General features: G+C 73.9%; 57 protein-coding genes and 1 pseudogene (2 of these 58 only partly in view). 28 read left to right on the top strand and 30 right to left on the bottom strand.

Annotated elements, in window-relative coordinates; genetic code table 11:
• Together D7I43_RS18155 and D7I43_RS18150 are read left to right on the top strand one after the other, a co-directional pair.
• Positions 1–1,476, top strand: partial view of a lytic transglycosylase domain-containing protein gene (locus tag D7I43_RS18155; protein WP_120329711.1) — the 3' portion only. It extends 141 nt beyond the left edge of the window; 1,476 of the gene's 1,617 nt are visible here — the last part of the coding sequence; its start codon lies off the left edge, out of view; its stop codon occupies positions 1,474–1,476.
• Positions 1,477–1,549: 73 nt separating this feature from the next.
• Positions 1,550–2,566 (top strand): GNAT family N-acetyltransferase, encoded by a 1,017-nt coding sequence (locus D7I43_RS18150; RefSeq protein WP_120329710.1) that lies wholly within the window; start codon positions 1,550–1,552, stop codon positions 2,564–2,566.
• A 25-nt stretch (positions 2,567–2,591) separates the two neighbouring features.
• On the opposite strand, the gene D7I43_RS18145 is transcribed toward D7I43_RS18150, so the two are convergent.
• Positions 2,592–2,939: a MerR family transcriptional regulator gene (locus D7I43_RS18145; protein ID WP_120329709.1), complete on the bottom strand. Its 348-nt coding sequence runs from the start codon at positions 2,937–2,939 to the stop codon at positions 2,592–2,594.
• 60 nt (positions 2,940–2,999) lie between these two features.
• Between D7I43_RS18145 and D7I43_RS18140 the strand changes: the two genes are divergently transcribed.
• Entirely contained in the window at positions 3,000–3,584 is a 585-nt protein-coding gene (locus D7I43_RS18140) for an NADPH-dependent FMN reductase (protein WP_120329708.1), read from the top strand.
• 1 nt (position 3,585) lies between these two features.
• Positions 3,586–5,097 carry a DHA2 family efflux MFS transporter permease subunit gene (locus D7I43_RS18135; protein ID WP_120329707.1) on the top strand — a complete coding sequence of 504 codons (1,512 nt, stop codon included), beginning with the start codon at positions 3,586–3,588 and terminating at the stop codon, positions 5,095–5,097.
• On the opposite strand, the gene hemB is transcribed toward D7I43_RS18135, so the two are convergent.
• From hemB to D7I43_RS18110, 5 genes are read right to left on the bottom strand one after another with little or no spacing between them, the layout of a single operon-like run.
• A complete protein-coding gene (gene hemB, locus D7I43_RS18130; RefSeq protein WP_120329706.1) occupies positions 5,048–6,031 on the bottom strand; it encodes a porphobilinogen synthase in 984 nt (327 codons plus the stop codon). The genes D7I43_RS18135 and hemB overlap by 50 nt on opposite strands.
• A 17-nt stretch (positions 6,032–6,048) precedes the next feature.
• Positions 6,049–7,629: a bifunctional uroporphyrinogen-III C-methyltransferase/uroporphyrinogen-III synthase gene (locus tag D7I43_RS18125; protein ID WP_120329705.1), complete on the bottom strand. Its 1,581-nt coding sequence runs from the start codon at positions 7,627–7,629 to the stop codon at positions 6,049–6,051.
• A complete protein-coding gene (gene hemC, locus D7I43_RS18120; protein WP_120329704.1) occupies positions 7,626–8,615 on the bottom strand; it encodes a hydroxymethylbilane synthase in 990 nt (329 codons plus the stop codon). The genes D7I43_RS18125 and hemC overlap by 4 nt, the downstream gene beginning before the upstream one ends.
• Positions 8,612–9,955 carry a glutamyl-tRNA reductase gene (locus D7I43_RS18115; protein ID WP_120329703.1) on the bottom strand — a complete coding sequence of 448 codons (1,344 nt, stop codon included), beginning with the start codon at positions 9,953–9,955 and terminating at the stop codon, positions 8,612–8,614. The genes hemC and D7I43_RS18115 overlap by 4 nt, the downstream gene beginning before the upstream one ends.
• Positions 9,952–10,722, bottom strand: coding sequence for a redox-sensing transcriptional repressor Rex (locus D7I43_RS18110; protein ID WP_120329702.1), 771 nt, complete (start codon positions 10,720–10,722; stop codon positions 9,952–9,954). Before D7I43_RS18110 ends, D7I43_RS18115 begins: the two co-directional genes overlap by 4 nt.
• A gap of 452 nt (positions 10,723–11,174) precedes the next feature.
• On the opposite strand from D7I43_RS18110, the gene D7I43_RS18105 reads away from it, so the two are divergent.
• Both D7I43_RS18105 and D7I43_RS18100 read left to right on the top strand, forming a co-directional pair.
• Positions 11,175–12,473 (top strand): sensor histidine kinase, encoded by a 1,299-nt coding sequence (locus D7I43_RS18105; protein WP_120329701.1) that lies wholly within the window; start codon positions 11,175–11,177, stop codon positions 12,471–12,473.
• A 25-nt stretch (positions 12,474–12,498) separates the two neighbouring features.
• Positions 12,499–13,155 (top strand): LuxR C-terminal-related transcriptional regulator, encoded by a 657-nt coding sequence (locus D7I43_RS18100; protein WP_120329756.1) that lies wholly within the window; start codon positions 12,499–12,501, stop codon positions 13,153–13,155.
• A gap of 59 nt (positions 13,156–13,214) precedes the next feature.
• Here the strand turns inward: D7I43_RS18100 and D7I43_RS18095 are convergent, their stop codons facing one another.
• Genes D7I43_RS18095 through D7I43_RS18085 form a run of 3 tightly spaced genes read right to left on the bottom strand, consistent with a single transcriptional unit; the run spans position 13,215 to position 15,812 of the window.
• Positions 13,215–13,865 carry an HAD family hydrolase gene (locus D7I43_RS18095; RefSeq protein ID WP_120329757.1) on the bottom strand — a complete coding sequence of 217 codons (651 nt, stop codon included), beginning with the start codon at positions 13,863–13,865 and terminating at the stop codon, positions 13,215–13,217.
• A 26-nt stretch (positions 13,866–13,891) separates the two neighbouring features.
• Positions 13,892–14,146 (bottom strand): glutaredoxin family protein, encoded by a 255-nt coding sequence (locus D7I43_RS18090; protein WP_120329700.1) that lies wholly within the window; start codon positions 14,144–14,146, stop codon positions 13,892–13,894.
• Entirely contained in the window at positions 14,136–15,812 is a 1,677-nt protein-coding gene (locus D7I43_RS18085; RefSeq protein WP_120329699.1) for an AMP-binding protein, read from the bottom strand. Before D7I43_RS18085 ends, D7I43_RS18090 begins: the two co-directional genes overlap by 11 nt.
• A 581-nt stretch (positions 15,813–16,393) precedes the next feature.
• On the opposite strand from D7I43_RS18085, the gene D7I43_RS18080 reads away from it, so the two are divergent.
• The 3 genes from D7I43_RS18080 (at position 16,394) to D7I43_RS18070 (ending at position 19,648) form a co-directional block, all read left to right on the top strand.
• Positions 16,394–17,359: an ECF subfamily RNA polymerase sigma factor, BldN family gene (locus tag D7I43_RS18080; protein ID WP_120329698.1), complete on the top strand. Its 966-nt coding sequence runs from the start codon at positions 16,394–16,396 to the stop codon at positions 17,357–17,359.
• A 437-nt stretch (positions 17,360–17,796) separates the two neighbouring features.
• Positions 17,797–18,684 carry a DUF5667 domain-containing protein gene (locus D7I43_RS18075; protein WP_192902188.1) on the top strand — a complete coding sequence of 296 codons (888 nt, stop codon included), beginning with the start codon at positions 17,797–17,799 and terminating at the stop codon, positions 18,682–18,684.
• Between the two features lie 100 nt (positions 18,685–18,784).
• The gene (locus tag D7I43_RS18070) at positions 18,785–19,648 is read left to right on the top strand and encodes an HAD family hydrolase (RefSeq protein WP_120329696.1); all 864 of its coding nucleotides are present in this window, start codon (positions 18,785–18,787) and stop codon (positions 19,646–19,648) included.
• Positions 19,649–19,688: 40 nt separating this feature from the next.
• Here the strand turns inward: D7I43_RS18070 and D7I43_RS18065 are convergent, their stop codons facing one another.
• From D7I43_RS18065 to D7I43_RS18025, 9 genes and pseudogenes are all read right to left on the bottom strand, one after another.
• On the bottom strand, positions 19,689–20,546 hold the full coding sequence (locus D7I43_RS18065) for a lysophospholipid acyltransferase family protein (protein ID WP_120329695.1): 858 nt from the start codon (positions 20,544–20,546) through the stop codon (positions 19,689–19,691).
• 299 nt (positions 20,547–20,845) lie between these two features.
• Positions 20,846–21,919, bottom strand: a complete 1,074-nt coding sequence (locus D7I43_RS18060) for an NAD-dependent epimerase/dehydratase family protein (RefSeq protein WP_120329694.1) — start codon at positions 21,917–21,919, stop codon at positions 20,846–20,848.
• Positions 21,920–22,039: 120 nt separating this feature from the next.
• On the bottom strand, positions 22,040–22,141 hold the full coding sequence (locus D7I43_RS18055) for a 30S ribosomal protein bS22 (protein ID WP_007465623.1): 102 nt from the start codon (positions 22,139–22,141) through the stop codon (positions 22,040–22,042).
• A gap of 278 nt (positions 22,142–22,419) precedes the next feature.
• Entirely contained in the window at positions 22,420–22,629 is a 210-nt protein-coding gene (locus tag D7I43_RS18050; RefSeq protein WP_007465625.1) for a helix-turn-helix domain-containing protein, read from the bottom strand.
• 234 nt (positions 22,630–22,863) lie between these two features.
• Positions 22,864–23,061: pseudogene (locus D7I43_RS33680) on the bottom strand (hypothetical protein); the annotation flags it as partial.
• A 41-nt stretch (positions 23,062–23,102) separates the two neighbouring features.
• A complete protein-coding gene (locus D7I43_RS18040) occupies positions 23,103–24,389 on the bottom strand; it encodes a hypothetical protein (protein ID WP_240033027.1) in 1,287 nt (428 codons plus the stop codon).
• Between the two features lie 133 nt (positions 24,390–24,522).
• Positions 24,523–24,861, bottom strand: coding sequence for a YrdB family protein (locus D7I43_RS18035; RefSeq protein WP_158610112.1), 339 nt, complete (start codon positions 24,859–24,861; stop codon positions 24,523–24,525).
• A complete protein-coding gene (locus D7I43_RS18030) occupies positions 24,858–25,436 on the bottom strand; it encodes a TetR-like C-terminal domain-containing protein (protein WP_120329691.1) in 579 nt (192 codons plus the stop codon). The genes D7I43_RS18035 and D7I43_RS18030 overlap by 4 nt, the downstream gene beginning before the upstream one ends.
• On the bottom strand, positions 25,429–26,229 hold the full coding sequence (locus D7I43_RS18025; protein ID WP_120329690.1) for an alpha/beta fold hydrolase: 801 nt from the start codon (positions 26,227–26,229) through the stop codon (positions 25,429–25,431). The genes D7I43_RS18030 and D7I43_RS18025 overlap by 8 nt, the downstream gene beginning before the upstream one ends.
• Before the next feature lie 77 nt (positions 26,230–26,306).
• Between D7I43_RS18025 and D7I43_RS18020 the strand changes: the two genes are divergently transcribed.
• A complete protein-coding gene (locus D7I43_RS18020) occupies positions 26,307–26,711 on the top strand; it encodes a VOC family protein (RefSeq protein ID WP_120329689.1) in 405 nt (134 codons plus the stop codon).
• 12 nt (positions 26,712–26,723) lie between these two features.
• Here the strand turns inward: D7I43_RS18020 and D7I43_RS18015 are convergent, their stop codons facing one another.
• Positions 26,724–27,644: a proline dehydrogenase family protein gene (locus tag D7I43_RS18015; RefSeq protein ID WP_120329688.1), complete on the bottom strand. Its 921-nt coding sequence runs from the start codon at positions 27,642–27,644 to the stop codon at positions 26,724–26,726.
• Positions 27,645–27,729: 85 nt separating this feature from the next.
• Here D7I43_RS18015 and D7I43_RS18010 point away from each other — a divergent pair, with 85 nt between their 5' ends.
• The 3 genes from D7I43_RS18010 to D7I43_RS18000 are packed head-to-tail and all read left to right on the top strand — an operon-like array spanning position 27,730 to position 29,771.
• Complete coding sequence (locus tag D7I43_RS18010; RefSeq protein WP_240033019.1) at positions 27,730–27,999, top strand: hypothetical protein; 270 nt, start codon at positions 27,730–27,732, stop codon at positions 27,997–27,999.
• A gap of 1 nt (position 28,000) precedes the next feature.
• Positions 28,001–29,167 carry a glutathionylspermidine synthase family protein gene (locus tag D7I43_RS18005; RefSeq protein ID WP_120329687.1) on the top strand — a complete coding sequence of 389 codons (1,167 nt, stop codon included), beginning with the start codon at positions 28,001–28,003 and terminating at the stop codon, positions 29,165–29,167.
• Positions 29,168–29,186: 19 nt separating this feature from the next.
• Positions 29,187–29,771: a CGNR zinc finger domain-containing protein gene (locus tag D7I43_RS18000; protein WP_120329686.1), complete on the top strand. Its 585-nt coding sequence runs from the start codon at positions 29,187–29,189 to the stop codon at positions 29,769–29,771.
• Between the two features lie 116 nt (positions 29,772–29,887).
• Here the strand turns inward: D7I43_RS18000 and D7I43_RS17995 are convergent, their stop codons facing one another.
• Together D7I43_RS17995 and D7I43_RS17990 are read right to left on the bottom strand one after the other, a co-directional pair.
• The gene (locus tag D7I43_RS17995; protein ID WP_192902187.1) at positions 29,888–30,694 is read right to left on the bottom strand and encodes a sugar phosphate isomerase/epimerase family protein; all 807 of its coding nucleotides are present in this window, start codon (positions 30,692–30,694) and stop codon (positions 29,888–29,890) included.
• 74 nt (positions 30,695–30,768) lie between these two features.
• Positions 30,769–31,713 (bottom strand): Ppx/GppA phosphatase family protein, encoded by a 945-nt coding sequence (locus D7I43_RS17990; RefSeq protein ID WP_120329684.1) that lies wholly within the window; start codon positions 31,711–31,713, stop codon positions 30,769–30,771.
• 73 nt (positions 31,714–31,786) lie between these two features.
• Here D7I43_RS17990 and D7I43_RS17985 point away from each other — a divergent pair, with 73 nt between their 5' ends.
• Positions 31,787–32,590 (top strand): DUF3109 family protein, encoded by an 804-nt coding sequence (locus D7I43_RS17985; RefSeq protein ID WP_192902186.1) that lies wholly within the window; start codon positions 31,787–31,789, stop codon positions 32,588–32,590.
• A 103-nt stretch (positions 32,591–32,693) separates the two neighbouring features.
• On the opposite strand, the gene D7I43_RS17980 is transcribed toward D7I43_RS17985, so the two are convergent.
• Both D7I43_RS17980 and D7I43_RS17975 read right to left on the bottom strand, forming a co-directional pair.
• Positions 32,694–33,377, bottom strand: coding sequence for a response regulator transcription factor (locus tag D7I43_RS17980; RefSeq protein ID WP_120329682.1), 684 nt, complete (start codon positions 33,375–33,377; stop codon positions 32,694–32,696).
• 22 nt (positions 33,378–33,399) lie between these two features.
• On the bottom strand, positions 33,400–34,680 hold the full coding sequence (locus D7I43_RS17975; RefSeq protein ID WP_120329681.1) for a sensor histidine kinase: 1,281 nt from the start codon (positions 34,678–34,680) through the stop codon (positions 33,400–33,402).
• Positions 34,681–34,880: 200 nt separating this feature from the next.
• Here D7I43_RS17975 and phoU point away from each other — a divergent pair, with 200 nt between their 5' ends.
• Positions 34,881–35,534 (top strand): phosphate signaling complex protein PhoU, encoded by a 654-nt coding sequence (gene phoU / locus D7I43_RS17970; protein WP_120329680.1) that lies wholly within the window; start codon positions 34,881–34,883, stop codon positions 35,532–35,534.
• A 69-nt stretch (positions 35,535–35,603) separates the two neighbouring features.
• On the opposite strand, the gene D7I43_RS17965 is transcribed toward phoU, so the two are convergent.
• Entirely contained in the window at positions 35,604–36,371 is a 768-nt protein-coding gene (locus D7I43_RS17965) for a phosphoglyceromutase (protein ID WP_120329679.1), read from the bottom strand.
• 150 nt (positions 36,372–36,521) lie between these two features.
• Between D7I43_RS17965 and D7I43_RS17960 the strand changes: the two genes are divergently transcribed.
• Both D7I43_RS17960 and D7I43_RS17955 read left to right on the top strand, forming a co-directional pair.
• Positions 36,522–37,835 (top strand): MDR family MFS transporter, encoded by a 1,314-nt coding sequence (locus D7I43_RS17960; RefSeq protein ID WP_120329678.1) that lies wholly within the window; start codon positions 36,522–36,524, stop codon positions 37,833–37,835.
• A gap of 83 nt (positions 37,836–37,918) precedes the next feature.
• Positions 37,919–39,205 carry an MDR family MFS transporter gene (locus D7I43_RS17955; protein ID WP_120329677.1) on the top strand — a complete coding sequence of 429 codons (1,287 nt, stop codon included), beginning with the start codon at positions 37,919–37,921 and terminating at the stop codon, positions 39,203–39,205.
• Positions 39,206–39,928: 723 nt separating this feature from the next.
• Here the strand turns inward: D7I43_RS17955 and D7I43_RS34275 are convergent.
• The 3 genes from D7I43_RS34275 to mshA all read right to left on the bottom strand — a co-directional run bounded on the left by D7I43_RS34275 (position 39,929) and on the right by mshA (position 42,948).
• Positions 39,929–40,924 carry a hypothetical protein gene (locus tag D7I43_RS34275; protein ID WP_120329676.1) on the bottom strand — a complete coding sequence of 332 codons (996 nt, stop codon included), beginning with the start codon at positions 40,922–40,924 and terminating at the stop codon, positions 39,929–39,931.
• Between the two features lie 83 nt (positions 40,925–41,007).
• Entirely contained in the window at positions 41,008–41,520 is a 513-nt protein-coding gene (locus tag D7I43_RS17945; protein WP_120329754.1) for a type III secretion system chaperone family protein, read from the bottom strand.
• 63 nt (positions 41,521–41,583) lie between these two features.
• Positions 41,584–42,948 carry a D-inositol-3-phosphate glycosyltransferase gene (gene mshA, locus D7I43_RS17940; RefSeq protein ID WP_120329675.1) on the bottom strand — a complete coding sequence of 455 codons (1,365 nt, stop codon included), beginning with the start codon at positions 42,946–42,948 and terminating at the stop codon, positions 41,584–41,586.
• A 190-nt stretch (positions 42,949–43,138) separates the two neighbouring features.
• Here mshA and D7I43_RS17935 point away from each other — a divergent pair, with 190 nt between their 5' ends.
• Positions 43,139–43,906: an SDR family NAD(P)-dependent oxidoreductase gene (locus tag D7I43_RS17935; protein WP_120329753.1), complete on the top strand. Its 768-nt coding sequence runs from the start codon at positions 43,139–43,141 to the stop codon at positions 43,904–43,906.
• 74 nt (positions 43,907–43,980) lie between these two features.
• The gene (locus D7I43_RS17930; protein WP_120329674.1) at positions 43,981–44,778 is read left to right on the top strand and encodes a class I SAM-dependent methyltransferase; all 798 of its coding nucleotides are present in this window, start codon (positions 43,981–43,983) and stop codon (positions 44,776–44,778) included.
• 101 nt (positions 44,779–44,879) lie between these two features.
• Here D7I43_RS17930 and D7I43_RS17925 read toward each other — a convergent pair whose 3' ends face one another.
• On the bottom strand, positions 44,880–45,971 hold the full coding sequence (locus D7I43_RS17925; protein WP_120329673.1) for a UDP-N-acetylmuramate dehydrogenase: 1,092 nt from the start codon (positions 45,969–45,971) through the stop codon (positions 44,880–44,882).
• Positions 45,972–46,041: 70 nt separating this feature from the next.
• Here D7I43_RS17925 and D7I43_RS17920 point away from each other — a divergent pair, with 70 nt between their 5' ends.
• The 8 genes from D7I43_RS17920 (at position 46,042) to D7I43_RS17885 (ending at position 54,016) form a co-directional block, all read left to right on the top strand.
• Positions 46,042–46,803, top strand: a complete 762-nt coding sequence (locus D7I43_RS17920; protein ID WP_120329672.1) for a maleylpyruvate isomerase family mycothiol-dependent enzyme — start codon at positions 46,042–46,044, stop codon at positions 46,801–46,803.
• A gap of 186 nt (positions 46,804–46,989) precedes the next feature.
• The gene (locus tag D7I43_RS17915) at positions 46,990–48,300 is read left to right on the top strand and encodes an ABC transporter substrate-binding protein (RefSeq protein WP_120329671.1); all 1,311 of its coding nucleotides are present in this window, start codon (positions 46,990–46,992) and stop codon (positions 48,298–48,300) included.
• 97 nt (positions 48,301–48,397) lie between these two features.
• Complete coding sequence (locus tag D7I43_RS17910; protein ID WP_120329670.1) at positions 48,398–49,402, top strand: carbohydrate ABC transporter permease; 1,005 nt, start codon at positions 48,398–48,400, stop codon at positions 49,400–49,402.
• Positions 49,399–50,232: a carbohydrate ABC transporter permease gene (locus D7I43_RS17905; RefSeq protein ID WP_120329669.1), complete on the top strand. Its 834-nt coding sequence runs from the start codon at positions 49,399–49,401 to the stop codon at positions 50,230–50,232. Before D7I43_RS17910 ends, D7I43_RS17905 begins: the two co-directional genes overlap by 4 nt.
• Positions 50,229–51,611 (top strand): GH1 family beta-glucosidase, encoded by a 1,383-nt coding sequence (locus tag D7I43_RS17900; protein WP_120329668.1) that lies wholly within the window; start codon positions 50,229–50,231, stop codon positions 51,609–51,611. Before D7I43_RS17905 ends, D7I43_RS17900 begins: the two co-directional genes overlap by 4 nt.
• Before the next feature lie 23 nt (positions 51,612–51,634).
• Complete coding sequence (locus D7I43_RS17895) at positions 51,635–52,642, top strand: LacI family DNA-binding transcriptional regulator (protein WP_120329667.1); 1,008 nt, start codon at positions 51,635–51,637, stop codon at positions 52,640–52,642.
• 62 nt (positions 52,643–52,704) lie between these two features.
• The gene (locus D7I43_RS17890) at positions 52,705–53,118 is read left to right on the top strand and encodes a RidA family protein (RefSeq protein WP_120329666.1); all 414 of its coding nucleotides are present in this window, start codon (positions 52,705–52,707) and stop codon (positions 53,116–53,118) included.
• Positions 53,111–54,016 carry a GNAT family N-acetyltransferase gene (locus tag D7I43_RS17885; RefSeq protein WP_120329665.1) on the top strand — a complete coding sequence of 302 codons (906 nt, stop codon included), beginning with the start codon at positions 53,111–53,113 and terminating at the stop codon, positions 54,014–54,016. The genes D7I43_RS17890 and D7I43_RS17885 overlap by 8 nt, the downstream gene beginning before the upstream one ends.
• Before the next feature lie 10 nt (positions 54,017–54,026).
• Here the strand turns inward: D7I43_RS17885 and D7I43_RS17880 are convergent, their stop codons facing one another.
• Positions 54,027–54,536: an O-acetyl-ADP-ribose deacetylase gene (locus D7I43_RS17880; RefSeq protein ID WP_120329664.1), complete on the bottom strand. Its 510-nt coding sequence runs from the start codon at positions 54,534–54,536 to the stop codon at positions 54,027–54,029.
• Position 54,537: 1 nt separating this feature from the next.
• Positions 54,538–55,329 carry an EI24 domain-containing protein gene (locus tag D7I43_RS17875; RefSeq protein WP_120329663.1) on the bottom strand — a complete coding sequence of 264 codons (792 nt, stop codon included), beginning with the start codon at positions 55,327–55,329 and terminating at the stop codon, positions 54,538–54,540.
• Between the two features lie 155 nt (positions 55,330–55,484).
• Between D7I43_RS17875 and D7I43_RS17870 the strand changes: the two genes are divergently transcribed.
• Positions 55,485–55,993: the 5' portion of an ABC transporter ATP-binding protein gene (locus D7I43_RS17870; protein ID WP_120329662.1), read on the top strand. The gene runs 400 nt beyond the window's last position; the window shows 509 of its 909 coding nt (coding positions 1–509); its start codon is at positions 55,485–55,487; the stop codon falls past the right edge of the window.

The raw sequence follows: 55,993 nt of genomic DNA, 5'->3' as shown, positions 1-55,993 counted from the left end.
CGCCCCTGGCTGAGAGCGGGCACCCCCGCCGGGCCCGGGTCCGAGGGCGGCCCGGACGGCGAGCGGCAGGCCCCGACCGAGGCAGCGTCCACACCCGACGCCCCGGGCGAGGCCGCGTCGGCGACCGGCGGGGTGACGTCAACCGAGCCGAGGACGGACGCCGAGCCGGCTCCGAGCACCGCCGCGGGCACGGCGACCGACCCGACCGCCGGCCCGGACACCGCCTCGCACACCGACGGGGGCAGGGCCACGGACCCTGCCCCGGCGAGCGACGCCGGCGCGGACGCGCGGAGCGACGCGGACCCGAAGGCCGACGCGGACACCCCGGACACCAGGACGGACCCGGTCCCGAAGGCCGGCGCGGACACCACCGTGGACACCGGCGCGGGCACGACTACCGACCCGGCCCCGAAGGCCGACGCGACGACCGCACCGTCCCCGACGAGCGACGCGGCCTCCGCACCGAAGTCCGACGCCGACTCCACGACCGGCTCCGCCGGCGCGTCGCCGACCGACCCGGCCGCCGACGCCCCGGGCGCCGCGCCCGCGCGGAGGACCCGCGGCTACCGGGTGCCGTTCGCACACGCCGTACGCCTGGGCTCACGCCGCGCCGCGACGGCCGCCGCCCGGGCCACCCGCTCCTGGTCGCGGCGGCCCAGCGGCCGGCTCACGCTCACCGGCGTGGTCCTGCTCGCCCTGGTGGCGGCGACGGCGGCGGCCGGCGCGCTGGTGGTGCCGGCGACGATCCGCGCGCCCCGGCCGGTCGCGGCGGACGCCACCGCCGCACCCACCGCTCCGGCTCCCGGGCTGGCGCCGTCGGTGCCGGCGTCGGGGCTGCCCGACGGTACGTTGCCCACCACGGCACCGCCCACCGGCGGGCTTCCGGCCAGCCCGGCCGGGGGCCGCCCGGCGGACGCGCTGGCCGGCTGGGCGCAGCAGATCGGCCCCAAGGTCGGCATCTCCCCGACGGCCATGCAGGCGTACGGCTACGCCGAGCTGGTGCTCGCCCAGACCAACCGCAGCTGTGCGCTGAGCTGGACGACCCTGGCGGCCATCGGGTTCGTCGAGTCCTCGCACGGGCAGGCCAACGGCGCCACGCTCGGCGCGGACGGGCGGGCCACGCCGGAGATCATCGGCCTGCCGCTCGACGGCCGGGACGGCCGCATGCGCATCATCGACACCGATCGGGGCCAGCTCGACCGGGACACCACCTACGACCGCGCGATCGGCCCCATGCAGTTCATCCCGACGACGTGGCAGGAGGTCGGCGTCGACGCGGACAACGACGGCCGCAAGGATCCGCACGACATCGACGACGCCGCCCTGGCCGCCGCGAACTACCTGTGCCGCAACGGCCGCAACCTGAGCATCCCCGCGGACTGGTGGAACGCCATCCTGTCGTACAACGACGTACGCCGCTACGCGCAGGACGTCTTCGACACCGCCAACCGTTACGGGCGGGCCAGCCGTACGTGAAGTGATCGTCCGCCTACATTTGGAGAACTGGGCACTTCCCCCGGGCTGCGGTTAGCGGCAAGCTAGACGGGTGATGGTGCGCGAGTGGGACGCGCGGACCGCGTCGTCCGCCGAGATCGCATCGCTGCTGGACACGCTCAACGCGGTCCTCGCGGCGGACCTGCCGCAGGATCCGCCGTGGCGGGAGAGTTCCCTGCGGGAATACCTCACCGAGGTGATGCCGGGCCAGCGGCGGATCTCGTGGGTCGCGCAGGGGGAGCCGGCCGCGGACGGGTCGCCGGGGGCCATCCTGGGCCAGGTGCACGTGCTCCTGCTCGGTGACATCGGGGTGCTGGAGGTGCTGGTGCACCCCTCGGCGCGGCGCACCGGCCTCGGGCGCGAGCTGGTGCGGGTCGCGGCGCGCCGGGTCTACCAGGAGGGCTTCTCCTCCATCGGCGCCGAGGTCGTCGGCGACACCCCGGCCGTGGGCTTCTACGAGGCGCTCGGCTTCACGAGGGAGTACGTCGAGACGCGCAGTGTCCTCGACCTCTCCACGGTGGACTGGGCCGAGTTGGCCGAGATGGCCGGCGGCATCGGGGCGGGCTACCACCTGGAGTTCCACCCGGGCGGACCGCCCGACGAGCTCATCGAGGCGTACGCGCGGGCCAAGGCCGAGGTCCGCGACATCGAGGACGGGGAACTGCGCCCCAGCTCCTACGACGCGCAGCGGCTGCGGGACAGCCTGGACTGCCTGCACCGGCGCGGCATGAAGCCGTACATCGTGCTGGCCCTGCACGAGCAGACCGGCGAGGTGGCCGGGCTGACCGAGGTCGTGGTGCCGGCGCAGCACCCCACCCGGGCCGACCAGTACGACACGATCGTCGTGCAGGACCACCGCGGCTACGGCATCGACCGGGCCATCAAGGCGCGGATGCTGATCGAACTGCGTTCGGCCGAGCCGGAACTGGCCGAGGTGCAGACCTGGAACGCCCAGGCCAACGAGGCGATGTTGAAGGTGAACGCCGAGCTGGGTTACCGGCCCGACCGCGACTGGTGCGAGTACAGCGTCGACGTGGCCGAGCTGGTGCACCGCCTCGACGCGGCCCGCTGACCGCCCGATCGGGGCGGACGCGGGGTCAGAGCTCGCAGAGCTTGCGACCGGAGCGGATGTCGTCGAGGGCGGCGTGCAGCTCACGGATCCGCTGCTCCGCCTCGGCGGTCAGCCGCTCGTGCAGTGCCTGCCAGTCGGCCGGCTCCGGGTCCGGCGGCAGGGCGGCGAGCAGCTCCCGGATCTCACCGACGCTCAGGCCGATCCGCTGCGCGACGCGGGCGACCCGGACCCGGCACGCCGCCTCCGGCCCGAACCGCCGCTGGTTGCCGCTGGTGCGGCCGGCCGTGATGAGCCCCTGCCGCTCGTAGAACCGCACCGCCGAGCCGCTGACGCCGCTCTCTCGGGCCACGTCGCTGACTGTGAGCGTGCTCACTCGCGCCCTCCGTTGGTCACCCTTGACTTAAACATTTGTTTCAGTTTTAGCGTCGGGTGCATGACGACGCAAGCAGCCAGTTCACCGCCCACCGTCGCCGTGCTCGTCGGCAGCGTGCGCCGGCCGCGGATCGGCCGCCTCGTCGCCGACTGGTTCGTCGGCCGGGCCGCCGAACGCGACGACCTCCGTACCGACCTGATCGATCTCGCCGAGGTGGCCCTTCCCCTCACCGACACCCCGCCCGGCGGCAACCCGGCCAGCCCGATCGCCGGCCGGCTCGCCGAGGCCGACGGCTTCGTGGTGGTCACCCCGGAGTACAACCACAGCTTCCCGGCGGCACTGAAGAACGCCATCGACTGGCACCACCGGGAGTGGATGGGCAAGCCCGTCGCCTTCGTCTCGTACGGCGCCGGCTCCGGCGGCGTCCGCGCCGTCGAACAGTTGCGCCTGGTCTTCGCCGAACTGCACGCGGCCACCACCCGCACGGGCGTGGTGCTCACCGCTCCGTGGGAGCGGATCGACGCGGCCGGCCGGTTCGTCGACGACGGGCCGACGCGCCGGGCCGCCGACGCGACCCTGACCGAGCTGGTGTGGTGGGCCGAGGCGCTGCGCGCCGCCCGGCGGACCCGACCGTACGGGAGCTGACGTGGACGGCAGAACACGACGCCTCGGTTGGTACCTGACCCTCGGCGGCCTGCTCGCGGTGATCGACACCACGGTCACCGTCGTGGCGCTGCCCCGCCTCGTCGAGGACCTCGACACGAACCTGACCACGGTCGGCTGGGTGACCAGCGCGTACGCCCTCGCGCTGGTCGCCGTCATGCCGACGGCCGCCTGGGTCATCGGGCGGTACGGCCCCCGCGCCGCCTACCTCGGCGCGCTCCTGCTGTTCACGGCCGGCTCGGTGCTGGCCGGGCTGGCGTGGGACATCGGCTCGCTGATCGTATTCCGGGCCGTGCAGGGTCTCGGCGGCGGGCTGCTCAACCCCGTCGGCATGACGATCGCCCTGGCCGCGGTGCCGCCGCACCGGCGGGGCCGGATGATGAGCCTGCTGGGACTGCCGGTCCTGGTCGGCCCGCTGATCGGGCCGGTGCTCGGCGGGGTGCTGCTCGACCACGCGTCCTGGCGGTGGATCTTCTGGATCAACCTCCCGGTCGGCGCGGCGGCGCTGCTGCTCGGCCGGCGGCTCCTGCCGCCGCCCGAGGCCCGCCGCGAACCGGCTCCCCTGGACGTCACCGGGCTCCTGCTGCTCTGCCCGGGCCTCACCCTGGCCGTGCTGGCGCTCAGCCTCACCGGAGAGAGCGGCGGTGTGGTCAGCGGCCCGGTGCTGGTCCCGCTGGCGCTCGGCGCCGTGCTGGTGGCCGCGTTCGTCCGCCGGGCCGGCCGCGTCCGGCACCCGCTGCTGCGGCTGTCCGTGCTCCGCGCGCCCGGCATGGCCGGGGGAGCCGGCACGGTGGCGCTGTTCGCCGCCGGCTACTTCGGCGCCTTCCTGACCATCCCGGCGTACGTCCAGATCGTGCGCGGCGACAGCGCCACCCTCGCCGGGGTGATCGGGATCCCGCAGGCGCTGACGACCGGGCTCATGCTCCAGGTGGCCACCCGGCTCGTGGACCGGGTGTCCGCCCGCCGGCTGGTCGGTCTCGGCATCGCGACGGCGACGGCCGGCACCGTGGCGCGGGCCCTGGTGCTGGACGCCGACACGTCGTACGCGCTGATCGCCGTGCTCGGCGCGGTCATCGGGCTGGGCATGGGCGCCACCCTCATGCCGACCATGACGGCGGCCAGCCGGTCACTGCCACCGGCGGACCTGCCCTCCGGCACGACGCTGCTCACCACGGTGTCGCACACCTCCGTGGCAGCCGGCACGGCGCTGATCGCCGCGGCGCTCTCCTGGGCCGCCGGCCGGTCCGCACCGGCACTCGCCGGGGAGGGCATCGCCGCCGTCGCGCGGCTCGACCCGGTCACCCGCGCCGGACTCGTGCCCGAGCTGGCGTGGTCCGTGCAGTTCGCGGTGGCGGTCTCCGCGGTGCTGCTCGGGCTGGCCTGGTTCACCAGCCGGCGGCTACCCGGCCGGCCGGTCCCGCCGCCCGCCGGCGGCGACCCGGCGGTCAGTAACGCTCGCGGAGCAGCCGGGCCGCCTCCACGGCCCAGTACGTGAGGATGATCTGGGCGCCGGCGCGCCGGATCGACGTGAGCGTCTCCAGCATCACCCGCTCCCGGTCGATCCAGCCGTTCGCGGCGGCCGCCTCGACCATCGCGTACTCGCCCGAGACCTGGTACGCGGCGACCGGCACGTCCACCGCGTCGCGTACCGCGGAGACCACGTCCAGGTACGGCAGCGCCGGCTTCACCATCACCATGTCGGCGCCCTCGGCCACGTCGAGCGCGACCTCCCGCAGCGACTCCCGCAGGTTCGCCGGGTCCTGCTGGTACGCCCGACGGTCGCCCTCCAGCGCCGACTCGACGGCGTCCCGGAACGGGCCGAAGAAGGCCGAGGCGTACTTCACGGCGTAGGCCAGCACCGCCACGTCCTGGTGGCCGGCGGCGTCGAGCGCCCGGCGCACCACGCCGACCTGGCCGTCCATCATCCCGGACGGCCCGACCACGTGGACGCCGGCCTCGGCCTGGGCCACCGCCATCTCGGCGTACGCGCCCAGCGTGGCGTCGTTGTCGACCTCGCCGTCGGGGGTGAGCAGACCGCAGTGCCCGTGCGAGGTGAACTCGTCCAGGCAGAGGTCGCTCATCACCACGGTGGCGTCGCCCACCTCGGAGACGACGTCGCGGATCGCCACGTTGAGGATGCCGTCCGGATCGATCCCGCCGGAACCGGCCGGGTCCCGCTCCGCGGGCACGCCGAAGAGCATGATCCCGCCGATGCCCGCCTGCACCGCCTCCACGGCGGCCTTCCGCAGCGAGTCCCGGGAGTGCTGGAGCACCCCCGGGAGCGACGCGATCGCACGCGGCTCGGTGAGGCCCTCCTTGACGAACATCGGCACGACCAGCTCGGCCGGGTCGAGGCGGGTCTCGGAGACCAGCCGCCGCAGCGCCGGGGTGCGGCGCAGCCGGCGGGGCCGGATCTCGGGGTACGGCACGGGTGCCTCCTGGACGACTACCGGAACCTCAGGGCGGTCGGCCCCTGCACCTTCGAGCCGCGACGCTGCTTCGCCGGCATGGCGGCGAGCTTCTCCCGCAGTTCGACGGCGTAGGCGGCGAGCGCCTCCACCAGATCGGGCACCGAGGCGTGCTGCGGCTGGACGTCGACCCGCAGGCCGAACTCCGTCGCCGTCTCCGCCGTCTTCGGGCCGATGACCGCCACAACTGTACGCGCGTGCGGCTTCCCGGCGATGCCGACGAGGTTCCGGACCGTCGAGGACGAGGTGAAGAGCACCGCGTCGAACCCGCCCGACTTGATCGCGTCGCGGATCTCGGCCGGCGGCGGCGCCGCCCGGACCGTCCGGTACGCGGTCACGTCGTCGACCTCCCAGCCGCGCTCCGTGAGCCCGGCGGCGAGCGTCTCGGTGGCGATGTCGGCGCGCGGCAGCAGCACCCGGCCGACCGGGTCGAGCACCTCGTCGTGCGGCGAGAACTCGGCCAGCAGGCCCTCGGAGGACTGCTCGCCCGACGGGATCAGCTCCGGCTGGATGCCGAACGCGCGCACCGCGTCGGCCGTCGCGTCGCCGATGCAGGCGATCTTGACGCCGCCGAAGTGCCGGGCGTCCAGCCCGTGCTCGGCGAACTTCTCCCAGACCGCGCGGACCGCGTTCACCGAGGTGAAGATCACCCAGGCGTACCGGCCGTCGACCAGTCCCTTGACCGCCCGCTCCATCTGCGCCGGGGTGCGCGGCGGCTCCACGGCGATGGTCGGCACCTCGCACGGGATCGCCCCGTACGCGCGCAGCCGGGCACTCATCACGCCGGCCTGCTCCTTCGTACGCGGCACGAGCACCTTCCAGCCGTACAGCGGCCGGTTCTCCCACCAGCTGAGCTTGTCCCGCTCGCCGACGCCCTCACCGAGGGTGAGCACCACCCGGCCGGTGAAGCCGAGCGCGGCGGCCACGAAGCTGTCCACCGTCGACGTGGTCGTGTACTGCGTCTCGCCGGTGCCGTCCCCGGTCACGCCGACCGCCGTGGCGCCGTCCACGCCCGCCGCGAGCAGCCCGTCCCGGACCGCCGCGAGGTCACCGGCGTCCACGGCGAGCGCCAGCGAACCCCGGGCGACGGCCGCGGCCAGCGCCTCGAAGTCCAGCGCGCCGACGTCCTCGACGTCCGCCGCCGTGCGTACGCCCGGCAGCGGCACGCCCGCGTACGTGGCGACGCCCTCGGCCTGACCCACGCCCGGCACCACCTCGAACTGGGCGGCGGTGCGGGCGACCGCCTGCACCTCCTTGACCACCGAGTCGTGGCCGAACGGGTCCCCGGCGACGAGGTGCACGGCGTTCTGCCCGGCGCGGGCCGCGGAGATGAGCACCTTGGCCACGTCACCCGGCGCCCCTTCGGCCGGGGTGAACTCGGCGTCGGCACGGGCCTCGGCGCGCACGGCCGCGAGCAGCGACTCGGGGACTCCCCGGTCGTACACCACCTGGTCCGCGTCGACCAGGGCGTCGTGCGCCCGGCGGGTCAGCAGGCCCGGGTCGCCGGGACCGGCCCCGACGAACGCGATGCGGCCTACGGGCTTACGGGTGCGGGTCATTCTGTGCTCCCAAATTGCTGGGTCCCCGGACCGGTGTGTCCTTCGTGGCCGAGGATCGTGTCGGCGCCGAGGTCGAGGAGTTCGGCGGCGAGTGCCTTGCCGATCTCCGCCGCGTCGGCGGGCGTTCCGGTGCGGGACAGCCGGAGGTCACGGGTGCCGTCCGGACTGATCACCGCCCCGCGCAGGTAGATCTCCTCACCGGCGGCCTCGGCGTCCGAGCCCGAGGGCTCGCCCTCGGCGACGACGGCGTAGGCGGCGACCGGAGCGGAGCATCCGGCCTCGAGAGTGGCCAGCAACGCCCGCTCCGCGGTGACCGCGGCGCGGGTCGGTGCGTGATCGAGCACGGCGAGCAGCTCGATCATGTCGGTGTCGTCGGCCCGGCACTCCACCGCGAGCGCGCCCTGGGCGGGCGCGGGCAGCATCAGCATCGGGTCGAGCGTCTCGGTGATCTCGCCGGCCCGACCGAGCCGGCTGAGCCCGGCCCGGGCCAGGACGATCGCGTCGAGGTCGGCGTCCGGGCCGAGCACCCGCGCCAGGCGGGTGTCCACGTTGCCCCGGATCGGGGTGACGTCCAGCTGCATCCCGAGGGCGTGCAGCTGGGCCGTTCGGCGCAGCGAGCCGGTGCCGACCCGCGCGCCCGGCGGCAGCTCCGCGAGCGTACGGCCGTCCCGGGCGACCAGCGCGTCACGCGGGTCCTCCCGGGGCGGCACCGCCGCGATGTGCAGCCCGGCGGTCTGCGCGGTCGGCAGGTCCTTGTAGGAGTGGACCGCGAAGTCGATGGTGCGGGCGGCCAACGCGTCGCGCAGGGCCGAGACGAAGACGCCGACGCCGAGACGGTGCACCGGCGCGTGCGAGCGGTCACCGGCGGTGACGATCTCGACCAGTTCGACGGGGCGTCCGGTGGCCGCGGTCAGCGCGTCGGCGACGTGCCCGGACTGGGCCATCGCGAGCGCGCTGCCCCGGGTACCGAGGCGCAGGGGGGTCATCGCTCACCTCCGGTGGGCGGGGTGGGGTCGGTCTCCACGACGTCGGGGACGGTGTCGACCGGCGAGGTCTGCGGCACCTGGAGGTCGAACAGCTCCCGCAGCAGGGCCGCGTACTGGTCGCCGCCGGGCTCCGCGGCGAGCTGGCGGACGCGCACCGTCGGCTGGTGCAGCAGGCGCTGCACCACCCGGTGCACCGTCCGGGCCACCTCGGCGCGCTGGTCGTCGGTGAGGTCGGGCCGCCGCTGGGCGAGCCGGCGCAGCTCGGCGCTGACCACGTCGTCGGCGCGCCCGCGCAGGGCGGCGACCGTGGGAGCGACGTCGGCCCCGCGCAGCCAGGTGAGGAAGGCATCGACCTCCGTGCTGACGATGCGCTCGACGGCGGCGGCGTCGCCCGCGGCCTCGCCGTCGGCCAGCAGGGCGGCCATGCGCTCGATGTCGATGACCTCGACCCCGGGCAGCTCGGCGACCCCGGCCTCCACGTCACGCGGCACGGCGAGGTCGAGCAGGACCAGTGGGCCGCGGTCGGGGGCGCGTTCGGCCAGCGCGGCGGTCACCACCGCGCGGGTGAGGACCGGTTCGATGGCCGCGGTGGCGGCCACTACGATGTCCACTGTGGAGAGCGCGGCGGACAGCTCGGCCATCGGGACGGCGGTGGCCCCGTACGACTCGGCCAGCCGGACCGCCCGGTCGATCCCGCGGTTGGTGACCGTGAGCGGCGCGGCGCCGAGCCGCGAGAGCGTCGCGACGCCCAGCGAGCCCATCGCGCCGGCCCCGACCACCAGGGCCGGCCGGCCGGCGAGGTCGCCGTCGAGATGATCGGCGGCCAGTCCCAGGGCGGCCGTGACCACGCTCTGGCCGGCCCGGTCGATGCCGGTCTCGGCGTGCGCGCGCTTGCCCACCCGCAGGGCCTGCTGCATCAGCTCGTGCAGCAGGCGGCCGGCCGAGTCGGCGTCGGTGGCCCAGTGGTACGCGTCGCGCAGCTGGCCGAGGATCTGGGCCTCGCCGACCACCATCGAGTCCAGCCCGGTGGCGACCCGGAAGACGTGGTCGACCGCCGCGGCGTCGTAGTGCACGTAGAGGTGGTTGGCGAGCGCGCCCGGGGCGCAGTGGGCGTGCTCGGCCAGGACGGCGCAGATGTCGCCGAGGCCGCCGTGGAAACCGGACACGGAGGCGTAGACCTCCACCCGGTTGCAGGTGGAGACGAGCACGGCTTCGCTCACGTACGGCTGGGCGACCAGCCGGTCCAGGATGCGACCCAGCTCCGCCGGGGGCACCGCCAGCTGCTCGAGCGTGGCGACCGGGGCGGTGCGGTAGGACGCGCCGACGACGAGGAGTTTCACGTGCCGATCGCCTCCTGGGAGTCGGTGGCCGCGAGCCCACCGGGCAGGGCCGTGAGGGCGGAGCCGCCGGTGGCGGGCAATCCGGTCAGCGACGCCTTGCGGTGCTCGTGGAAGGACAGGATCTGCAGCTCGATGGCGAGATCGACCTTGCGCACGTCGACCCCCTCCGGGACCGAGAGTACGCAGGGTGCGAAGTTCAGGATGCTCGTCACGCCGACCGCGACCAGCTCGTCGGCCACCTGCTGGGCGGCGGCGGCCGGGGTGGCGATCACACCGATGGCGATGGACTCCTCGGCGGCGACCCGGGGCAGCTCGTCGATGTGGCGTACGACCAGGCCGTTGATCTCCTCGCCCACGCGCGCCGGGTCGGCGTCGAAGAGCGCGGCGATGCGGAAGCCGCGGCTCGCGAAGCCGTCGTAGCCGGCCAGGGCGTGACCGAGGTTACCCACGCCGACCAGGGCGACCGCCCGGTTCTGGGTCAGCCCGAGCACCGACTCGATCTGACCGATCAGCACGGCGACGTCGTAGCCGACCCCGCGGGTGCCGTACGAGCCCAGGTGGGAGAGGTCCTTGCGGAGCTTGGCGGAGTTGACCCCGGCGGCGGTGGCCAGGCCCTCGCTGGAAACCGTCTCGTGGCCGGTGTCAGCGAGGTTGTGCAGGGCGCGGAGATACTCCGGGAGCCGCGCGACGGTCGCCTCGGGCAGGTCCGGAAGCGCCGGTACGGCACCGGCGCTACCGGGCGCGCCAGGGTGACGGTGCTGACTCATGAGACTCCGTGCGGTGCGGTCGTCGGCCGACTCCGGCGGTCGGCCGCTTCGGAACTCCCGCTGGCCACCGAGGGTGCCGGCTGTGCTAGCAGGGCGCGTCGGAATTACAGAGTAGGCGCTTGTGAAGACGTGCACAAATCGCGATCTTGTCAGCTCGCGACGCGGCTTCACCTGGCCCTCCATCCCACAAGATCGATCCGGCAGCCCCCGCCGGCGCCGCCTGGCGATTATTGCTCAATCCCGACTTCTCTGACCAATCGCGCGCCGTCGCCGCGTCCCTCCCACCCCGCGATCTTGCACTTCCTGCCCCGACATTCCGGGCGAGAGCCACGAAACGAGGGCCGAAACTGCAAGATCGGCGCGAGGAGGGGGTGGGGTAGGGACAGCCCTACGGCGGGGACGCCGGGCTGCGGGATGGGGCGGCGGGGCCGGCCCTGCCTAGCCTTTTGAGCATGACCGCCGTTCCCGCCACCGCAGACCAGCCGAGGCTCGCGCCGACCGTCTCCCGACAACTCCTGCTCGACTCCGGGTACGTGCTGCTCGGCTTCCCGCTGGCGCTGGCCAGCTTCGTCGTACTCGTGGTCGGCACGGCCCTCGGCGTCGGCCTCGTGGTGACCGTGATCGGCCTGCCGGTCCTCGCCGGCACCCTGTACGCCGCCCGGACCTTCGCCGACATCGAACGGCTCCGGCTCCCGACCGTGCTGCACCAGCCCCGGGTACGCCCGCGCTACCGGGCGACGGAGCCGGGCGCGAGCGCCTGGCGGCGCATCCTCGTCCCGATCGGGGACCCGCAGTCCTGGCTCGACCTCGCGCACGGCATCGTGAAGCTGGCCGTGTCGACCGCCACGTTCGTGGTGACCGTGAGCTGGTGGGCGGGTGCGATCGGCGGTCTCCTCTACTGGACGTACGACTGGGCGCTGCCCCGGGGAGAGGGCGACACCGACGCCGCGGAGCTGCTCGGCCTGGGGGACTCCACCCTGGCCCGGGTCGGTCTCTACACGGCGGCCGGGATCTTCTTCCTCATCACGCTGCCGATCGTGGTCCGCGGCTGCGCCCTGCTGCAGGCGCGCTTCGGCCGGGCGATGCTCACCGGGGTGGCCGAGATGCGCGACCGGATCACCGCGCTGGAGGAGCAGAAGCGGGCCGCCGTGTCCGCCGAGGCGGCCGCGCTGCGCCGGCTGGAGCGGGACATCCACGACGGCCCGCAGCAGCGGCTCGTCCGGCTGGCCATGGACCTGAGCCGGGCCCGGCAGCAGCTCGCGTCGGATCCGGACGCGGCCGGTCGCACGCTCGACGAGGCCGTCGCGCAGACCCGCGACACGCTGGCCGAACTGCGCGCCCTCTCGCGGGGCATCGCGCCGCCGATCCTCGTCGACCGCGGCCTGCCCAGCGCCCTGGCGGCGCTGGCCGGCCGGGGGCTGATCCCGATCGAGCTGCGGATCGACTCCGGCCTCGGCACCCCGGACGGCCGGCTCGACCCGGCGGTGGAGAGCACCGCGTACTTCGTCGTCGCGGAGGCGCTCACCAACGTGGCCAAGCACAGCCGGGCGACCGAGTGCCACGTGAGCGTGTCCCGCTCGGACCGGCGACTCATCGTGAGCGTGGGCGACGACGGGCAGGGCGGCGCACACGTCGCGAAGGGGCACGGGCTGGCCGGAATCGCCGACCGGGTCCGCGCCGCGGGCGGCGAGCTGATGGTGGTCAGCCCGCCCGGCGGACCCACCGAGATCCGCGCGGACCTGCCGCTGTGAGGATGTCCTGATGGACAACACCACCATGCGGGTCGTGATCGCCGACGACGCCGTCCTGCTCCGCGAAGGACTGGTACGGCTGCTCACCGAACACGGGCACGAGGTCGTGGCCGTCGTCGGCGACGGCGAGGCGCTCGTCGAGGCGGTGGTGGCCCACCGGCCGGACGTGTCGATCGTCGACGTGCGGATGCCGCCGTCGCACACCGACGAGGGGCTGCGGGCGGCCGTACGGGCCCGGCACCTGGTGCCGCGCAGCCCCGTCCTGGTCCTCTCCCAGTACGTCGAGGTGTCGTACGCCGACGACCTGCTCGCCACCACCGGCGGCGCCGGCGGTGGCGGCGTCGGCTACCTGCTCAAGGACCGGGTGGCCGCCATCGACGAGTTCCTGGACGCGCTGCGCCGCGTGGCGGCCGGCGGCACGGTGCTCGACCCCGAGGTGGTGGGCCAGCTCTTCGCCCGGCGCCGCCGGGACGACCCCCTGCGCGAGCTGACCCCGCGCGAGCGGGAGGTGCTCGGCCTCATGGCCGAGGGGCGCTCGAACACCGCGATCGCCCGCACCCTCGTGGTCAGCGACGGCGCCGTGGAGAAGCACGTCCGGAACATCTTCACGAAGCTCAACCTGCCGCCCGACACCGAGCAGCACCGCCGCGTCCTGGCCGTCCTGACCTACCTCCGCAACTGACCCCCGACCTGGTCCCGCCGGGCCTGACCCCGGGTCGGGCCCGGGGCCGGGGCCGGGCTTCAGGGCAGGGTGCGGGCCAGGGTTACGGCTTCGGTGAGGGTGTCGGCCACCGGGTGGCCGGAGGCGCGCAGCCGGGCCGGGTCGGTGAACCCGCCCGTGTAGAGCACCGCACGCGCTCCCACCGCCGTGGCGGCGTCCGCGTCGTCGATCGAGTCGCCGATCAGCACCACGGAGCCGCCGTCCACGCCCAGTTCGGCGAGGTGCTTCTGGAGCGACTCCGCCTTGCGGTCGCCGCCGACCGTGCCGCGCAGCCCGTCCACCCGCCGGAAGTGCCCGGTCAGGCCGAAGCGGTGCACCGCCGGCACCAGTTCGTCGTGGAACCACATGGAGAGCAGCGACTGGTCACCGGGCCAGGCCCGCATCGCCGTCCGCGCGTCGGCCGCCAGCTCGCAGGTGGTCAGCCCGCTGCGGTACGCGTCGTGGAAGATCCGGTCCAACTGGCCGAACTGCTCCGCGTCGACCGCCCGGCCGAGCACGTCGGCGTAGTACTCGGCGACCGGCCGGCGGAACCGCACCCGGTGCTCGTCCTCGGTCACGGTGGGGCCACCGACGCTGGTGAACGCGGCGTTCGTGCAGGCCACCACGAGGCTGAGGTCGTTCAGCAGGGTGCCGTTCCAGTCCCACACCAGGTGGGTGCGTGCAGGGCTCATGCCGCCGAAGGCTACCCGTCCGGCGCTCACAGCTGGGGCGTGGTGAGGTCGCGCAGCAGCCGCTCCTCCTCGACCCGCCAGTAGCCGTGCTCCCGGCCGTCGAGCAGGACGACCGGCAGCCGGTCGCCGTAGTCGCGCTCCAGTTCGATGTTGCCGGTGACGTCCCACTCGACCCACCGGTCGCCGGTGACCGCCACCACCCGCTCCAGGGCGGCGCGGGCCTCGTCGCAGAGGTGGCAGCCGGGCCGGGTGATCAGGGTGAGCCGGGCGTCACTGGCCATCGGGCACCTCCGTACGCGGGTCGGCCGGGGCCGACGGGTGGTGGACCGGCGCCGCCTGCGCCGGCACCGGCGGGGCCGGGGCCGTCGGGGCGGTCGCCGACCGGAGCTGTGTCTTACGGACCTTACCGATCACCGAGTGCGGCAGGGCGTCGACGAACTCGACGCCGGTCGGGCACTTGAACCGGGCCAGGTTCCGCGCGCAGTGGTCGAGCAGTTCCTCGGCGGTCGGCGCCGCCCCGGGCGCCCGCACCACGTACGCCCGGACAGTCTCGCCGGTACGCGGGTGCGGCACACCGAGTACCGCCGACTCGGCCACCCCGGGATGGGCGTCGAGCACCGACTCGACCTCGTGCGGGTAGACGTTGAAGCCGTTGACCAGGATCAACTCGCCGAGCCGGTCGACCAGGAACAGGTCGCCGTCCTCGTCGGCGTACGCGACGTCGCCGGTCGGCCACCACCCGTCGGCGTCCGGGCCGCCCCGCCCGTCGGGCCAGTAGCCGGCGAAGACGTTCGGGCCGCGGACGACGATCTGGCCCGGATCGGTGCCCGGCGCGGCGTCGACGAGGTCCGGCCCGTCGGGGTCGTCCTCCGGCACGGCCGTGCCGTCGCGCCACAGGTCGGTGCCGTCTGCGCCCACCAGGCGCAGCTCGACGCCGGGCAGCGGCCGGCCGATCGAACCGGTCTTCGGCACCCCACCGACCAGGGTGGAGGTGAGCACCGGGGCCGTCTCGGTGAGGCCGTAGCCGACGTGCACCGGGCGCCCGGTGACCGCGGTGAAGCGGGCCGCCACGGCGGGGTCCAGCGGTGCGGCCCCGCAGACCACCGTGCGGACCGACGCCGTCGCCGCGGCGAGGGTGTCGCCGTCCGCCGTGGACCAGCTCAGGACCATGGACGGTACGCCGACCAGCACGGTGACCCGGTGCCGCGCGACCTCGTCGAGCGCGGCGTCCGGGCCGAGGTCGTCCACGAGCACGCCGGTGGCGCCGTGGTGGATCACCGCGCCGAGCCCGGCGTTGAGCCCGTACGCGTGGAACAGCGGCAGGGCCAGCAGGACGACGTCGTCGGCCCCGACGACCGGCGGCTCGATCCGGCCGACCTGGTCGAGGTTCGCCAGCAGCGCGCCGTGCGTGAGCATCGCGCCCTTGGGTCGCCCCTCGGTGCCGGAGGTGTAGAGCAGCACGGCGAGGTCGTCGCCGCCGCGCGACGGGAAGGTGTCGGATCCACCGTCGGCGACCGGGGGACGCGTGTGCACGGCGGTGAGCGCCGGCAGCTCGGCGGCGACCGGGGCGACCAGGTCGCGGACCCGCTCGGTGGCGATCAGCACCGACGCGCCCGAGTCGGCGAGCACGTGGCGCAGTTCCGGCGTGGTGAGGCCGGGGTTGACGGGCACCGCCACGAGGCCCGCGCGCAGGACGGCCAGGTAGCTGACGACGAAGTCGGGCGTGTTGGGCAGCGCGACGGCCACCCGGGCGGGGTGCCCGGTCCCGTTCGGGTGGGGCACGGCGGCGGCGAGCGCCCGGGCCACGGCGGTCACCGAGGCGTCCAGTTCGGACCAGCGGACCGTCCGGTCCCGCCAGTGCAGCACGGGCCGGTCGCCGTGGACGGTGGCCGCCCGGCGCAGCCGGTCGGCGAGGTTCGGCGCGGGGCTGCTCGCTGCGTCCTGCACGGTGGCTGAGTCTGGCACAGCGGCGGTCGGTCGGCCATGCCCGGACGCGCGGCCGCGGCACACCGTCCGCACGTCCCGCGGTCCCGTCGGCGGGACGCCTCCCTGTGCCGTGGACGCGCCAGCTGCGTCCCGTCGACGGGACGCGCGACACGCCGGGAGCCAGCACGCGGATCGTGTGTCAACTAGCTGACCGAACGGGTCGGACGGTGGCCGGCAGAGCGGGCTTGAGCAGGTCTTCCACTCCGGACCATGGCAACCGGCCAAAGTCAACCGCACACGACGGACAACCGGTCCGCCATCTGTGCGACACGGCGGGAAATACTTCGGCCCTGTGTAACGGACTTGCCACGCGCGGGTGACGTTGGCCCTATCATCACTCGGGTCGGCTCACCCCATTTGCCGTGAGTCGACACCCCTCAGCCCGAGGAGGCCCCCGTGCCCGTCAGCGCATTGGACCAGCACCTCAAGGGGAACTGCCGCCCGCCGGCACACCCCGCATCCGCTCTGCCCTCCCGCGGTGCACCCGCCGGGCGCGCGGCGCGACCGGCACGGCCGACGGCCGGCGGGACGGGGGTGGCGCGATGACGACCTTCGGCTACACGGAGCGGCCGCTCGGCCTGACCGGCCCGGCGCGGAACACCGTGAACGAGCGGGCCACCCCCGTCCAGGGTGGCCACGACGACAACGGCGCCCTGGCCGTCCGGGGTGAGAGCACGGCGAAACGGATCCGCAACCGGCCCCACCACAACGAGGCGCCGGCCCGGCCGGCCGTGCCCGGCGGCAACGCCATGCCGGCCGGCGGGCGGGTCGCGGCACCCGCCCGGCCCACCATGCCCGCGCAGAGCCGGCGGGTGGACGACACGCCCGCGACGACCGACCCGTCCGCGGGCGAGACAGCGGTGCTGCCGGCCGTGCCGGCGGCCGCCGCACCCGCCGGGAGCGGGAGCACCACCGGCTTCCCGAGCCGTCCCGACCCGTCCGACCCGGCGACCGAGGTCTGGGCGCTGGTCGAACGCGCCCAGGCCGGGGAGGCCGAGGCGTTCGGTCTGATCTACGACCGGTACGTCGACACCGTCTTCCGCTTCGTCTACTTCCGCGTCGGCAACCGCCAACTGGCCGAGGACCTCACCTCTGACACGTTCCTGCGCGCGCTCAAACGCATCGGCAGCTTCACCTGGCAGGGGCGTGACCTCGGCGCCTGGCTCGTCACCATCGCCCGGAACCTGGTGGCCGACCACTTCAAGTCCGGCCGCTACCGTCTCGAGGTCACGACCGGCGACGTGCTCGACGCCGACCGCGAGGACCGCGGCCCGGAGGGGAGCCCGGAGGCGGCGGTCGTCGAGCACATCACCAACGTCGCCCTGCTCAGCGCCGTGAAGCAGCTGAACCCGGAGCAGCAGGAGTGCATCGTGCTCCGCTTCCTGCAGGGCTTCTCGGTGGCCGAGACGGCCCGTGCGATGGGCAAGAACGAGGGCGCGATCAAGGCGTTGCAGTACCGCGCGGTCCGGGCGCTGGCCCGGCTCCTGCCCGACGGCTTCCAACCGTAGTCCCGTCAGCGGGACCGCCGCGGGATCCGACGCGGGACCGCCACGGCACCGGCGGGGGACCCCCCACCGGCACCGGCGCGGGACCACCGGCACCGGCGCGGGACCGCCACGGAACGGGCACGGAATCGGCACGGAAGCGGGCCAGGAAGCGCATCGGGAACGGCCTGACACTCGCCGACGCGGCCCCGGTCGCGGCACCCCGTGACCCCATGGCCGCCACGTGACGTCGATCACTTTCTGTGATTTCCGCTCCGCCAGGCCCGTAACCCGTGCCCGGCGCGTTCCGTTTCTCCGGGTGCGACCGGTGGTTGCCCCGGTTCATCCCCCCGGGCCCCCGAGGTCGGCGGCACAGCGCCAACGACCTCACCTCCGCGGTGCCATGCTGCCGCCGGTCGTCGGCCACACGGCGGCCGACCGGCCGTGACCAGCGAGAGGAGGTGCCTGCGGTGGACGACATCCTCTTCTCCCGCCGGCGCGCCGAGCGCTTCGCGCAGCTTCTCGACGAGGCCAACGGCGGCCGGCGCCACCACACCCGGTCCCGGGTCGACGACCAGCTCGCCCCACTCGTGGCGGTCGGTCAGCGGCTCACCGCCGAACGCCCGACGGTCGAGGTCGACCCGAAGTTCCGCACCAGCTTGCGGGCCATGCTGGTCGCGACCGCGGAGCGGGAAGGCGTGGGCGTGGCGGCGACGGGCGCCGCGACCGAACCGGCCGGCGAACGCACCTCCGGCACCCGTTCCCTGCTGCCCGCGGTCACCGCCCGGCGGGCGCGCGCCCGAGGCGCGATCCTGATCGGCGTGGCGTCCGGCGCGATCGCCGTGTCCGGCATCTCGGCCGCGAGCGAGAACGCCGTGCCGGGCGACGCGCTCTACGGCATGAAGCGCTCGACGGAACGCGCCCAGCTCGCCCTGGCCAGCTCGGACATGAGCCGCGGCCAGCTCTTCCTCGACTTCGCGCGTACGCGGCTCGGCGAGGCCGCCGAGCTGCGGGGCGACCACGCCGGGTTCAGCGCCGTGCTCGACGACATGGACGCCGACACCCGCCAGGGCGTCCGGCTGCTCACCACCGCCGCCGTGCAGCGCTCCGACATGGCCGGACTGGACGCCGTGAACGCGTTCGTCGACGGCCAGCGGCGCGCGGTGAGCGACCTGCTCGACGGCGCGGCCCGGGCCGACCGGGAGCGCACCCACCAGTCGCTGGCGCTGCTCGACACGGTCCGCGAACGCTCGGACGCCCTGCGCGCCGCCATCGGCTGCAACCTGCCCGCGCCGGTGGCGAGCGACGCCCTCGGCCCGGCGCCGACCGCCTGCCCCGGCGCCCGCTGACCGACGCAGCACAGTTCACCGCGCGGATGCCCGTCCGTCGGGTCGATGCGGCTACCCTCGCTGGAGGCGCACGCCGTACCGGTCGAGGGAGGGAGGTCGCGTGGCCCGCACCCGGAAGGTGACGGTCAGCACCGACGTCCACGGTCACACGGCCGGCTGGGCCGAGGCCGAGCCGGCTCCCGCCCCCGACCCGACCGCGGCGGCCTTCTTCGACGTCGACAACACGATGATGCAGGGCGCCTCGATCTACTGGTTCGCCCGTGGGCTCGCCGCCCGCAACTACTTCACGACGGCCGACCTGGCCCGCTTCGCCTGGCAGCAGCTCCGGTTCCGGCTGCTCGCCCGCGAGCACGCCGGGGACATGTCGCAGGCCAAGGAGGCGGCCCTCGCCTTCATCGAGGGCTGGCGGGTGGACGACGTGGAGCGGCTCGCCGAGGAGATCTTCGACGAGCTGATGGCGCCGCGCATCTGGGCCGGCACGCGCCGGCTCGCCCAGCGCCACCTGGACGCCGGGCAGCGGGTCTGGCTGGTGAGCGCCGCGCCCGTGGAGATCGGCCGGGTGATCGCCTCCCGGCTGGGTCTCACCGGCGCGATCGGCACGGTCGCGGAGATCGTCGACGGCGCGTACACCGGGCGGCTGGTCGGTGATCTCATGCACGGGCCGGCGAAGGCGGAGGCGGTGGCCCAGCTCGCCGCCGTCGAAGGGCTCGACCTGGCCCGCTGCACCGCGTACAGCGACTCGGCCAACGATCTGCCCCTGCTCACCACGGTCGGCCGGGCGGTCGCCGTGAACCCTGACGGGACGCTGCTGCGGCGTGCCCGGGAGCACGGGTGGGAGGTCCGCGACTTCCGGACCGGCCGGCGGGCGGTGCGGATCGCCGTGCCGTCCACGGCGGCGGCCGGCGTCCTCGTCGGTGCGGTCAGCGCCGGTCTCGCGTTGCACCGCCGCCGCCGCGTCGGCTGACCTCGGGCCGCACCGGCCGGACGCGCACCGCCCGGCCCGGTCACGGGCCGAACGGGTCCGGGCGCCGTTCGAGCAGCTTGTGGAGGGTCTGCTGGATGGTCTCGCGGACCTGGTCGGCGAGGTTGAAGACCACCAGCGGATCGTCCGCCGAGTCGGTCAGGTGCGCCGTCGGGATCGGCGGGCAGAACTCGATCAACCACTTGCTCGGCAGCGGGATCATCCCCAGCGGACCGAGCCACGGAAAGGTCGGGGTGACCGGGAAGTACGGCAGCTTGAGCAGCCGGGCGAGAGGCTTGATGTCGGCGAGCATCGGGTAGATCTCCTCGCCCCCGACGATGGCCACGGGCACGATGGGGGTGCCGGTGCGCAGCGCCGCCGAGACGAACCCGCCCCGGCCGAAGCGTTGCAGCTTGTAGCGGTCGGAGTAGAGCTTGCCCACGCCCTTGAAGCCCTCCGGGAAGACCCCGACCAGTTCACCGGCGCGCAGCAGCCGCTCGGCGTCCGGGTTGCACGCCACCGTGCCGCCCGACTTGCGCGCCAGCTCGGAGACCACCGGCATCCGGAACACCAGGTCGGCGCCGAGCAGGCGGAGGAAGCGGTGTGCGGGGTGGTGGTCGTGCAGGGCGGTCGCGAGGATCAGCGCGTCGAGCGCCACCGTGCCGGAGTGGTTGCCCACCACGAGGCCCGCGCCGTCGGCGGGGACGTGCTCGACGCCGGTCACCTCGGTGCGGAACCAGTCCCGGTAGAGCACGCGCAGCGGCGGGTGGAGGACGGCCTTGGTCAGCTCCGGGTCGAAGCCGAACTCGTCGACCTCGTAGTCACCGGACAGCCGCCGGCGCAGGAACGCCAGCGCGCCGGCCACCTTCCGGTCCCAGGGGTCTCCCGGCCGGTCGGCCACCGCCGGTCCGTCCCGCCCCGGAGTCTCCGGGCGCGCGCCCGCCGGCCCGGCGTCGTCCGCGCGCCCGGCGCGTCGCGGCGCCTCCGTGCGTGGCGCCTCCGGCCCCGCCGGCCTCCCCGCGGTCCCCGACCGTCCCGGGGCCTCCGACTTCCCCGGAGACCTCCCCGAAGACTCCGGCCCGGCGGGCGGGCTCGCGGGTCGGTGGCCGTTGCGCCGCGCCGGCTCCGCGTCCGGGCCGGGCGCCGCCGGCGGTACGCGGAACCGGCCCCGCGCCCCGGCGTCGTCGCGCTCCTGACCCGTCACGACCCCTCCCGGACGGCCGCCCGCACCTGCCGGATCCCGTCCAGCACGAGCCGCTCGGCGGCGGCCAACTGGTCGCGGGTCACCACCACCCCACCGTGGTGGGCACGGATGAAGTCGTCGAAGGCCGCGGCCGTCGACCGCGGGGTGAAGCCGTACTCCTGCTCCAACCGGGTGGTGTCCACGACCCGGCCGTGCACGAAGAGGTCGACCTGGTCCAGGCCGTACCGGCCGAAGCCGAGGGTGCGGGCGAGCGCGGCGGCGCCGGAGAGGCCGGGTTCCAGCACCGGCACGGCCACCCGACCGGCCCGGCGGATGGCCTGGGTGAGGGAGAGCACGCCCGGACCGGCCACGTTGTAGGTGCCGGGATGGTCCTCGACGACCGAGCGGTGCAGCACCTCGAGCGCGTCGTCGAAGTGCAGGAACTGGAGCCGGGGATCGCGGCCCAGGACGGTCGGCACCACCGGCTGCGAGAAGTAGCGCGTCAACGTGGTGTCGGCGGTGGAGCCGATGAAGGGCGCGAAGCGCAGCACGGTCGCGGTGACGTCGGGCCGGCGGCGGCGGAAGCCGCGGACGTACCCCTCGATGTCGAGGATGTCGCGGCCGAACCCGCCGCGCGGCACCTCGCGCGGCTCGGTCTCCTCGGTGAAGACCGCCGGGTCCCGGAAGGACGCTCCGTACGCGGCCGTGGAGGAGCGGACCACGAGCTTGCGCAGCCGCGGTGCCCGCTGGCAGGCGGCGAGCAGCTGCATCGTGCCGATGACGTTCTGTTCCTTCATGGCCGACCGGCCGCCCTGCTGCCGGTCCGGCGCGGTGATCAGCGCGAGGTGCACCACCGCGTCGACGTCGAGGTCGGCCAGGAGGCCGCCGAGGGACTCGAAGTCGACGCGGATCCGCTCCACGCCGTCGAGCAGGTCGGCGAACTCGCCGGGCGACTCGGGCGGATCGATGCCGATGACCCGCTCGATCCGGGGGTCGGCGGCGAGCCGGGCCGCCACGTGGGCGCCGAGGTAGCGGCCCACCCCGGTCACGACGACGACCCCCGGAGCACCGGGGGTGCCACCGGGGGTCATCTTCCGCACCTTCCCCGGCAGGCGGGATCGAGCCGGGACATCCACGGCCTGATCACCTGAGCCTCCGAGGGTCGACAGAGGGCATGTGACGGCGTTGCCGGGCCGTGGGCCCGGCAACGGTCACTTGCCGAGACGGCGACGCTGGACGCGGGTCTTGCGCAGCAGCTTGCGGTGCTTCTTCTTAGCCATGCGCTTGCGGCGCTTCTTGACCACCGAGCCCATACGACAGCCTTTCGATGCAACGTGCGGGGCGGACCGGCTGCCACCACCACGCGGGTGGGCGTCGGCGACCGCTTGCGGACAACGGACCGGACCAGCTCGGGCGGTAGGGCGCACCGGGGTGCGGTCACGGTCGGGGTCCAGGGTAGCGGGAGAGCGTCAGCAGGACCAACGCGACCCCGGCGTCGAGGCTTCGCGGACGTGGCGCGCGCCCGCCGGCGACTCACTCCTCATGCCCGCCGTGCCCGGGGCTTCCGGGCGGCCGCGGGCGGCCCGGTGGTTCAGGCGGTCTCCTGAAAGGCGCCCCGCAGATACTCGTGCACCGCGTGTTCCGGAACCCGGAACGACCGGCCGACCCGTACCGCGGTGAGTTCACCGCTGTGCACCAGGCGGTAGACCGTCATCTTCGACACCCGCATGACCGTCGCCACCTCGGCGACGGTGAGGAACTTGACCTCCGACAGCCGACCGTCGGACTGCGACCCGGCCATGGCTCACCCGACCCCATCCCATGCCCGGCGCGTGCCCACGCCGGCGGGATGCTCCCGCCCGGGCCGGCAACGCGCGTGTTACCAGTACGGTAGCGGTGCCGCTGTGACCGGCGCGATCCCTTCCTACAACTGATCATGATTCGGACCCGGGTTTCACCCGTCCTGACCTGGCGGTATGCGCCCTGCTGCGCCGCCCGTCCCGTTGCCGGGACCGAACGGCCCGGAACCGACCGGTCACCAAGCGCGACCGTTCCGCGGGACCGGCCGGGAACCGGCGGGAGGGCGGAGGCACCCGGTGGCTCCGGCGGCGCCACCGGAGCCACCGGGCGGGCGCCCCGGGCCGCTTCCGGACGCGGAATCCCGAGGCTCCGCACTGGGAGCGGGCACCAGTGTCGCAGGTGCGCCGGGAGCGCCGGACACCGGTGGATCATGAATCTCCGGGGGCCGCGCCGACCGGGAGCGCCGGTCGGCCGTCAGGAGATCAGGGTGCGGACGTACGCCACGCACTGCTCGTGCAGCACGGACCAGGACTCGCCGAACACCTGGGCGGAGGCGCGTTCCACGGCCGTACGGTCGTGGACGACGGCGTCGAAGAAGGCGAGCAGCCGCTGCTCGCCGAAGCGGTCGACGAGGTGCCGGACGGCCAGGTAGCCGAGACCGTAGCTGCCGGCCACCCGCTCGGCCGGGGCGTCGTCGGCGGGGGCGAGTTCCTCCAGGCGGCCGTTCCAGCCACTCTGGATGAGCCGCCGCACCTGGCTCAGCCCCTCGTACCGGTTCGTCGCCTGGCCGTTGGCGGCGACGTACTCCGCCAGCCCCTCCACGAGCCACCAGGTGGTCTTGCCCGGGTAGCCCCCGTCGGGCAGCGAGGCCGCGTGGGTCAGCTCGTGCCGGAGCAGGTCGTCGATGCCGTCGTCGGTGGTGCCTTCCGCGTTGAGCACGATCTCGTGGTGGCCGCCGCCGACGGTCACCGCGTACCCGCCGGTCCAGGTCGGCCGGCCCCCGCCGTACCAGCGTTCCCACTCGGTGCGGCCGGCGTAGAAGATCCGGTAGCGGTCCGGCGGGGAACCGTCCAGCGTGTACCGGTCGGCGACCTTCGCGGCCGCCTCGGCCTGGGCCAGCAGGGCGGGCAGCCTCCCGCGCAACGCCGGCGTGGTGGCGACGAGCGTCCGCGCACCGGTCGCCGCGACCAGCTCGCTGATCTCCCACGGCCGGGTGCCGGTCTCGGCCGACTTGGACTCCTCGACGGCGACCAGTCGCGGCTGCTGCCCGTCCTCGCGCCAGCGGGTGCCGGCGAGCACCGGGCTCGGTCGGCAGCCGGGCGCCACGAAGCAGTACTGGTACCGCACGAGCATCCGCCACTCGCCGGGACGGTCGGTGACCGGTGTGGGCAGCCCCGTCACCTCGGCCCGCCACGTGGTCACCCCCAGCGCCCGCAGGGCGGTGAACCGGCGGCGCAGGTCGGCGTGGGCGGCCGGGTCGGCCACGGCCAGGAATCCGGCCTGGTCGCCGGCGAGCAGCGCCGCGGACTGCCGTCTCAGCGCGTCGGCGATGCGCCCGGCGAGTTCGCGCTCGGCCCGGGTCGCGTCGTCGGCGGCCGTGGTGCCGGCGCGCTTCAGGACCGTCCGGGTGCCGCGCTCGCCGACCACACCGACCACCAGGACGGCCGGCACGCCGCAGCCCAGCAGCAGCAGTACGACCACCGTGAGCACCGTCCACACCGGTCGGACCCGGCGGGGCGCTGGCTCGTCGAGACCGTCCATCACCCGGCGAAGGGTAACGACCGGAAGCCCGTTCCGGCGAGACCGGTGCCACCCGTTCCGGCGAGACCGGTGCCACCCGTTCCGGCGAGACCGGTGCCGGCGGGTCGGCCGCCGCGAGCCCGGCCGAGGCGGGTCAGGCGGGCCGCCCTCCGAGGCGGAGCAGGGTGACGGTCGCCGCCCAGACCACCACCAGCGCGACGCCGAGCAACGGTCGACCGAGCGACGCGAGCATGGCGCCGCCCGCCACGAACCAGGCGGCCTGGAAGGCGTGCTTGCCGGCGGCCGGCAGCACCACCCGCGCCTTGGGGGAACCGAAGACGCCCCAGAGCGCGGCGAGCACCACGGGCACGGCGACGGCGGCCAACAGCCGGACCGCCGGGCCGGCGTCGCGCGCCCAGCCCCACCGGGCGCCCACGACCAGGACGGCCAGTTCGAGCAGGAAGAGCAGGAGGAGCCCGAGCGCGCGGATCACGACGGCCGCCCACCGGGCCAGGAACGCAGCGCGACGTCCAGCGCCTCGATCAGGTGGTCGTAGGAGCGGCCGACGTCGCGGGGCAGGCCGAAGCCGCCGGCCGCCTCCAGCGAGACGAACCCGTGCAGGGCGCTGCGGACTCCCCGGGCGGCGTCGACCGCGTCGTCGCCGGTGATGCCGTAGCCGTGCAGGATCGCGTAGATGGCCCCGACCGCCCGCTCCCCCGCCGTCACGTGCTCCGGGTCGGCCGGATCCGGCACCTGCTGTGTGGCGGGGTAGCGGCCGGGGTGCCGGAGCGCGTACGACCGGTAGGCGGCGGCGACGGCGCGCAGCGCGTCGGTCCCGGCGCGGCCGGCGGCGGCCGTCGTCAGCTCGGCGGCCAGTTCGGCGGTGGCCAGCGCCGAGACCTTCTGGGCGAGCGCGTCCGCGTTCCGGACGTGCTTGTAGAGGCTGGGCAGCGCCACGCCGAGCCGCGCGGCCAGCGCGGCGAGGGTGAGCCGCGGCCAGCCGACCTCGTCGGCCAGCCGGGCCGCCTCGCGTACGACGATCTGCTGGTTGAGCCCTGCCCTAGGCACCGGTGCACACCGCCAGGAACGCCGTCAGCTGCTCGGCCATGCGCGCCGGCTGGTCGGCGTGCGGGTAGTGGCCCGAATCCTCGATCATGCGGGCTTCGGCGGTGGCGAAGAGCCGCCGCGCCGCCCGCGCCTCGGCGCCCGGGTCGGGGAAGTCGGGGTCGCGGGTGCCCATGAGCACGAGGACCGGCTGCCGGACGTCGCGGGCCCGGGTGGTCCAGTGCGGCTCGACGGGCGCGTTCACGCCCCGCACCGCCGCCATGCGGCCGGGCTCGCGCAGCTTGGCGACCATCGCCCGGCGGAAGGCGGCGTCGTCGGCCGGACGGGTCACCGGGAACAGCGTCCGGTGGAACATCCCGAACAGGCGCGGGCTGCGCAGCACCAGGGCCACGGCGGCCCGCATGAACGGGTTCATCCTGGGCGGGTTGACGAACGCGCCGACCAGCACGATCCCGGCGACCTGCGCGGGGGCGTCGGCGGCGGCGAAGGTGACCGCCGCGGCGCTCGACGAGTTGCCGACGAGGACCGCGGGACCGCCGTCGAGGGCCCGGACCACGGCCACCAGGTCGGCGCCCACCTCGGCCGGCGCGTACGTCGGCCAGCCGACGCTGGAGTCGCCGTGGCCCCGCACGTCCACCGAGGCCACCCGGTAGCCGGCCTCGACGAGCAGCGGGATCAGGTGCCGGTAGGACGCGCGGTTCTCGCCCATCCCGTGGGAGAGGACCACCAGCGGGCCTTCGCCGTGCACCTCGTACGCGATCCGTCCGCCCGGGCGCTCGACATAGCTAATATTCATAACGCAAAGGCTAATGTCATTAGCCAACGGCGTCAAGGGGTTGACCTCACCTCGGCTTCACCTCGCACGATCGGTGCATGTCGAACATCCGCACCGGCGTACCGCACCTGCGCATCGCCCGCCCGAGCCGCGACCTGGCCGCGGCCGAACGTTTCTGGGTCGGCGGTCTCACCCTCGACGTGCTCTGGCGCTCCACGGCCGCCGGACCGGGCGGGCACGACCTGCTGATGCTGGGCTGGCCGGACGCCCACTGGCACCTGGAGCTGGTGGCCGGCGACGTGCCCGACCCGACCCCCACCGCCGAGGACCTGCTGGTCCTCTACCTCGACGGCCCCGTCGACGAGGACCTGGTCCGGGAACTGGAACGGGCCGGCGGGACGAGGGTCTCCGCCGGCCCGTACTGGGACCGCTGGGGGGTGACGGTACGCGATCCGGACGGCTACCGCCTGGTGCTCAGCACCCGGGCGTGGTCGAACCGCTGAACCCGCCCCGGGCTACTTCTTCGAGACAAGGGCGCGGGCGAAGAAGGCCAGGTTGGCCGGGCGCTCCGCGAGCCGGCGCATGAGGTAGCCGTACCACTGGTCGCCGTACGGGACGTACGTGCGCACCGTGTAGCCCTCGCTCACGAGCCGGGCCTGCTCCTCCGGGCGGATGCCGTACAGCATCTGGAACTCGAACCGGTCCGGCCCCCGGTCGAACCAGCGCGCCCGGTCCTCGCCGATGGCGATGAGCCGCGGGTCGTGCGTGGCCAGCATGGGGTAGCCGTCGCCGGACATCAGGATGTTCATGCACCGCACGTACGACTTGTCCACCTCGTGCGCCGACTGGTAGGCCACCGACTCCGGCTCCCGGTAGGCCCCCTTGCAGAGCCGCACGCGCGAGCCGGCCGTGGCGAGCTCGCGGCAGTCGGACTCGGTGCGCCGCAGGTACGCCTGGAGCACCGCGCCGGTCCCGGGGTGGTCCTTGCGCAGCTTGGCCAGGATGTCCAGCGTCGAGTCGGTGGTGGTGTGGTCCTCCATGTCCAGCGTCACCGTGGTGCCCGCCGCGTCCGCCGCCGCGCAGATCGCCCGCGCGTTGTCGTACGCGAGCTGCTCGTCGAACATCTGGCCGAGCGCGGAGAGCTTCACGCTCACCTCGGCCGCGGGGGTGAGGCCGGCCTCGTTCAGCAGCCGCAGGAGCCGCAGGTACTCGTCCCGGGTGGCGTTGGCCTGCTCGGGGGTGACGGTGTCCTCGCCGAGGAAGTCGAGGGTGACCGCGAGGCCGTCGGCGACGAGAGCGCGGGTCGCGCGCAACGCGTCGTCGGTCTGGGCGCCGGCCACGAACCGGCGCACGACGTCCCGCGTGTACGGGGCCGTCGCGACGAGCCGCTCGACCTGGGATGACCGGGAGGCGGCGAGGATGACGGAACGGAGCATGAGCCGAGCGTAACGCCCGGGCGGGCGCGCGCGCCGGGGGGCGGCCGGGGCCACGGTGGTGGCACCGATCGGTTACAACGATGCCGTGGAACGCAACCCCCGTCGCCGGCTGCGGTCGGCCTCCGTTCAGCTCGGCGCGCTCACGGCGCTGGCCCTCGCCCTCTCCGGCTGCAACCTGACCTCCGACGACGACGATGACGACTGCGCCCTCGGCCCGGAGGGCGGCGGCGACACGGTGGCGCTGGCCATGCGCGTACCCGCCCCGTCCGCCGAGCGGACCGGGTCGGACCCGGCGCCCGCGGCGGTGCCCGAGCGCGGCGGTTTCGGCACCCACCTCGCCTCCTGCGGCGGCTGACGTGCGCCGGGAGCGGGTGACCCCCCGCCCGGACTGGGACGCCACCATCCGGGAGCAGGGGCTGGTGTACGTCGACACGGAGCTGCCCGACGGCGGCGTCATGTCGTACTGGGACGAGTCCGCCGCGTACGCCTTCGAGCTGGACGAGGTGCTGCGGCTGGAGGAGGCGACCGAGGAGCTGCACCGCATGGCGGTGGCCGCCGCGGAGCACGTCGTGGCCCGCGGGCGGTACGCCGAGTTCGGCATCCCGGCCTGGGCGGCCGACGCGGTGGCGCGGTCCCTGCGGGAGCGGCCGCCGACCCTCTACGGCCGCTTCGACCTGTGGTACGACGGCAGCTGGCCGCCGAAGCTGCTGGAGTACAACGCCGACACACCGACCGCACTGGTCGAGGCGGCGATCGTCCAGTGGTACTGGCTGGAGCACACCCGGCCCGAGCTGGACCAGTGGAACAGCCTGCACGAGCGCCTGGTCGGCGCCTGGGCGAAGATCGGCGCGGGTCTGCACGACCGGCGGGTGCACGTGGTCTGGTCCAGCGAGGAGGAGACGGGCGAGGACCACATGACCGCCGGCTACCTGGCCGAGACGGCCCGCCAGGCCGGTCTGGACGTCGAGCTGCTGCCGATCCAGGAGATCGGCTGGGACGGGCGGCGTTTCGTCGACGCCACGGACGCCCCGGTCACCACCTGCTTCAAGCTCTACCCCTGGGAGTGGATGCTCGCCGAACCGTACGGGCGGCTGGCGCTGGAACCGGGCACCCCCACCACCTGGATCGAGCCGGCCTGGAAGCTCCTGCTGTCCAACAAGGCGCTGCTCGCGGTGCTCTGGGAGCTGTACCCGGGCCACGACTACCTGCTCCCGGCGTACCTCGACACACCGCGCGGCATGTCCGAGTACGTGGCCAAGCCGCTGCTCGGCCGGGAGGGCGGTTCGGTGCGGATCGTCACACCCGCCGAGGAGATCGTCAATCCGGGCATCTACGGCGACGAGGGCTGGTGCTACCAGGAGTTCCGCCCGCTGCCGTCGTTCGACGGCAACCGGATGGTGCTGGGGAGCTGGATCGTCGACGGCGAGTCGGCCGGCGCGGGCCTCCGCGAGAGCACAAGCCTCATCACCGACGGGTACGCACGGTTCCTGCCGCACTACATCGACGCGCCGCGTCCCGGCTGAGTCGTCTACCGTTGGGGGCGTGAACTTCGACGCGTACGCCCGGACCGGGGTTGACCTCGTCAACGCCCGTCTGGACGACCTCGACGACCTGCGGGCACTCTTCCCCGACTCCAGCGCGTGGATGCGCGAGGAGGTCGCGGAACGGGACCTGGCGATCTTCCGGCGGGCGCAGAAGCGCCTGCGTGACGTCTTCGAGTACGGCACCTCGGGGCGGGACGCCGACGCGGTGGCCGAACTCAACGCGCTGCTCGAGGCGTACCCGGTGCAGCCCCGCATCTCGGGGCACGACTCCAGCGACTGGCACATGCACGTGACCAGCCGCGGCGCCTCGGTGAGCGCCGAGTACCTCGCCGGCGCCGTCTGGGGCCTCTCCGTCTGGCTCTGCGAGTACGGCAGTGCCCGGTTCGGGGTCTGCGCCGACGAACGCTGCGGCAACGTCTACCTGGACACGTCGTCCAACTGCTGCCGCCGGTTCTGCTCGGAGCGCTGCGCGACCCGCTCCCACGTGGCCGCGCACCGGGCGCGCAAGCGGGCCGCCATCGGCGAGCAGGCCACCGTGGCGGCCCGGCCGGCCGCCGCCGAGTCGCTCACCCCGGTCAGCTGAGTCGCCGTCGCGGCGTCCGGCGGAGACGTCGGGCGCCGCGACCGGCCGCGACGTCCGCTGCGATACGGTGCGGGCGCCGGCGCCCGGCGAGGCGCCGGCGCCGGGTGGTGTGCGCGTCAGGCGTCGACCGGCGACGGCGTGCTCAGGTGCTGGCGCGCGAAGTCCAGCGCGGCGCGCAGGTCGTTCTCGCGCACCTCACGGCTGCGCGCGCCCCGGGTCGACACCTCCACCGCGACCGACCCGGTGAAGCCCCGCCCGGCCAGCGACCGCAGCAGCTCCGCGCAGGGCTGGGTGCCCCGCCCGGGGACCAGGTGCTCGTCGCGCCCCTCACCCGTGCCGTCGCCGAGGTGCACGTGCGCGAGCGCGTCGCCCATCCGGTCGGCCATCGCCATGGCGTCGGTGTGCGACGCGGCGCAGTGCGACAGGTCGAGGGTGTAGGCGGGGTAGCCCGTCTCGGTCGGATCCCAACCCGGGACGTACGGGACGAACTGCCGGCCGGCCATCCGCACCGGGTACATGTTCTCCACGGCGAAACGCAGGTCCGGGTGGCGGGCGGCGACGGCGTCGAGACCCTCGCGGAAGTTGCGGGCGTAGTCGCGCTGCCAGGTGAACGGCGGGTGCACCACCACCGTCGGCGCCTCCAGCGCCTCGGCGAGCTGCGCCGAGCGGCGCAGCCGCTCCCAGGGATCGGGACTCCACACGCGCTGGGTGACCAGCAGGCAGGGGGCGTGCACGGAGAGCACGGGCACGCCGTAGTGCCGGGCGAGGCCGTCCAGCGCACCCGCGTCCTGGCTCACCGCGTCCGTCCACACCATCACCTCGATCCCGTCGTAGCCGAGGGCCGCGGCCATCTGGAAGGCCGCCGCGGTCCGCTCCGGGAAGACCGAGGAGGTGGACAGGAGCACCGGGACTCGGGACGTCACTCCGCCAGGGTAGCCCGGACCCGCCCACCGCATCGTGACGAGCGACCGCAAAGCGGTCGGACCACCACGCCGGCTCAGCCCGGTCCGAGCTGGTCGAGCCGGCGCAGGATCACCCCCTCACGCAGCGCCCAGGGGCAGATGCTCAGCTTGTCGACGTCCAACCGGCGCATGACCGTCTCCGCCACGACCGCGCCCGCGAGCAGCTGGTGCGCCCGGCCCACGCTGACCCCCTCCAGCTCGGCGAGCTGCCGGGGCGCGATGTGCCGGATGAAGCCGATCACCTGGCCCAGCCCGGTGCGGGTGAGGCTGCGCTTGGCCCACAGGCCCGCCCCCGAGGGGGCCGCCCCGGCCAGCCGGGCCAGGGTGCGGAACGTCTTCGAGGTGCCGACGGGCCGGTCCCAGCCCACGTCGACGATCTCCTTGACCACCGGGTCGAGCAGTCCGTCCACGTACTCCCGCAGCTTTTCGACCGCCGCGGCCGGCGGCGGCCCGTCGTCGTCCGGCGTCACCCCCAGCCGCTCCCGCGTGAGCCGGCCCGCGCCGAGCGGCAGCGAGACCGCGGCCGCCGGATCCTCGTCGATCCCCGCGGCCAGCTCCAGCGAGCCGCCGCCGATGTCCAGCACCAGCAGCCGCCCCGCCGACCAGCCGAACCACCGCCGCACCGCGAGGAACGTCATCCGTGCCTCGTCCGCGCCGGTGAGCACCTCCAGGCGTACGCCGGTCTCGTCCCGGACCCGGGCCAGCACCTCGGGCGCGTTGGTGGCGTCGCGCACCGCGGAGGTGGCGAACGCGATCAGGTCGTCGGTGTCCAGGCCGGCGGCCGCCGCCTTGGCCATGCTCACCGCCTTGACCAGGGCGTCGGCGCCCGCCGCGGTCAACGCGCCGTCCGGGCCGATCTGCTCGGCCAGCCGCAGCACCACCTTCTCCGAGTGCGCCGGCCACGGGTGTGCGCCGTGGTGCGCGTCCACCACCAGCAGGTGCACCGTGTTGGAACCGACGTCGAGGACCCCCAGTCGCATGCCTCGACCCTAGGGGCAACACGTTTCGCCGGCTCGCGGGCCGGCACGGTCCACCGGGCGTACGCTGGGCCGGGTGACGACGGAGCTCCGTGTACTGGTGGACGACCCGGGTGACCCGCGCAGCCGCGAGGTGCCCCTGGACTTTCCCCGGGAGTGGATCGAGTTCACCGACCCCGCCGACGACGACCACCTGATCCGGGCGGACCTCACCTGGCTGCTCTCCCGCTGGACCTGCGTCTTCGGACGCGGCTGTCACGGCATCATCGCCGGCCGCGCGGCCGAGGGGTGCTGCTCCCACGGCGCGTTCTTCACCGACGCGGACGACGAGAAGCGGGTACGCGCCGCCGTCAAGCGGCTCACGCCGCAGACGTGGCAGCACTTCCGCCGGGGCTTCAAGAGCTGGACCGCGAACGACACGATCGACGGCAAGAACCCGGCCCGTCGGACCGCCACGCGCGACGCGGACGGTCCGTGCGTCTTCCTCAACGACGTCGACTTCGCGGGCGGCGGCGGGTGCGCCCTGCACGCGCAGGCGCTGCGCGACGGCGTGCACCCGCTGGAGTACAAGCCGGACGTCTGCTGGCAGCTGCCCATCCGCCGGGACCAGGAGTGGGTCAAGCGGGCGGACAACACGAAGGTGCTGGTGTCCACGCTGTCCGAGTTCGACCGGCGCGGCTGGGGCGCGGGCGGGCACGACCTGGACTGGTGGTGCACCTCCTCGACGGACGCCCACGTGGGCACCGAGCCGATGTACGTCTCCTACGGTCCGGAGCTGACCGCGCTCATCGGCGCGCCGGCGTACGCCAGGCTGGCCGAGCTGTGTGCGGCCCGTTCCCGTCAGGGCATGGTCGCCCCGCACCCGGCCGACGCGTCCTGACGCGGCCGAGCGGGCGCCGCACCGGCGCGCCGGTAGGCGATCCGGCGGCCGACGACCCGACCCGGCCGCCGGCGCTCGGCGCGGACGTCGCCGGCGGGGCCGGTCAGGGCTCGAACTTGTAGCCCAGGCCGCGCACCGTGACGATGTAGCGGGGCGCGGAGGGCTCCGGTTCGATCTTGGAGCGGAGACGCTTCACGTGGACGTCCAGGGTCTTCGTGTCGCCCACGTAGTCGGCGCCCCAGACCCGGTCGATGAGCTGCCCCCGGGTGAGCACCCGGCCGGCGTTGCGCAGCAGCAGCTCCAGCAGCTCGAACTCCTTCAGCGGCAGCTGCACGGGGGCGCCGTCGACGGTCACCACGTGCCGCTCGATGTCCATCCGCACGGGGCCGGCCGCCAGCGTGGGGGCGCCCGACTCGGTCGCCTCCGGGCTCTGCCGGCGCAGCACGGCCCGGATCCGGGCCACCAGCTCGCGCGGCGAGTACGGCTTCGTCACGTAGTCGTCGGCCCCGATCTCCAGGCCGACCACCTTGTCGATCTCGCTGTCCCGCGCGGTGACCATGATGATCGGCACGTGCGAGCGCTGACGGAGCTGGCGGCACACCTCCGTGCCGGACATCTCGGGCAGCATCAGGTCGAGCAGCACGATGTCGGCGCCCGTCCGGTCGAACTCGGTCAGGGCCGACGGGCCCGTCGCGGCCACCGAGACCTCGAAGCCCTCCTTGCGGAGCATGTACGACAGGGCGTCGGAGAACGACTCCTCGTCCTCCACCACCAGAACGCGGCTCAACGGGGTTTCCTTTCCATTGCTGTCAGACCTGCCGAAGCTCGGCCGGACCGGGCTCGATCCCAGCCGCCGGCAGTGTCGTCAGGAGGTCTTCCGGGGGACGGGCGGGCAGCCGGAGGGTGAACGTCGATCCACCACCAAGAGTGCTCGACACGTCGACCCGTCCGCCATGGTTGCTCGCGATGTGTTTCACGATGGCCAGCCCCAGCCCGGTGCCGCCGGTCGCCCGGGAACGCGCCTGGTCGGCCCGGTAGAAGCGCTCGAAGATGCGGTCGACGTCGGAGGGGGCGATGCCGATGCCCTGGTCGGCGACCGCGATCTCGACGTACTCCTCGCCGCCGCGCGCGGTGATCCGTACCGTGGTGCCGTCGCCCGAGTAGTTCACGGCGTTCTCGACCAGGTTGGCCACGGCCGTGGCGAGTTGGCTGTCGCTGCCGTACACGGTGAGGCCGCGCTCGCCCTCGACCAGCACCTCGATGTCCCGTGCCGCCGCGGTGGTGCGGGTCCGGTCGACGACCTCGGCGATCACCCAGTCCACCGAGACCGGCTCGGGGGCCGGCTGCGGCTCGGCGCCCTGGAGCCGGGTCAGTTCGAGCAGTTCCTGCACGAGCCGGCCCAACCGGGTGGACTCGTGCTGGATGCGTTCGGCGAAGCGACGGGCCGCCACCATGTCCTCCGACAGGTCCGGCGCGGCGCCGGACGGCTCGGTGGCGTCCAGCAGCGCCTCGGCGAGCAGTTGGAGGGCGCCGATGGGCGTCTTCAGCTCGTGGCTGACGTTCGCCACGAAGTCACGCCGTACCCGGGTCAGCCGGTGCGACTCGGTCACGTCCGCCGCCTCGACGGCGATGTAGCCTCCGCCGACCCCCATGGCCCGCAGGTGCACGCCGAGCGGGTTGTCGCCGCCGGTGTCGCGGCCCCGGGGCAGGTCGAGCTCGACCTCGCGGCGGATGCCCGTCCGGCGGACCTGGCCGGCGAGCGTACGGATCAGCGGGTGCGGCGCGATCGAGCCCGGGCTGGCGCCGGTGCGCAGCAGACCCATGGCCCGGGCCGCGGGATTGACCAGCACCGGGACGTCGTCCGGGTCCAGCACCACGACACCGGCCCGGAGCGAGTCGATCGTGCGGCGGCCCAGCCCGACCTGTGGATCGTCGCCTATCGCCGGCCTCCCCGTGCTCACCCGGGAGCCAACGCTCCCCGTCGACCTGTCGCCTCGGCGCGGCGCCGACCGGAACCTGGCCAGGACCAGCCCGGCGACCCCTCCGGCCACCAGCGCCACGGCCACCGCGACCGCCACCGCCCACTCCACCCGGCGATCGTAGGGTCATTGTTAACCTGGCTACCGCACACAACGGGATGAATCAGGCTCGCTTCCCGCAAAATTCACGTACGCGACCGGTGTCGTTCACCGGGGTTCATGTCGGGTCCGCCCGGGCCACCTACCGTGGGCGGCGCACCGCCCGACCCCCGGCCGGCCCCGGCCGGCCACGACACCTACAGGACGTGACGATGCGCGACGAGTTCCGGGCCGACCTGCACCTCGTGAGCCAGCTCCTGGTGGACATGGCCGAGGCGACCCGGTCCGCCATGCGACAGGCCACCCGGGCCCTGCTCACCGCCGACCGGCAGGCCGCCGAGACGGTCATCGAACGCGACGCCGAGATCGACGAGCTCTACCGGCACGTCGAGGAGCGGGTCTGCGACCTGCTGGCCCGGCAGTCGCCGGTGGCCTCCGACCTGCGCGCCATGATCACCGCGCTGCACGTCGCCGCCGACCTCGAACGGATGGGCGACCTGGCCGACCACGTCGCGAAGACCGCGCTGCGGCGGCACCCCTCCCCGGCCGTACCGGCCGAGCTGCGGCCGATCTTCACCGACATGGCGACGATCGCCGACCGGATGGCCGAGAAGATAGCGTCCGTGCTCGCCAAGCCCGACGCCGACATCGCCGCCGAGCTGGACCGCGACGACGACGCGATGGACGACCTGCACCGCAGCCTCTTCGGGGTGCTGCTCGGCGCCGACTGGCCGTACGGGGTGGAGACCGCCATCGACGCGACCCTGCTCGGCCGCTTCTACGAGCGCTTCGCCGACCACGCCGTCAACGCGGGCGAGCACGTCGTCTACCTCATCACCGGCGAAACGGCCGCCTCGCCCAACTGACCCGCCCGTCGTACGGGAAAGGGCCCCTCCACGCAGCGCGAGCGTTGCGTGGAGGGGCCCTTCCGCGCGTCAGCGACCCTGGTTGGCGACCGCGGCGGCGGCCTCCTTGGCGGCCTCCGGGTCCAGGTACGTCCCGCCGAGCACCTGCGGGCGCAGGTGGGGGTCCAGGTCGTACCGCAGCGGGATGCCGGTCGGGATGTTGAGCTTCGCGATCGCCTCGTCGGAGATCTGGTCGAGGTGCTTCACGAGGGCGCGCAGCGAGTTGCCGTGCGCGGCCACCAGCACCGTCCGGCCGGCCAGGATGTCCGGGACGATCGAGTCGTACCAGTACGGCAACATCCGCTCGACCACGTCCTTGAGGCACTCGGTACGCGGCATCAGCTCGGTGGGCAGCAGCGCGTACCGCGGGTCGCCGACCTGGGACCACTGGTCGTTGTCGTCGATCGGCGGCGGCGGGGTGTCGTACGACCGCCGCCAGAGCATGAACTGCTCCTCGCCGTACTCGTCGAGGGTCTGCTTCTTGTTCTTGCCCTGCAACGCGCCGTAGTGGCGCTCGTTGAGCCGCCAGGACCGGCGCACCGCGATCCAGTGCCGGTCCGCCCTGCCCAGCGCCAGCTCGGCGGTGCGGATGGCCCGGCGCAACACGCTCGTGTGCACCACGTCCGGCAACAGGTTGTGTTCGCGGAGCAGCTCGCCGCCGCGCCGCGCCTCCTCCTCCCCCTTGGCGGTCAGGTCGACGTCGACCCAGCCGGTGAAGAGGTTCTTGGCGTTCCAGTCGCTCTCGCCGTGCCGCAACAGGACCAGCGTCCCGACGGTGGGCCCCTCGCTAGCAGTCATGCGGATCATCCTGCCGTACGTGGCCACGGGACATGCGGGGACCCGTCGTGACGACCACCACGTGGAAAAGCTGGTGACCGGCACTGCCGGGCGGCACTAGGTTGTAAGGCGCTCAAAAGAGATCAGTCATTACCACGGGGGGCATGGCGGATGCGGACGGTACGCGGCTGGTTCAGGGACACGGCGGGCGGACTGCCGACCCGGTTCTGGTACCTGTGGACCGGCACCCTGATCAACCGGCTCGGCTCGTTCGTGCTGGTGTTCCTCGCCATCTACCTCACCCAGGAGCGGGGCTTCTCCGCGTCCCAGGCCGGTCTCGTGATCGGGCTGTGGGGCGTCGGCGGCGCGCTCGGCACCACGGTCGGCGGCACGCTGGCCGACCGCTGGGGACGCCGACCGACGTTGCTCACCGCCCACCTCGGCGCGGCGACCATGATGCTGGCGCTGGGCCTCGCCCGGCCGCTGTGGGCGGTCGCGCTGGGCGCCCTGCTGCTCGGGGCGTTCGCCGAGGCGGCCCGCCCGGCGTTCGGCGCCATGATGATCGACGTGGTGCCGGAGAAGGACCGGCTCCGCGCCTTCTCGCTGAACTACTGGGCGATCAACCTCGGCTTCGCCTGCGCCGCCATCCTCGCCGGCTTCGCCGCGCAGGCCGGCTACCTGCTGCTGTTCGTGGTCGACGCGATCACCACCCTGGTCACCGCGGTGATCATCTTTACCCGGGTCGGCGAGACGAGGCGGGTGACCGGCCCGGTCAGCCGGGGCTCCGCGGCACCGGCGGGCGCCCTCCGGACCATCCTCTCGGACCGGATCTTCCTGGGCTTCGTGACGCTCAACCTGTTCGCCGCGCTGCTCTTCCTCCAGCACATCTCGATGCTGCCGATCGCCATGGGCGACTCGGGCCTGAGCCCCGCCACGTACGGCTCGGTCATCGCGCTCAACGGGGTGCTCATCGTGGTCGGCCAGCTCTTCGTGCCGCGACTGATCCGGGGCCGGAGCCGGTCGCACGTGCTCGCCCTGGCCACCCTGGTGACCGGCGTGGGCTTCGGGCTCACCGCGTTCGCGGAGACGGCCTGGTTCTACGGCCTGACCGTGCTGATCTGGACGCTCGGCGAGATGCTCAACTCCCCCTCCAACGCCACCCTCATCGCCGAGCTGTCCCCCGCCGAACTGCGCGGCCGCTACCAGGGCGTCTTCTCGCTCTCCTGGCAGGTGGCCGGGGCCGCCGCGCCGATCCTCGGCGGACTCGTCCGGGAGCACGCCGGCAACACGACGCTCTGGCTGGGCTGCGCCGTGGTGGGCGCCGTCATGGCGGTGGCCCACCTGATCTCCGGCCCGGCCCGCGAGCGGCGCGCCGCCGAACTGCGCCGGGTCGCGCAGCCGACCGTTCCGGCCACGGCCGTCGACGCCCCGCAGGCCGCGGAGGCCGCGGCGACCGCCCCCGCCGAGCCCGTCCGGGCCAGCTGACGGAATCCCGGCGACCGGCCCGCCGGGCGTCCGATACGGTTCTGGGCGGCAACGGTTAGGAAACTGAACTGTCTGGAGGGCGGGTGCGCGTCCTGCGGCGCTGGTGGCACGACACCGCGGGTGGACTTCCCGCCAGCTTCTGGTACCTCTGGGCGGGCATCCTGATCAACCGGGCGGGCGCGTTCGCCATGCTCTTCCTCTCGCTCTACCTCACCGACGCGCGGGGGGCCAGCGAGGCGCTCGCCGGCACGGTGGTCGGGGCGTACGGGGCCGGCGGCGCCGTGGGCGTGCTGCTCGGCGGAGTCCTGGCCGACCGCTGGGGACGGCGGGCCACCCTGCTCACGGCCCACCTGACCACCGCCGGCCTGATGGTCGCGCTGGCCCTCAGCCAGCACCTCGTGCTCATCGCCGTGCTCTCCGCGCTCGTCGGGGTGGTGCACTCGATGCCCAGTCCGGCGTTCGTGGCCGCGATCGTCGACATGGTTCCCGAGGACCGCCGGGCGCGCGCCTTCAACCTTCAGTTCTGGGCGTTCAACCTCGGAATGGCCGTCGCGTCCCTGCTGGCCGGCGTGCTGGCCGAGGCGAGCTTCCTGGCGCTGTTCCTCGTCGACGCCGGGGCCACGCTGGCCACGGCCCTCGTGATCGCCTGGAAGGTGCCCGAGACGCTGCGCCGCACCGTCGCGTCCCCACGGGCCGTCACGGCCACGCACGGCAGGCGTCGACCGGGCCTGCTCACCGCGCTCACCGACCGGATCTTCCTGACCTTCGTCGGGCTCACCTTCCTGCTGGCCGTACTGAGCATGCAGACCTCGACGATCATGCCGCTGGCGATGCGCGCCGACGGGCTCGGGCCCTCGGCGTACGGCCTGGTGGTGGCGCTGGGCGGTGCGCTCATCGTGGTCGGCCAGCTCTTCGTGCCCCGGCTCATCGAGGGGCGCCGCAAGGACCTCGTTCTCGCGGTCTCCACAGGGCTGATGGCGGTGGGGTTCGGGGCCCTCACGGTCGCCGACGCGCTGGGGGTCTACCTGGCCGCCTCCGTCGTCTGGACGGTCGGCTCGATGCTGGCCGCCCCGCCGAACGCGCAGATCAACGCCGACCTCGCGCCGCCGGAGCTGCGCGCCCGGTACCAGTCGGTCTTCTACCTGACCTTCCCCGCCGCCTCGTTCGTCGCACCGACGCTGGGCGGGGTGAGCCTCCAGTACCTGGGCGCCGCGCACTGGCTCATCGTGGGCGGGCTCGGCCTCGTGGCGGCCGCCGGCCACCTGCTGGCCGGTCCGCCGCGGGAGCGCCGGGTCGCCGCGCTGCGGCGGAAGACGGCGTACGCGGACACCGACCCGACCCCGACCGAGGACCGCGTGCCGGCGGCGTAGACCTGCCCGCGCCCGTCGGGACCCGTCGAGGGCCGCGTCGTGTGGGCGTGCCACGTCGACGCCACAACTCCCCCGATGGCCCGGCGCAGCCGAGACCACAACATCCTGGATGTTGTCGGCCCGGGGCCCGGTCGAGGCCACTACATCCCGGATCTTGTCGCTTCCGAGCGCGGCCGAGGCCACTAGATCCTGGATGTTGTCGACTCGGGGCATGGCCAAGGCCACTAAATCCTGGATGTTGTCGACGCGGGCCCGGTGAGACCACAACATCCTGGATGTTGTCGGCCCGGGGCCCGGTCGAGGCCACTACATCCTGGATGTTGTCGACGCGGGGCCCGGTGCGGCTCCCGGGTCGGACACGCAGAATGCCCACCACGCCGATGGCGGTGGTGGGCATTCTCCACGCAGGTGGGGCCGGCGGCGGCGGGCAACACTCACCCCCGTAAGCGTCGCCCGCTCGCGCCGCCGGTCCAAACAGGTGGGCACCGTCCCCCAACGGTTGAACCACCCGTCCCCTCGCGCCTCGCTTGGTGCGCGGACCTGATCGGTCCGCCGCTCCCCCGAACGTTTCCAAGCGTGGCGCGGCGCAATAAAGCTAATTCGCCCGGATTACGGTTTCAACCCAGATCGGCTGTCTCGCCGATCACAGCTGCGGGTGACGCCGCTGCTCCGGACCTCGATCTGGCCAACAGCGCATACCCGTCGGGCATTCCCGCAAACACCTCAGGCGTCCTCCCGATCCGGTGACTCCGTACGGAAGAAGTTGCTCTGCCGGCCGTCGCGCATCTGCTCCTGGTAGATGAGGTTCAGCCGGCGCAGGTCGAACGTGTGGAACCACTCGTCCCAGGTGATCTCGCGGATCCGGCTGCTCTCCCGGTAGCCCGGGATGTTGAACGTGAGCACACCGGCGCGGCCCTCCCGCTCGGTGCCGGCGATGGTCGCCGGCTTCGCACCCCGCTCCCGGGCCCACCGCATGATCACGTCGTGGTTGCTGGTCACCAGGCTGCGGCCCGGGCGTTCGGGACGGTCGGCCAGCGACGTGATGACCTGCGACGAGCGGGACGACCGGGACGAGCTGCGTCCCGTACGCACACCGGTCGCGGCCTTCGCCGCCGTACCGCCGCCGGCGCTCTTCCGCGCGGGCGCCGTCTTCCTCGCCGCCGCCGTCTTCCGCGCCGGCGCGGTCTTCTTCACCGCCGCCGTCTTCCGCGCCGGCGCCGTCTTCTTCACCGCCGCCGTCTTCCGCGCCGGCGCCGTCTTCTTCACCGCCGCCGTCTTCCGCGCCGGTGTGGTCTTCTTCGCGGCCGCCGTCTTCTTCGCCGCCGCCTTCTTCGCGGGTGCGGTCTTGTTCGCCGGGGCCGCCTTGGCCCGGCCCGGTGCGGCCTTGCCCGCCCGGCCGGCGGCGGCTTTCTTCGTGGCGGACGGCCGCCCCGCCGCGCGGGTGCCGGTGGCCCGGCCGGCCGGCCCGGTCGCCTTGCGCGCCGCACCGCCGCCGCGCGCGGCCCGCATGGCGCGCACCAGTTCCTTCACCAGCTCCGGCTTGCGCAGCGCGGAGATTCCCGAGACGCCGTGCTTGCGGAGCTGGCCCCGGATGTCGTCCACCCGCATCCGGGAGATCTCCGACTCGGAGATCGGTGGGGTGTTCGGCGTCTGGTTCCCCGGCCGTTGCCTTGTCCTGGTCGCAGTCCCGCCGCGACCCGAGCTGTTCCGCTGAGCCATGAGACGCTCACGCTCCTCGACAGTTCGTCCTCGGCGCGTGTGCGGGTCCCATACCTGCCGCACCGCGCGGTGCGGCATACCCGTCAGGACGGCTCCGAACCTCCGGACGGCTCGAAGAGGTGCCGGAAGGCGGCGAGGTTCGCGGTGGATTCACCCCGCTTGATCCGCCACTCCCATTCCCGGCGGATGGAACTGCCGAAGCCGATCTCCAGCATCGTGTCGAAGGACTCGTCGGCGTACGTCAGCACGGCGCCGAGCAGGCGGTCCAGCTCCTCGGCGTCGACGCCGGCGGGATTGACCCGCCCGGTCAGGTAGACGTCGCCGACGGCGTCGATCGAGAAGGCCACGCCGTACATGCGGGCGTTGCGCTGCAGCAGCCACGCCCACAGTTCCTCGCGCCGCTCGTCGGGCTGGCGCATGACGAACGCCTCGATGCGCAGCGCGTGCTCGCCGACGATGAGGTTGCAGACGGTCTTGAGCTTGTGGGTGCCCGGCAGGGTCACGGCGTACGAGAGCGGGCCGGTCCGCTCCCAGGCCAGCTCCCGCTCGTCGCAGACCGACTCGATCAGGGCTCCGAGATCGTTCTTCCCGCTCACCGGGCCCACTCTACGGTCGTACCGGGCGCCGCACCCGTGTGCGTCCGCGCGGACGCGTCCCCGTCACCAGGAACACGAGAGGGCGGCGTCGCCGGCGAGCTGGGCCGCGAGGCGGTCGCGGTGCGCCGCCATCGCCTCGCCGTACACGTCGAGCAGGTTCGCGACCGTACGGTCCCAGGAGAAGACGCGGGCGTGCCGTTCGGCGCCCCGGCCCAGGGTCCGGCGGCGGAGCCGGTCGGGCAGCAGCCGGGCGAGCGTACGGGCCCAGTCGTCGGGGTCGTGCCCGTCGATGAGCACGCCGCTCACCTGGTCGCGTACGGCGGTGACGAGTCCGCCGACCGCGGCGGCCAGCACGGGCGTCCCGCACGCCTGCGCCTCCAGCGCGACGAGACCGAACGACTCGTTGTGGGACGGCACGGCGACGAGGTCGGCGGCCCGGTAGAGGGCCGGCAGGTCGTCACCGGTCTGCGGCGGCAGGAAGGTCACCCGGTCGAGGATGCCGAGCGAGGCGGCCAGCTCGATGAGAGCGGTGGGCCGGTCCAGCCCGCTTCCGCTCGGGCCGCCGCAGATCACGACGGTCAGCTGCTCGGCCAGTGCGGGGTTCCGGTCGCGCAGCGCGGCGGCGGCACGCACCAGCACGTCGGGGGCCTTCAGGGGCTGGATCCGGCCGACGAACGCCACCACGTACCCCCGGGCGGGCAGCCCCAGCCGGCGCCGGGCGGCGGCGACGGCCGCGTCCCGGTCCCCGGTGGGCGGGGAGAACCGGGCCAGGTCGACGCCGGGCTGGACGACGGCGACGCGATCCGGTTCGGCCGCGTACCGCTCGACGAGGTCGCGGGCCTCGGCCCGCGTGTTGGCCACGAGCCGGTCGGCCTCGGCGACCACCTGCTCCTCGCCGATCACCCGCGCCTTCGGCTCGGGCCGGTCCCCCGCGGCGAGCTGCGCGTTCTTGACCTTCGCGAGGGTGTGCGCGGTGTGCACGAGCGGTACGCCCCAGCGTTCCTTGGCCAGCCAGCCCACCTGGCCGGAGAGCCAGTAGTGGGAGTGGATCAGGTCGTAGTGGCCCGGGGGGCGGGCGGCCTCGGCCCGGAGCACCCCGGCGGTGAAGGCGCAGAGCTGACCGGGCAGCTCTTCCTTGGTGAGCCCTTCGAGCGGGCCGGCGGTGATGTGCCGGACCTGCACGCCGGGCGCCATCTCGACCACGGGCGGCAGGTCGCCGGAGGTGGCGCGGGTGAAGATCTCCACCTCGACGTTCGCCTCGGCGAGCCGGCGGGCGATCTCCAGGATGTAGACGTTCATGCCGCCCGCGTCACCCGTGCCGGGCTGGTGCAGGGGCGACGTGTGCACGGAGAGGGTGGCGATGCGCCGTGGACGCGGCCACGGCCGTGCTCCTCGCTGCCGACCGACGCCGGTGTGCAGTTCCGCCACGTCCGCTCCCCTGCTCACGGTTGATGCCGTCTCGCACGACCGGCGCTTGGGTCAACCTGTACGTCGGATGTCATCTTCCCGATCGGGCTCGGGAAATGCGCGGGGACGGCGGGTCGGCGTGACGGACCTCATGGTGAGCGCCGACACGCCCGCGCGGAGCGCCGTCGGGCGGGAGGGTCACAATGTCCGGATGACCTCTGTAGCCATCGTCACGGGTGCGTCGAGCGGGATCGGGGCGGCCACGGCCCGGCGGCTCGCCGCCGAGGGGTTCCACGTCCTCGCCGCGGCTCGGCGTACGGAGCGGTTGGCGGAGCTGGTCGCCGGGATCGAGGCCGCCGGGGGGCGGGCCACGGCGGTGGAGTGCGACGTCACGTCGGACGAGTCGGTGGCGGGGCTCGCGGCGGCGGCCGCCGCGGCGCCCGGGCCGGTCACGCTGCTCGTGAACAACGCCGGTGGCGCCCGCGGGCTGGACCCGGTGGAGTCCGGGTCGGTCGGCGACTGGCAGTGGATGTACGACGTCAACGTGCTCGGCACGCTTCGCGTCACCCAGGCGCTGCTCCCGGCGCTGGAGGCGTCCGGCGCCGGCACCATCGTGGTCGTCTCGTCGACCGCCGGGTTCACCGTCTACGAGGGCGGTGGCGGCTACACCGCGGCGAAGCACGCGCAGACGGCGGTCGCCGGCACGTTGCGGCTGGAGCTGTGCGGCCGTCCGATCCGGGTGATCGAGATCGACCCGGGCATGGTGAAGACCGAGGAGTTCAGCCTGGTGCGGTTCGGCGGAGACGCCGAGCGGGCGGCGGCCGTCTACGCGGGTGTCGCCGAGCCCCTGGTGGCCGACGACGTGGCGGACTGCATCGCCTGGTGCGCGACCCGGCCGCATCACGTCAATGTGGACCGGCTGGTGGTCCGCCCGCTCGCGCAGGCCGCGCAGCACAAGGTGCACCGGGCCGGGCAGTGAAGCGCGGGGGGTGAGCCGGGTTTGCGGGCCCTCCGGGTGGCGACGGCGTCCTCGCGGGATCCGGCGGTCACGCCGTGACCCAGCCGGGGCGGCGCCGGCCGTACGGGGTCATCACCCGGGGCACCACGAACCCCAACCGGCTGCGCCGGGTGGACAACTGGATCGTGGCCACCTGCGGTGACCTGCTGCGCTCCGCGGACGACCCGCTCGTGGTGGACCTCGGCTACGGCGCCACGCCGGTCACCGCCGTGGAGCTGCGTGCCCGCCTGGCCGCCGGCGTACGGCCCGACGTACGCCTGGTGGGCCTGGAGATCGACCCGGCGCGGGTGGCCGCCGCGGCGCCCGCCGCCGACCCGCCGGGGCTGACCTTCGCCCGGGGCGGGTTCGAGCTGGCGGGGCTGCGCCCGGTGCTGGTGCGGGCGCTCAACGTGCTGCGCCAGTACGACGAGAGCGAGGTGGCCGACGCGTGGCGGACGATGACCGCCGCGCTCGCGCCGGGCGGGGTGCTCGTGGAGGGCACCTGCGACGAGTTGGGCCGCCTCGGCGGGTGGCTGCTGATCGACGCGGACGGGCCGCGCTCGCTCACCCTGGCCGCCCGCCTCGCGACCCTGGAGAGCCCCGCCGAACTGGCCGAGCGGCTGCCCAAGGCGCTGATCCACCGCAACGTGCCCGGCGAGCGTGTGCACGACCTGGTCCGCGCCCTCGACGACGCGTGGCGGGCCGCCGCCCCGTACGTCCCCTTCGGCCCGCGGCAGCGGTGGCTGCACGCCGTACGGTCGCTGAGGGAGTCGGGGTGGCCGGTGCTCGACCGTCCCGCCCGCTGGCGTCTCGGCGAACTCACCGTCCCCTGGGCGACGGTGGCCCCGCACTGACCCCCTCACCCCCGCGATCTTGCACTTTCGGCCCTCGACTCGCGGCTCTTGCCCCGTTTCGCCGGGGCGGAAAGTGCAAGATCGACGGGGTGGGGCCGGGGTCAGATCGCGCAGTTCACGAGGACCGGTTCCGGGTGGAGGGTGACGCCGAAGCGGGCGTGCACGCCCTCGCGGATCTGCCGGGCGAGGGCCACGAGGTCGGCCGTGCTGGCGCGCCCGCTGCGGTTGGTGAGCGCCAACGTGTGCTTGCTGGAGATGGCGACGCCGCCGGGCCCCGGGTGCCCCTTGCCGAAGCCGGCCTTGTCGATGAGCCAGGCGGCGCTCACCTTGACCATGTCGCCGGGGCACGGCCAGGAGGGCGGCTCGCCGAGGTCGGCGGCGCGCTCCCGGAGCAGCCCGTACGCCTCCTGGTCGAGCACGGGGTTGGTGAAGAAGGAGCCGACCGAGCGGGTGTCCGGGTCCGCGTCGTCCAGCACCATGCCCTTGCCGGCGCGCAGGCGCAGCACGGCGGCCCGCGCCTCGGCCAGCGGCACCCGGTCGCCCACCTCGACGCCGAGCGCCCGGGCCAGTTCGGCGTAGCGGACCGGGCCGGAGAGCGGTGACCGGGCGAGCCGGAAGTCGACGGTGAGCACCACCCACCGGTCGCTGTACTTGAAGATGCTGCCCCGGTAGGCGAACCCGCAGTCGGCCGCGGCGATGCGGCGGGTGGTGCCCTCCACCCGGTCGTACGCCTCGACGGCGGTGATCGTCTCGGCGACCTCCTGGCCGTACGCGCCGACGTTCTGGATCGGCGTCGCGCCGGTGGAGCCGGGCACCCCGGAGAGGCACTCCAACCCGGACCAGCCGTTGGCGACGGTCGCCGCGACCAGGTCGTCCCACGGTTCGCCGGCCTCGACGCGTACGGTCACCGTGTCGGTGTCCTCGGCGACCACCCGCAGTCCCCGGGAGCGCACGAGCACCACGGTGCCGGGGAAGCCGTCGTCCCCGATCACGACGTTGCTGCCGCCCGCGAGGATCAGGACGGGCTCGTCCCGGATGCCCGCCTCGCGTACCGCTCGTACGATCTCATCGGCGCTGGTGCCCGACACGACACGGCCGGCCGGCCCGCCGGTGCGCAGGGTGGTGTAGCGGGCCAGGGAGTTCATGTCGGTCGTGTCGGCTCCGGTTGTCGGCTGGGCGTAGACGTCTGACACACCCTTCACCCTAGGCTGAGGGGTAGCCGCGGCACCCACTGGTGGCCCGGTCACCCCCGGGAGGATGGCGATGAGCAGAGTGCATGGCACGAAGGACTTCTGGATCGGTGCCCTCCGGGTGGAGGGTCCCGCCTTCGCCGCGGCGGTGGCCGAGGCTCCCCCCGAGACGCCGGTGCTCTCGTGCCCGGGCTGGAGCATCGCCGACCTGACCCTGCACCTGGGTTCCTTCTACCACTGGGTCGCCTCGTTCGCGGGCTCCGGGGCGACCAGCGCGCCGGCGGAGCGCCTGGAACGCGGCGAGCCGGCCCCCGGCGTCACGCCGTTGCAGTACTGGCAGCAGGGCTACGACAGGCTGCTCGCCCTCTTCGACGGGCTCGACCCGGAGGCGCCGGCGTGGAACTGGGCGCCGCAGCCGAAGAAGGCTGGTTTCTGGCCGCGCCGCGCGGCGCACGAGACGGCGGTGCACCGGTGGGACGCGCAGCTCGCCATCGCCGCGGGTGAGCCGGTCGAGGCGAAGCTCGCGGCCGACGGGGTGAGCGAGGTGCTCGACACGTGGCTCCCGGCGGGCCGCCGCCGTGCCCCGGGCCAGTGGCACGGCGTGGTGCAGCTCGCCGCGGTGGACGCCGCCCAGCAGTGGTACCTGCGGCTGCGCGGGCAGGGCGTGGCGCTGCTGGACACGGACACGATCCTCGACCACGACGAGCACCGCGCGCGGGCGCACGTGAGCGGCACCGCGAGCGACCTGCTGCTCGCCCTCTGGGGTCGGGTCAGCTTCGACACCCTCGACGTGACCGGCGACCGCGGCCTGCTGGACGGTCTCCGGGTCGGCTGACCGGGGCCACCGCCCCGCCGCCACATCGACGAGAGTGGCCGTCCGCACCGGGCGGCCACTCTCGTCGTACGCGCTGTGAGAGCGCTCTCTTGACATGAGGTGGATCACACCCCACCCTGTGTGAGAGCGCTCTCTCAGATATCTCCCACCCACCACCCACCCGACCTGAGAGGGGTCCGAGACGACATGGGTGCCAATCCGCGCCGCCGCCGGGCGGCCGCGGCCCTCGTGGCCGCCACCGCACTGCTCGTCACCACGGCCGCCTGCGGCGGCGGTGACGACGCCGCCGAGGACGGCCAGATCACGCTCACCGTGGACGTGTTCGGCCAGTTCGGCTACGAACAGCTCTACCAGGAGTACATGGCCGCCAACCCGGGCGTGAAGATCGTCGAGCGGGGCACCGGCGGCAACCTCGACGAGTACTCGCCGAAGCTGACGCAGTGGCTCGCCGCCGGCAAGGGCGCCGGCGACATCGTGGCCATCGAGGAGGGCCTGCTCGTCGAGTACAAGGCCAACCCCGACAACTTCGTGAACCTGCTCGACCACGGCGCCGCCGACCTCAAGGGCAACTTCCTGGAGTGGAAGTGGAACGCCGGGCTGACCGCCGACGGCAAGCACCTGATCGGCCTCGGCACCGACGTCGGCGGGATGGCCATGTGCTACCGCAAGGACCTCTTCGCGAAGGCCGGCCTCCCCACCGACCGGGAGGCCGTGTCGAAGCTGTGGCCCACCTGGCAGGACTACATCCGCGTCGGCGAGCAGTTCACCGCGAAGCGGACCGGCGCCTCGTTCCTGGACGCGGCCACCAACACGTTCAACACCATCCTGTTGCAGACCGCCGGCAACGCGCAGGGCTACAGCTACTACGACACCAGCGACAACCTCGTGGTCGACAGCAACCCCGCCGTCCGGCAGGCGTGGGACACCACCATGGACATCATCGACTCCGGCCTCTCCGGCAAGTACGCGGCGTGGTCCGAGGAGTGGGTTTCCGCCTTCAAGCAGTCGAAGTTCGCGACCATCGCCTGCCCCGCCTGGATGACCGGGGTCATCGAGGGCAACGCCGGCCCCGGCGCCAAGGGCAAGTGGGACATCGCCCGGGTGCCCGGCGACGGCGGCAACTGGGGCGGGTCGTACCTGGCCGTGCCGAAGCAGAGCAAGCACCAGGCCGAGGCGATCAAGCTGGCCACGTTCCTCACCAGCGCCCAGGGGCAGATCGGCGCGTTCAAGGCCAAGGGGCCGCTCCCCTCGTCCCCGCAGGCGCTCGACGACCCGGCGATCGTCCAGGCCACGAACGAGTACTTCTCGGGCGCGCCGGTCGGGCAGATCTTCGCCAAGGGCGCCCGGGAGCTGAAGCCCGTCTACATGGGCCCGAAGAACCAGGCCGTCCGTACCGAGGTGGAGAACGCCGTGCGGACCGTCGAGCTGGGCCAGCGCAGCCCCGAGCAGGGCTGGACCGACGCGGTGACCAACGCCAAGAAGGCCGCCGCCAAGTAGCCCGAGCGAGCGTGCGGGCGGGCACCGCGGGCCCCGCCGGGTGACCACCGGCGGGTCCCGGGGTCCCGCCCGCACACGCGGAAAGGAGTTCCCGGGCATGACGGTCCAGCTCGACGCCCGCCCGCCGGTCGCGCCCGCGCCCGGCCACCGCCGGCGGACACCGGGTGTACGGCTCAGCCGGCTCGACACCCGCTACTCGCCGTACCTCTACATCGCCCCGTTCTTCCTGCTCTTCGCGGTCTTCGGGGCCTACCCGCTGGTCTACACCTTCTGGGTCTCCCTGCACGACTGGGACCTGCTCGGCAGCGACCACCCGTTCGTCGGCGCGGACAACTACACCCGGCTGCTGGCCGACGCCGACTTCTGGCACGCGGTCGTCAACACCCTCGGCATCTTCGTCATCTCGACCGTGCCGCAACTGCTCGCCGCCCTCTGGCTGGCGAACCTGCTCAACCGCCGGCTGCGGTTCCGCACCGGCTGGCGGATGGCCGTGCTGATCCCCAACGTCACGTCGACCGCCGCGGTGGCGATCGTGTTCGGCGTCCTCTTCGGCCGCGAGTTCGGCATGGTCAACTGGCTGCTCGACCTGGTCGGGCTCGACGGGGTCGACTGGAAGTCGAACCGGGTGGCGTCCTGGGTGGCCATCTCCGCCATGGTCGACTGGCGGTGGACCGGCTACAACGCGCTGATCTTCCTGGCCGCCATGCAGGCCATCCCGCGTGACCTGTACGAGTCGGCCGCGATCGACGGGGCGAACCGGGCCCGCCAGTTCTGGTCGATCACCGTGCCGCTGCTCAAGCCGACCATCGTTTTCTGCGTCATCATCTCCACCATCGGCGGCCTCCAGCTCTTCACCGAGCCCCGCCTCTTCCACTCCGGCACCAACCCGATCCGGGGCGGGCCCCTGCGCGAGTCGCAGACCGTGACCATGTACATGTTCGAGAACGCCTTCGCGCCGCACTACAACTTCGGGTACGGCTCGGCGGTCGCCTGGCTGCTCTTCGCGCTGATCGCCGTCGTCGCGACGGTCAACGTGCTGATCATCCGGCGGCTCGGCGGGCGGATGCCGGGCGGCCGGGCGGCGAAGGGAGACTCCCGATGAGCCGGCTCTGGCGGGCCAGCCCGCTCACCTACGTGGCGCTGCTGCTCGCCACGGTCGCGTCGATCTTCCCGATCTACTGGATGTTCGTGGTGGCCAGCCGCTCCAGCGACGCCATGGGGCAGCTGCCGCCGCCGGTCACCCCGGGCGGCAACCTCGGGGCGAACATCGCGCGGCTCTTCGACAACACCGACGCGTACTTCCTGACGGGTCTGGTCAACTCGGCGATCGTGGCGGGCACGGTCACCGTCTCGGTGGTCTTCTTCTCCAGCCTCGCGGGGTTCGCGTTCGCGAAGCTGCGCTTCCGGGGCCGCAACGCGCTGCTGCTGGTGATCATCGCGACGATGATGGTGCCGACGCAGCTCGGCGTCATCCCGCTCTACCTGCTCATGACGAAGCTCAACTGGAACGACCGGCTGCCCGCCGTGATCGTCCCCGCCCTCGTCACCGGGTTCGGGGTGTTCATGATGCGGCAGTACGCGGGCCAGGCGGTCAGCGACGAACTGATCGAGGCGGCCCGGGTCGACGGCTGCGGCACCGCGCGGATCTGGTGGAACGTCGTGGTGCCGGCCCTGCGCCCCGCCGCCGCCGTCCTCGGCCTGCTCACGTTCATGACGACGTGGAACGACTTCCTGTGGCCGTACGCTGTGTTGAACGACCCGGAGAACCCGACCGTCCAGCTCTCCCTGCGGGCCCTGTCGGACGGGTACTACCAGGACATGTCGCAGGTGTTCACCGGAACGGCCCTCGCGACACTGCCCCTGCTGCTGGTCTTCGTCCTGTTCGGCCGCCAGATCATCGGCGGGATCATGGAAGGTGCGGTCAAGGCGTGAGCGAACTCCGATTTCCCGACAACTTCCTCTGGGGCGCCGCGACGGCCGCGTACCAGATCGAGGGCGCGGCCCGCGAGGACGGCCGCGGCCCGTCCATCTGGGACACCTTCAGCCGTACGCCGGGAAAGGTCCACCAGGGGCAGACCGGGGACGTCGCCTGCGACCACTACCACCGGTACGCCGAGGACGTGGCGCTCATGGCCGAGCTGGGGCTGCGGGCGTACCGCTTCTCGATCGCCTGGCCGCGCGTCCAGCCGGACGGCACCGGCCCGGTCAACCCGCGCGGCCTGGACTTCTACGACCGCCTCGTCGACGCCCTGCTGGAGAGGGGGATCGACCCGATCGTCACCCTCTACCACTGGGACCTGCCGCAGACCCTCGGCGACCGGGGCGGCTGGACGAACCGGGAGACCGCCGAGCACTTCGCCACGTACGCCACCGCGGCGTACGCGCGCCTCGGTGACCGGGTGGACGTCTGGACCACGCTGAACGAGCCGTGGTGCTCGGCGTACCTCGGCTACGGCAGCGGGGTGCACGCGCCCGGCGAGCAGGACGCGGCCGCCGCCTTCACGGCCGTGCACCACCTCCTGCTCGGCCACGGCCTGGCGGCCCGCGCGCTGCGCGCGGCCGGCGCGCGGACCGTGGGGATCACCCTCAACCCGGCCGACGTACGCCCCGCCGACGAGTCGAGCGCCGCCGACGCCGCGGCCGTCCGCCTCGTCGACGGCCTGCACAACCGGATCTTCCTGGACCCGCTGCTGGCCGGGGGTTACCCGGAGGACGTGCTGGAGCACCTGAGCCGGATCGTCGAGCCGACGTTCGTGCGGGACGGCGACGAGAAGCTCATCGCCGCGCCGATCGACCTGCTGGGGATCAACTACTACCAGCCGACGTACGTGGCCGGCCGGCCCGACGGCGGCGGGGGCGGCGGCGCGTACCCGGGCACCGACGGTGCCGTGGAGTTCCTGCCGCCGGTCGGGCCGCTCACCGACATGGGCTGGATGGTCGAGCCGGCCGGGCTGACCCGGCTGCTGGAGCGGATCGCCACCGACTATCCGGGGGTGCCGTTGCTGATCACCGAGAACGGCGCCGCGTACCCCGACAAGGCCGGCGCCGACTCGCCGGACGGCCCCGGGCAGGTCGCCGACACCGACCGGATCGCCTACCTGGAGGGGCACCTGCGCGCGGCGCACGAGGCGATCTCCCGGGGGGTGGATCTGCGGGGATATCTCGTATGGTCGTTGCTGGACAACTTCGAGTGGGCGGAGGGCTACCGCAGGCGGTTCGGGATCGTGCACGTCAACTACCTGACCCAGCGCCGCACACCGAAGGCCAGCGCCCGGTGGTACCAGGAGGTGATCTCCCGGAACGGGCTGTGAGACGAACCGGGGGGAACGGCGCGATGACGACGGCAGGGCGGCCGACGCTCGAAGAGGTGGCCCGGCGGGCCGGGGTGTCCCGGGCCACCGTCTCCCGGGTGGTGAACGGCTCCACCACGGTCGCGGAGCCGATCCGGGAGGCGGTCCACCGGGCGGTGGCCGAGCTGGGGTACGTGCCCAACCTCGCCGCCCGCAGCCTCGTGACGCAGCGCACCGACTCGATCGCCTTGGTCATGCCCGAGGCCGCCACCCGCGTCTTCTCCGACGACCAGTTCTTCCCCGGCATCATCCGGGGCGTCAGCCAGGAGCTGGAGGCGGCCGACAAGCAGCTCGTGCTGATGCTGGCCGGCTCGCCGGCCGGTCACGAACGGGTCGCCCGCTACACCACCGGGCGGCACGTCGACGGTGTGCTCTTCGCGTCGTTGCACGCGGCCGACCCGCTGCCCGCCCGGCTCGCCCGCCTCGGCATCCCCGTGGTGTGCAGCGGCCGGCCGCTCGACGACGCCCCGCTGCCGTACGTCGACGTCGACCACGTGGGCGGTGTGAGCCGCGCCGTCCGGCACCTCCTCGACAGCGGCCGGCGGCGGATCGCCACGATCGCCGGCCCGCAGGACATGGTGGCCGGCATCGAGCGGCTGGCCGGCTACCGGGAGACGGTGGCCGCCGCCGGGCTGCCCGAGCGGGTGGCGACCGGGGACTTCACCCGGGAGTCCGGGGCGACGGCCATGCGGCAGCTCCTCGCCGAGCACCCCGACCTCGACGCGGTGTTCGTGGCCTCCGACCTGATGGCGCAGGCCGCGCTGCGTACGCTGCGGGAGGCGGGCCGCCGGGTGCCCGAGGACGTCGCGGTGATCGGCTTCGACGACACCGAGACGGCCGCGTACACCGAGCCGCCGCTCACCACCGTCCGGCAGCCGATCCAGGAGATCGGCCGGCAGATGACCCGGCAGCTGCTGCGGCTCGCGGCCGGCGAGCCCATCGAGCCGGCCGTGGTGCTCCCCACGGAGCTGATCCTGCGCGACTCCGCCTAGCACGGCGCACCGGCCGCCTTATTCGGTCGAGGCGGCACCGGAACGGCGGTAGCCTGCCGCGGGTGACCGGAGCCGTACGCCTGATTCCCGTTCCCGCCCTGTCCGACGTCGCCGAGTACGCCTACGCGGCCACCGTCGAGCCCCCGACCCGGCTGGTCTTCACCGCCGGCGCGTGCCCGCTCGACGCCGAGGGACGGACCGTGGCGCCGGGTGACCACGTCGCGCAGGCGCGGCAGGTGATGGCCAACCTGGAGGTGGCTCTCGCGGCGGCCGGCGCCGCTCTCACCGACGTGGTCAAGACCACCGTGTACGTCGCCTCGTCCCGGCAGGACGACCTGGTCGCCGTCTGGGAGGTGGTGCGGGACGCGTTCGGCGACCACGAGCCGCCCAGCACCCTGCTCGGCGTGGCCGTTCTCGGCTACGACGACCAGCTCGTGGAGGTCGAGGCGGTCGCCGCGGTGCGCGGCGATGGGTGACCCGCGACTCCGGACGGCCCGCCCCGACGACGCGCCCGCGGTGGTGGCGCTGCGCGCGGTCGTCCACCCGTACCTGGTGCGCGGGGTGGAGTCCACCCGACGGATGATCGCGCAGCCGCCAGCCGGCGAGGACTGGACGGCGTTCGTGGCCGAGGTCGACGGCCACCTCGCCGGTTGGGCGTCGGCGTACCGGAACATCCGCACCTCGGAGACCGGTGTCGGCGAGGTGTCGCTGCTGCACGTCCACCCGGAGCACCGGTGGCGCGGCATCGGCACCGCGCTGCTGGACGCCTCGCTGGACCACCTGCGGTCGCTGGGCGTACGCCGGGTCCGCGCCTGGGCGCTGCCGGACGGGCTGCCCTTCGCCCGGCGGCACGGCTTCACGCCCAGCCGGGAGGTGCGCTACTCGGCGCTCGACCTGCGTCCGGCCCCGCCGGCGCCGGCGACGCCGCCCGGCGTACGGCTGCGGCCGGTGGCCGACGTGGACCCGCGGCGGATGTACCGCGCCGAGGTCACGGCCGCGGCCGACGAGCCGGGCGACGTGCCCTCCGACGCGGTCAGCTACGACGTCTGGCGCCACGACGTCTGGGAGAACGTCGGCCTGGACCGGGCGGCCAGCACCGCCGCCGAGGTGGACGGCGAGGTCGTGGCGTTCAGCCTCGTCATCCGCGACGGCGACCGCATGTGGTCGGACATGACGGCGACGGTCCCGCAGCACCGGGGGCGGGGGCTGGCCCGGCTGGTGAAGGCGACCGCGCTGCGGCGGGCCGCCGAGTTGGGCGTCCGGGTCGCGTACACCTCGAACGACGAGGGGAACGCGCCGATGCTGGCCGTCAACACCCGGCTCGGCTACCGGCCGGTGGCCGCCCAGTGGTCGTGCCTGCGCGAGCTGAGCTGACCGGCGGGGCTCAGGCCGACGCGGCGACCCGCTCGGCCGTGGCGTACGTGCCGGCGCCGAAGAGCACGAGCCGGGACTCGGTGACCCGCGCGGGCGTGGCCGGCACGGTCAGCGCCTGGCGTACGGCGTCCTCCACGGGCCAGCCGTAGACGCCCGCCGAGACGAGCGGGAAGGCGACGGTGGTGGCGCCCAGCTCGTCGGCGATCCGGAGGCTGTTGGCGTAGCAGTCGCGCAGCAGCGCCGAGCGGTCCTCGGTCGCCGACCAGACCGGCCCGACGGTGTGGATCACCCAGCGGGCCGGGAGCCGCCCCGCCGTGGTGGCGACCGCCTGCCCGGTGGGCAGCCCCTTCCCGTAGCGGGAGGCGCGCAGGGCGCGGCACTCCGCCAGGATCTCCGGTCCGCCGGCGCGGTGGATCGCGCCGTCCACGCCACCGCCGCCCAGCAGGGACGAGTTGGCGGCGTTGACGATCGCGTCGACCCGCTGGGTCGTGATGTCGCCCTCCACCAGCGTGATCTCCACGTCAGCCCTCCTCGATGGACTGGCCGAGCGTGCGCCGGGCCAGCAGGGTGGCGCCGGCCACGGCGGCCGGCATGACGAGCACGGCGCCCAGCGGGACGAGGAAGCAGAGGAAGACGGCCACCCCGAAGCCGAGCGCCGTGGGCCGGTCCGCCTTCAGCAGCTCCCGCCGCTCCGGCAGCCGCATCCCCCGCCGGTAGAAGGGTGCGCCGACGAGTTCCACGGCGAGGAACCATCCGCCCACGGCCGCGCCGATCACCGGCACGACGATCTGGCCGACCACCGGGATGAAGCCGGCGAGGAAGAGCGGGATGCCGACCAGCGCGGAGAGCGCCACCAGGCGTACGGAGTCGGCGAGGCTGCGGCGCAGCGACGACCAGAACGGCACGTCCACCGCGCCCGGGGTGCCGCCGAGCCGCTCCTCCACGCGCTCCGAGATCGCCTCGTAGAACGGGTCCCCGATCACCAGGGTGACGGCCGTGAACGTGAGCACGCCGAGCAGCCCGCCGAGGCCCAGGATGGCCAGCCCCGCCACCACTCGGACGACGGTGCGCCAGGTCGCCGACCAGTCGTCGGCGAACGGGGTGACCAGCGCCGCCAGGTCGTCGACGAACCATGCCAGGACGACGAACGCGGTGAGGAAGAGCGCGCCGGAGATGAGCGCCGGCACGATGCCGAGCAGCATCAGCTTCGGGCTGCGCACGTACAGGCCGATGCCCCGCAGAAGCAGCCCGGCGCCGGCGAAGAAGCGGCCGGCGGCTCCGGTCACCGGGCGGGCCACGCTGGTCACGTCCACGCCGGGAAGCCTAGTGGCTGCCCGCACATCCACCGGTTGGTGGATCGCGGAGATCCACCGGCGCCCCCTCGACCCGTCGCCGCGCGGTCGATCCGCCGCCGGCCCGTCGCCACCAGGCTGGACAGGTACCACCGGGACGGCGAGAGGGCGGCGCGATGCGGGTCATCGAGGTGACCAACCTGCACAAGCGGTACGGCGATCTGGTGGCCGTGGACGACGTGTCGTTCGCGGTGGAGGCCGGAGAGATCTTCGGGATCCTCGGCCCGAACGGCGCCGGCAAGACCACCACGGTGGAGTGCGTCGCCGGGCTGCGGGTGCCCGACGGGGGCGCGGTGTCGGTCCTCGGACTCGACCCGCGGCGGGACCCGCGCCGGCTTCGCGAGCGGGTGGGCGTGCAGCTCCAGGAGAGCCAGCTGCCCGACCGGCTGCGGGTCGGCGAGGCGCTGGAGCTGTACGCCTCGTTCTACCGCGAGCCGGCCGACCCGGCCGAACTGATCGACAGGCTGGGGCTGGGCGACAAGCGGAAGACCGCGTACAAGAACCTCTCCGGCGGCCAGAAGCAGCGGCTGTCCGTCGCGCTGGCGCTGGTCGGCAACCCGGAGGTCGCCATCCTGGACGAACTGACCACCGGGCTGGACCCGCAGGCCCGGCGGGACACCTGGGC

The organism is Micromonospora globbae, from assembly GCF_003610785.1.
GTDB classification, from domain to species: Bacteria; Actinomycetota; Actinomycetes; order Mycobacteriales; family Micromonosporaceae; genus Micromonospora; species Micromonospora globbae.
The sequence above is the reverse complement of the archived record's forward strand: the minus strand, read 5'-3'. Positions and strand labels throughout refer to the sequence as shown.

Coding starts and splice junctions, on each gene's coding strand:
- hemC (WP_120329704.1), bottom strand. CDS start 8,615: ATGACCCCCCTGCGCCTCGGTACCCGGGGCAGCGCGCTCGCGATGGCC.
- D7I43_RS18110 (WP_120329702.1), bottom strand. CDS start 10,722: ATGAGTCAGCACCGTCACCCTGGCGCGCCCGGTAGCGCCGGTGCCGTA.
- D7I43_RS18055 (WP_007465623.1), bottom strand. CDS start 22,141: ATGGGCTCGGTGGTCAAGAAGCGCCGCAAGCGCATGGCTAAGAAGAAG.
- D7I43_RS18090 (WP_120329700.1), bottom strand. CDS start 14,146: ATGGCCAGTGACGCCCGGCTCACCCTGATCACCCGGCCCGGCTGCCAC.
- D7I43_RS17920 (WP_120329672.1), top strand. CDS start 46,042: ATGAGCAGAGTGCATGGCACGAAGGACTTCTGGATCGGTGCCCTCCGG.
- D7I43_RS17965 (WP_120329679.1), bottom strand. CDS start 36,371: ATGACTGCTAGCGAGGGGCCCACCGTCGGGACGCTGGTCCTGTTGCGG.
- D7I43_RS18025 (WP_120329690.1), bottom strand. CDS start 26,229: ATGAATATTAGCTATGTCGAGCGCCCGGGCGGACGGATCGCGTACGAG.
- D7I43_RS17905 (WP_120329669.1), top strand. CDS start 49,399: ATGAGCCGGCTCTGGCGGGCCAGCCCGCTCACCTACGTGGCGCTGCTG.
- D7I43_RS18015 (WP_120329688.1), bottom strand. CDS start 27,644: ATGCTCCGTTCCGTCATCCTCGCCGCCTCCCGGTCATCCCAGGTCGAG.
- D7I43_RS18080 (WP_120329698.1), top strand. CDS start 16,394: ATGACGACCTTCGGCTACACGGAGCGGCCGCTCGGCCTGACCGGCCCG.
- phoU (WP_120329680.1), top strand. CDS start 34,881: ATGCGCGACGAGTTCCGGGCCGACCTGCACCTCGTGAGCCAGCTCCTG.
- D7I43_RS18125 (WP_120329705.1), bottom strand. CDS start 7,629: ATGACCCGCACCCGTAAGCCCGTAGGCCGCATCGCGTTCGTCGGGGCC.
- D7I43_RS17960 (WP_120329678.1), top strand. CDS start 36,522: ATGCGGACGGTACGCGGCTGGTTCAGGGACACGGCGGGCGGACTGCCG.
- D7I43_RS18150 (WP_120329710.1), top strand. CDS start 1,550: ATGGTGCGCGAGTGGGACGCGCGGACCGCGTCGTCCGCCGAGATCGCA.
- D7I43_RS17910 (WP_120329670.1), top strand. CDS start 48,398: ATGACGGTCCAGCTCGACGCCCGCCCGCCGGTCGCGCCCGCGCCCGGC.
- D7I43_RS17915 (WP_120329671.1), top strand. CDS start 46,990: ATGGGTGCCAATCCGCGCCGCCGCCGGGCGGCCGCGGCCCTCGTGGCC.
- D7I43_RS18140 (WP_120329708.1), top strand. CDS start 3,000: ATGACGACGCAAGCAGCCAGTTCACCGCCCACCGTCGCCGTGCTCGTC.
- D7I43_RS17935 (WP_120329753.1), top strand. CDS start 43,139: ATGACCTCTGTAGCCATCGTCACGGGTGCGTCGAGCGGGATCGGGGCG.
- D7I43_RS18100 (WP_120329756.1), top strand. CDS start 12,499: ATGCGGGTCGTGATCGCCGACGACGCCGTCCTGCTCCGCGAAGGACTG.
- D7I43_RS18095 (WP_120329757.1), bottom strand. CDS start 13,865: ATGAGCCCTGCACGCACCCACCTGGTGTGGGACTGGAACGGCACCCTG.
- D7I43_RS18040 (WP_240033027.1), bottom strand. CDS start 24,389: ATGGACGGTCTCGACGAGCCAGCGCCCCGCCGGGTCCGACCGGTGTGG.
- D7I43_RS34275 (WP_120329676.1), bottom strand. CDS start 40,924: ATGGCTCAGCGGAACAGCTCGGGTCGCGGCGGGACTGCGACCAGGACA.
- D7I43_RS17990 (WP_120329684.1), bottom strand. CDS start 31,713: ATGCGACTGGGGGTCCTCGACGTCGGTTCCAACACGGTGCACCTGCTG.
- D7I43_RS18060 (WP_120329694.1), bottom strand. CDS start 21,919: ATGACCCCCGGTGGCACCCCCGGTGCTCCGGGGGTCGTCGTCGTGACC.
- D7I43_RS18050 (WP_007465625.1), bottom strand. CDS start 22,629: ATGGCCGGGTCGCAGTCCGACGGTCGGCTGTCGGAGGTCAAGTTCCTC.
- D7I43_RS17895 (WP_120329667.1), top strand. CDS start 51,635: ATGACGACGGCAGGGCGGCCGACGCTCGAAGAGGTGGCCCGGCGGGCC.
- D7I43_RS17885 (WP_120329665.1), top strand. CDS start 53,111: ATGGGTGACCCGCGACTCCGGACGGCCCGCCCCGACGACGCGCCCGCG.
- D7I43_RS18020 (WP_120329689.1), top strand. CDS start 26,307: ATGTCGAACATCCGCACCGGCGTACCGCACCTGCGCATCGCCCGCCCG.
- D7I43_RS18105 (WP_120329701.1), top strand. CDS start 11,175: ATGACCGCCGTTCCCGCCACCGCAGACCAGCCGAGGCTCGCGCCGACC.